Annotated in this window: 66 protein-coding genes (2 of these 66 only partly in view); 41 read left to right on the forward strand and 25 right to left on the reverse strand. The window is 44.8% G+C overall.

Annotation, left to right across the window (positions count from 1 at the left end):
• Window positions 1–156, forward strand: partial view of a type I glyceraldehyde-3-phosphate dehydrogenase gene (gene gap / locus A9236_RS06385; RefSeq protein ID WP_071464587.1) — the end only. 873 nt of this gene lie to the left of the window's left edge; the window shows 156 of its 1,029 coding nt (coding positions 874–1,029); the start codon falls outside the window, past its left edge; it ends in the stop codon at window positions 154–156.
• A gap of 113 nt (window positions 157–269) precedes the next feature.
• Here the strand turns inward: gap and fur are convergent, their stop codons facing one another.
• The gene (gene fur, locus A9236_RS06390; RefSeq protein WP_071465096.1) at window positions 270–725 is read right to left on the reverse strand and encodes a ferric iron uptake transcriptional regulator; all 456 of its coding nucleotides are present in this window, start codon (window positions 723–725) and stop codon (window positions 270–272) included.
• A gap of 145 nt (window positions 726–870) precedes the next feature.
• Here fur and A9236_RS06395 point away from each other — a divergent pair, with 145 nt between their 5' ends.
• From A9236_RS06395 to hemL, 10 genes are read left to right on the forward strand one after another with little or no spacing between them, the layout of a single operon-like run.
• On the forward strand, window positions 871–1,491 hold the full coding sequence (locus A9236_RS06395) for an outer membrane protein assembly factor BamE (RefSeq protein ID WP_236638824.1): 621 nt from the start codon (window positions 871–873) through the stop codon (window positions 1,489–1,491).
• 41 nt (window positions 1,492–1,532) lie between these two features.
• A complete protein-coding gene (gene dapB, locus A9236_RS06400) occupies window positions 1,533–2,333 on the forward strand; it encodes a 4-hydroxy-tetrahydrodipicolinate reductase (protein WP_071465097.1) in 801 nt (266 codons plus the stop codon).
• 40 nt (window positions 2,334–2,373) lie between these two features.
• Window positions 2,374–5,046 (forward strand): leucine--tRNA ligase, encoded by a 2,673-nt coding sequence (leuS, locus tag A9236_RS06405; RefSeq protein ID WP_071464589.1) that lies wholly within the window; start codon window positions 2,374–2,376, stop codon window positions 5,044–5,046.
• Between the two features lie 19 nt (window positions 5,047–5,065).
• Window positions 5,066–5,593: an LPS assembly lipoprotein LptE gene (lptE, locus tag A9236_RS06410; RefSeq protein ID WP_071464590.1), complete on the forward strand. Its 528-nt coding sequence runs from the start codon at window positions 5,066–5,068 to the stop codon at window positions 5,591–5,593.
• Window positions 5,594–5,612: 19 nt separating this feature from the next.
• Complete coding sequence (gene holA / locus A9236_RS06415) at window positions 5,613–6,674, forward strand: DNA polymerase III subunit delta (protein WP_071464591.1); 1,062 nt, start codon at window positions 5,613–5,615, stop codon at window positions 6,672–6,674.
• A 31-nt stretch (window positions 6,675–6,705) separates the two neighbouring features.
• Window positions 6,706–7,983: a glutamate-5-semialdehyde dehydrogenase gene (locus A9236_RS06420; RefSeq protein WP_071464592.1), complete on the forward strand. Its 1,278-nt coding sequence runs from the start codon at window positions 6,706–6,708 to the stop codon at window positions 7,981–7,983.
• 30 nt (window positions 7,984–8,013) lie between these two features.
• Window positions 8,014–8,439 carry a CopD family protein gene (locus A9236_RS06425; protein WP_071464593.1) on the forward strand — a complete coding sequence of 142 codons (426 nt, stop codon included), beginning with the start codon at window positions 8,014–8,016 and terminating at the stop codon, window positions 8,437–8,439.
• 59 nt (window positions 8,440–8,498) lie between these two features.
• On the forward strand, window positions 8,499–9,965 hold the full coding sequence (locus A9236_RS06430; RefSeq protein ID WP_071464594.1) for a class I SAM-dependent RNA methyltransferase: 1,467 nt from the start codon (window positions 8,499–8,501) through the stop codon (window positions 9,963–9,965).
• 57 nt (window positions 9,966–10,022) lie between these two features.
• Window positions 10,023–10,193 (forward strand): rubredoxin, encoded by a 171-nt coding sequence (locus A9236_RS06435; RefSeq protein WP_071464595.1) that lies wholly within the window; start codon window positions 10,023–10,025, stop codon window positions 10,191–10,193.
• Window positions 10,194–10,246: 53 nt separating this feature from the next.
• Window positions 10,247–11,542: a glutamate-1-semialdehyde 2,1-aminomutase gene (gene hemL / locus A9236_RS06440; RefSeq protein WP_071464596.1), complete on the forward strand. Its 1,296-nt coding sequence runs from the start codon at window positions 10,247–10,249 to the stop codon at window positions 11,540–11,542.
• Window positions 11,543–11,554: 12 nt separating this feature from the next.
• Here hemL and A9236_RS06445 read toward each other — a convergent pair whose 3' ends face one another.
• Together A9236_RS06445 and A9236_RS06450 are read right to left on the reverse strand one after the other, a co-directional pair.
• Entirely contained in the window at window positions 11,555–12,394 is an 840-nt protein-coding gene (locus A9236_RS06445; protein WP_071464597.1) for a symmetrical bis(5'-nucleosyl)-tetraphosphatase, read from the reverse strand.
• A 39-nt stretch (window positions 12,395–12,433) separates the two neighbouring features.
• Window positions 12,434–13,906, reverse strand: coding sequence for a deoxyribodipyrimidine photo-lyase (locus tag A9236_RS06450; protein WP_071464598.1), 1,473 nt, complete (start codon window positions 13,904–13,906; stop codon window positions 12,434–12,436).
• A 193-nt stretch (window positions 13,907–14,099) separates the two neighbouring features.
• Between A9236_RS06450 and A9236_RS06455 the strand changes: the two genes are divergently transcribed.
• The 5 genes from A9236_RS06455 (at window position 14,100) to A9236_RS06475 (ending at window position 17,350) form a co-directional block, all read left to right on the forward strand.
• On the forward strand, window positions 14,100–14,792 hold the full coding sequence (locus A9236_RS06455; protein WP_236638734.1) for a YdcF family protein: 693 nt from the start codon (window positions 14,100–14,102) through the stop codon (window positions 14,790–14,792).
• Between the two features lie 114 nt (window positions 14,793–14,906).
• Window positions 14,907–15,446 carry a YqgE/AlgH family protein gene (locus tag A9236_RS06460; protein ID WP_071465099.1) on the forward strand — a complete coding sequence of 180 codons (540 nt, stop codon included), beginning with the start codon at window positions 14,907–14,909 and terminating at the stop codon, window positions 15,444–15,446.
• A 1-nt stretch (window position 15,447) separates the two neighbouring features.
• Window positions 15,448–15,849 carry a Holliday junction resolvase RuvX gene (gene ruvX / locus A9236_RS06465; protein WP_071465098.1) on the forward strand — a complete coding sequence of 134 codons (402 nt, stop codon included), beginning with the start codon at window positions 15,448–15,450 and terminating at the stop codon, window positions 15,847–15,849.
• A 32-nt stretch (window positions 15,850–15,881) separates the two neighbouring features.
• A complete protein-coding gene (pyrR, locus tag A9236_RS06470) occupies window positions 15,882–16,382 on the forward strand; it encodes a bifunctional pyr operon transcriptional regulator/uracil phosphoribosyltransferase PyrR (protein ID WP_071464600.1) in 501 nt (166 codons plus the stop codon).
• On the forward strand, window positions 16,382–17,350 hold the full coding sequence (locus tag A9236_RS06475; protein WP_071464601.1) for an aspartate carbamoyltransferase catalytic subunit: 969 nt from the start codon (window positions 16,382–16,384) through the stop codon (window positions 17,348–17,350). Before pyrR ends, A9236_RS06475 begins: the two co-directional genes overlap by 1 nt.
• Here A9236_RS06475 and A9236_RS06480 read toward each other — a convergent pair.
• Window positions 17,330–18,253 carry a glycosyltransferase 61 family protein gene (locus A9236_RS06480; RefSeq protein WP_071467808.1) on the reverse strand — a complete coding sequence of 308 codons (924 nt, stop codon included), beginning with the start codon at window positions 18,251–18,253 and terminating at the stop codon, window positions 17,330–17,332. The genes A9236_RS06475 and A9236_RS06480 overlap by 21 nt on opposite strands.
• An 86-nt stretch (window positions 18,254–18,339) precedes the next feature.
• Here A9236_RS06480 and A9236_RS06485 point away from each other — a divergent pair, with 86 nt between their 5' ends.
• The 4 genes from A9236_RS06485 to A9236_RS11295 are packed head-to-tail and all read left to right on the forward strand — an operon-like array spanning window position 18,340 to window position 21,510.
• Window positions 18,340–19,680 carry a hypothetical protein gene (locus A9236_RS06485; RefSeq protein ID WP_236638738.1) on the forward strand — a complete coding sequence of 447 codons (1,341 nt, stop codon included), beginning with the start codon at window positions 18,340–18,342 and terminating at the stop codon, window positions 19,678–19,680.
• 11 nt (window positions 19,681–19,691) lie between these two features.
• Window positions 19,692–20,549, forward strand: a complete 858-nt coding sequence (locus tag A9236_RS06490) for a DUF6492 family protein (RefSeq protein WP_201721724.1) — start codon at window positions 19,692–19,694, stop codon at window positions 20,547–20,549.
• Window positions 20,550–20,600: 51 nt separating this feature from the next.
• Entirely contained in the window at window positions 20,601–21,374 is a 774-nt protein-coding gene (locus A9236_RS06495; RefSeq protein ID WP_236638740.1) for a glycosyltransferase family 2 protein, read from the forward strand.
• Window positions 21,355–21,510: a hypothetical protein gene (locus A9236_RS11295; protein WP_236638742.1), complete on the forward strand. Its 156-nt coding sequence runs from the start codon at window positions 21,355–21,357 to the stop codon at window positions 21,508–21,510. The genes A9236_RS06495 and A9236_RS11295 overlap by 20 nt, the downstream gene beginning before the upstream one ends.
• A 1-nt stretch (window position 21,511) precedes the next feature.
• Here the strand turns inward: A9236_RS11295 and A9236_RS06500 are convergent, their stop codons facing one another.
• Window positions 21,512–22,537 (reverse strand): hypothetical protein, encoded by a 1,026-nt coding sequence (locus tag A9236_RS06500; protein WP_071464605.1) that lies wholly within the window; start codon window positions 22,535–22,537, stop codon window positions 21,512–21,514.
• Complete coding sequence (locus A9236_RS06505; RefSeq protein WP_071464606.1) at window positions 22,530–23,546, reverse strand: glycosyltransferase family 10 domain-containing protein; 1,017 nt, start codon at window positions 23,544–23,546, stop codon at window positions 22,530–22,532. Before A9236_RS06505 ends, A9236_RS06500 begins: the two co-directional genes overlap by 8 nt.
• A 5-nt stretch (window positions 23,547–23,551) precedes the next feature.
• Between A9236_RS06505 and A9236_RS06510 the strand changes: the two genes are divergently transcribed.
• From A9236_RS06510 to waaC, 6 genes are read left to right on the forward strand one after another with little or no spacing between them, the layout of a single operon-like run.
• Window positions 23,552–24,493, forward strand: a complete 942-nt coding sequence (locus tag A9236_RS06510; RefSeq protein ID WP_071464607.1) for a hypothetical protein — start codon at window positions 23,552–23,554, stop codon at window positions 24,491–24,493.
• A 32-nt stretch (window positions 24,494–24,525) separates the two neighbouring features.
• Window positions 24,526–25,587, forward strand: coding sequence for a dTDP-glucose 4,6-dehydratase (rfbB, locus tag A9236_RS06515; RefSeq protein ID WP_071464608.1), 1,062 nt, complete (start codon window positions 24,526–24,528; stop codon window positions 25,585–25,587).
• Between the two features lie 13 nt (window positions 25,588–25,600).
• On the forward strand, window positions 25,601–26,536 hold the full coding sequence (rfbD, locus tag A9236_RS06520; protein ID WP_071464609.1) for a dTDP-4-dehydrorhamnose reductase: 936 nt from the start codon (window positions 25,601–25,603) through the stop codon (window positions 26,534–26,536).
• Between the two features lie 32 nt (window positions 26,537–26,568).
• A complete protein-coding gene (rfbA, locus tag A9236_RS06525) occupies window positions 26,569–27,507 on the forward strand; it encodes a glucose-1-phosphate thymidylyltransferase RfbA (RefSeq protein ID WP_071464610.1) in 939 nt (312 codons plus the stop codon).
• Window positions 27,507–28,082: a dTDP-4-dehydrorhamnose 3,5-epimerase gene (gene rfbC, locus A9236_RS06530; protein WP_071464611.1), complete on the forward strand. Its 576-nt coding sequence runs from the start codon at window positions 27,507–27,509 to the stop codon at window positions 28,080–28,082. The genes rfbA and rfbC overlap by 1 nt, the downstream gene beginning before the upstream one ends.
• Before the next feature lie 32 nt (window positions 28,083–28,114).
• On the forward strand, window positions 28,115–29,116 hold the full coding sequence (gene waaC, locus A9236_RS06535; RefSeq protein ID WP_236638744.1) for a lipopolysaccharide heptosyltransferase I: 1,002 nt from the start codon (window positions 28,115–28,117) through the stop codon (window positions 29,114–29,116).
• Window positions 29,117–29,121: 5 nt separating this feature from the next.
• On the opposite strand, the gene A9236_RS06540 is transcribed toward waaC, so the two are convergent.
• On the reverse strand, window positions 29,122–30,756 hold the full coding sequence (locus A9236_RS06540; protein WP_236638746.1) for a TolC family protein: 1,635 nt from the start codon (window positions 30,754–30,756) through the stop codon (window positions 29,122–29,124).
• Window positions 30,757–30,864: 108 nt separating this feature from the next.
• On the opposite strand from A9236_RS06540, the gene A9236_RS06545 reads away from it, so the two are divergent.
• The 4 genes from A9236_RS06545 to trmB are packed head-to-tail and all read left to right on the forward strand — an operon-like array spanning window position 30,865 to window position 33,973.
• Complete coding sequence (locus tag A9236_RS06545; protein ID WP_071464613.1) at window positions 30,865–31,710, forward strand: undecaprenyl-diphosphate phosphatase; 846 nt, start codon at window positions 30,865–30,867, stop codon at window positions 31,708–31,710.
• Window positions 31,711–31,736: 26 nt separating this feature from the next.
• Window positions 31,737–32,195, forward strand: a complete 459-nt coding sequence (locus tag A9236_RS06550; protein ID WP_071464614.1) for a DUF2721 domain-containing protein — start codon at window positions 31,737–31,739, stop codon at window positions 32,193–32,195.
• A gap of 22 nt (window positions 32,196–32,217) precedes the next feature.
• The gene (locus A9236_RS06555) at window positions 32,218–33,153 is read left to right on the forward strand and encodes a UDP-glucuronic acid decarboxylase family protein (protein WP_071464615.1); all 936 of its coding nucleotides are present in this window, start codon (window positions 32,218–32,220) and stop codon (window positions 33,151–33,153) included.
• Between the two features lies 1 nt (window position 33,154).
• Window positions 33,155–33,973, forward strand: coding sequence for a tRNA (guanosine(46)-N7)-methyltransferase TrmB (gene trmB, locus A9236_RS06560; RefSeq protein WP_071464616.1), 819 nt, complete (start codon window positions 33,155–33,157; stop codon window positions 33,971–33,973).
• A gap of 13 nt (window positions 33,974–33,986) precedes the next feature.
• On the opposite strand, the gene A9236_RS06565 is transcribed toward trmB, so the two are convergent.
• From A9236_RS06565 to ribBA, 4 genes are all read right to left on the reverse strand, one after another.
• Window positions 33,987–35,459 carry an NAD-dependent succinate-semialdehyde dehydrogenase gene (locus A9236_RS06565; RefSeq protein ID WP_071464617.1) on the reverse strand — a complete coding sequence of 491 codons (1,473 nt, stop codon included), beginning with the start codon at window positions 35,457–35,459 and terminating at the stop codon, window positions 33,987–33,989.
• A 128-nt stretch (window positions 35,460–35,587) separates the two neighbouring features.
• Entirely contained in the window at window positions 35,588–36,109 is a 522-nt protein-coding gene (gene nusB / locus A9236_RS06570) for a transcription antitermination factor NusB (protein WP_071464618.1), read from the reverse strand.
• Window positions 36,110–36,118: 9 nt separating this feature from the next.
• Window positions 36,119–36,631, reverse strand: a complete 513-nt coding sequence (ribH, locus tag A9236_RS06575) for a 6,7-dimethyl-8-ribityllumazine synthase (RefSeq protein WP_071464619.1) — start codon at window positions 36,629–36,631, stop codon at window positions 36,119–36,121.
• A gap of 27 nt (window positions 36,632–36,658) precedes the next feature.
• Window positions 36,659–37,792, reverse strand: a complete 1,134-nt coding sequence (gene ribBA, locus A9236_RS06580; protein WP_071464620.1) for a bifunctional 3,4-dihydroxy-2-butanone-4-phosphate synthase/GTP cyclohydrolase II — start codon at window positions 37,790–37,792, stop codon at window positions 36,659–36,661.
• A 135-nt stretch (window positions 37,793–37,927) separates the two neighbouring features.
• Between ribBA and A9236_RS11000 the strand changes: the two genes are divergently transcribed.
• From A9236_RS11000 to A9236_RS06605, 6 genes are read left to right on the forward strand one after another with little or no spacing between them, the layout of a single operon-like run.
• The gene (locus A9236_RS11000; protein WP_143070587.1) at window positions 37,928–38,251 is read left to right on the forward strand and encodes a hypothetical protein; all 324 of its coding nucleotides are present in this window, start codon (window positions 37,928–37,930) and stop codon (window positions 38,249–38,251) included.
• 7 nt (window positions 38,252–38,258) lie between these two features.
• Window positions 38,259–38,810 carry a hypothetical protein gene (locus A9236_RS06585; RefSeq protein WP_201721725.1) on the forward strand — a complete coding sequence of 184 codons (552 nt, stop codon included), beginning with the start codon at window positions 38,259–38,261 and terminating at the stop codon, window positions 38,808–38,810.
• Window positions 38,811–38,824: 14 nt separating this feature from the next.
• Window positions 38,825–39,136, forward strand: a complete 312-nt coding sequence (locus tag A9236_RS06590) for a hypothetical protein (RefSeq protein WP_236638747.1) — start codon at window positions 38,825–38,827, stop codon at window positions 39,134–39,136.
• Complete coding sequence (locus tag A9236_RS06595) at window positions 39,129–39,683, forward strand: Tfp pilus assembly protein FimT/FimU (protein WP_236638749.1); 555 nt, start codon at window positions 39,129–39,131, stop codon at window positions 39,681–39,683. The genes A9236_RS06590 and A9236_RS06595 overlap by 8 nt, the downstream gene beginning before the upstream one ends.
• Before the next feature lie 16 nt (window positions 39,684–39,699).
• Complete coding sequence (gene ribD, locus A9236_RS06600; protein ID WP_071464623.1) at window positions 39,700–40,818, forward strand: bifunctional diaminohydroxyphosphoribosylaminopyrimidine deaminase/5-amino-6-(5-phosphoribosylamino)uracil reductase RibD; 1,119 nt, start codon at window positions 39,700–39,702, stop codon at window positions 40,816–40,818.
• A 32-nt stretch (window positions 40,819–40,850) separates the two neighbouring features.
• Window positions 40,851–41,468: a riboflavin synthase gene (locus tag A9236_RS06605; protein ID WP_071464624.1), complete on the forward strand. Its 618-nt coding sequence runs from the start codon at window positions 40,851–40,853 to the stop codon at window positions 41,466–41,468.
• A 25-nt stretch (window positions 41,469–41,493) separates the two neighbouring features.
• Here A9236_RS06605 and queC read toward each other — a convergent pair whose 3' ends face one another.
• From queC to tolQ, 7 genes are all read right to left on the reverse strand, one after another.
• Complete coding sequence (gene queC, locus A9236_RS06610) at window positions 41,494–42,237, reverse strand: 7-cyano-7-deazaguanine synthase QueC (RefSeq protein WP_071464625.1); 744 nt, start codon at window positions 42,235–42,237, stop codon at window positions 41,494–41,496.
• A 5-nt stretch (window positions 42,238–42,242) separates the two neighbouring features.
• Complete coding sequence (ybgF, locus tag A9236_RS06615; protein WP_071464626.1) at window positions 42,243–42,974, reverse strand: tol-pal system protein YbgF; 732 nt, start codon at window positions 42,972–42,974, stop codon at window positions 42,243–42,245.
• Window positions 42,975–43,481, reverse strand: coding sequence for a peptidoglycan-associated lipoprotein Pal (gene pal / locus A9236_RS06620; RefSeq protein ID WP_071464627.1), 507 nt, complete (start codon window positions 43,479–43,481; stop codon window positions 42,975–42,977).
• A 112-nt stretch (window positions 43,482–43,593) separates the two neighbouring features.
• Entirely contained in the window at window positions 43,594–44,901 is a 1,308-nt protein-coding gene (tolB, locus tag A9236_RS06625; protein ID WP_083393454.1) for a Tol-Pal system beta propeller repeat protein TolB, read from the reverse strand.
• Window positions 44,902–44,907: 6 nt separating this feature from the next.
• Window positions 44,908–45,726, reverse strand: a complete 819-nt coding sequence (locus A9236_RS06630) for an energy transducer TonB (protein WP_071464628.1) — start codon at window positions 45,724–45,726, stop codon at window positions 44,908–44,910.
• A 38-nt stretch (window positions 45,727–45,764) separates the two neighbouring features.
• Complete coding sequence (gene tolR / locus A9236_RS06635; protein WP_071464629.1) at window positions 45,765–46,184, reverse strand: protein TolR; 420 nt, start codon at window positions 46,182–46,184, stop codon at window positions 45,765–45,767.
• A gap of 6 nt (window positions 46,185–46,190) precedes the next feature.
• Window positions 46,191–46,847 (reverse strand): protein TolQ, encoded by a 657-nt coding sequence (tolQ, locus tag A9236_RS06640; protein ID WP_071464630.1) that lies wholly within the window; start codon window positions 46,845–46,847, stop codon window positions 46,191–46,193.
• A 76-nt stretch (window positions 46,848–46,923) separates the two neighbouring features.
• Between tolQ and glyA the strand changes: the two genes are divergently transcribed.
• The 4 genes from glyA to A9236_RS06660 all read left to right on the forward strand — a co-directional run bounded on the left by glyA (window position 46,924) and on the right by A9236_RS06660 (window position 49,334).
• Window positions 46,924–48,168: a serine hydroxymethyltransferase gene (gene glyA / locus A9236_RS06645; RefSeq protein WP_071464631.1), complete on the forward strand. Its 1,245-nt coding sequence runs from the start codon at window positions 46,924–46,926 to the stop codon at window positions 48,166–48,168.
• Between the two features lie 23 nt (window positions 48,169–48,191).
• The gene (nrdR, locus tag A9236_RS06650) at window positions 48,192–48,638 is read left to right on the forward strand and encodes a transcriptional regulator NrdR (RefSeq protein WP_011902126.1); all 447 of its coding nucleotides are present in this window, start codon (window positions 48,192–48,194) and stop codon (window positions 48,636–48,638) included.
• A gap of 96 nt (window positions 48,639–48,734) precedes the next feature.
• Complete coding sequence (locus A9236_RS06655) at window positions 48,735–49,031, forward strand: type II toxin-antitoxin system RelE/ParE family toxin (RefSeq protein ID WP_071464632.1); 297 nt, start codon at window positions 48,735–48,737, stop codon at window positions 49,029–49,031.
• Window positions 49,032–49,334, forward strand: a complete 303-nt coding sequence (locus A9236_RS06660; protein WP_071464633.1) for an addiction module antidote protein — start codon at window positions 49,032–49,034, stop codon at window positions 49,332–49,334.
• 7 nt (window positions 49,335–49,341) lie between these two features.
• Here the strand turns inward: A9236_RS06660 and A9236_RS06665 are convergent, their stop codons facing one another.
• From A9236_RS06665 to A9236_RS06695, 7 genes are all read right to left on the reverse strand, one after another.
• Window positions 49,342–50,307, reverse strand: coding sequence for a GDP-mannose 4,6-dehydratase (locus A9236_RS06665; protein ID WP_071464634.1), 966 nt, complete (start codon window positions 50,305–50,307; stop codon window positions 49,342–49,344).
• Window position 50,308: 1 nt separating this feature from the next.
• Window positions 50,309–50,974 (reverse strand): adenylate kinase, encoded by a 666-nt coding sequence (gene adk / locus A9236_RS06670; protein WP_071464635.1) that lies wholly within the window; start codon window positions 50,972–50,974, stop codon window positions 50,309–50,311.
• A gap of 104 nt (window positions 50,975–51,078) precedes the next feature.
• Entirely contained in the window at window positions 51,079–51,840 is a 762-nt protein-coding gene (gene kdsB, locus A9236_RS06675; RefSeq protein WP_071464636.1) for a 3-deoxy-manno-octulosonate cytidylyltransferase, read from the reverse strand.
• Between the two features lie 10 nt (window positions 51,841–51,850).
• Window positions 51,851–52,030: a Trm112 family protein gene (locus A9236_RS06680; protein WP_071464637.1), complete on the reverse strand. Its 180-nt coding sequence runs from the start codon at window positions 52,028–52,030 to the stop codon at window positions 51,851–51,853.
• A 79-nt stretch (window positions 52,031–52,109) separates the two neighbouring features.
• Window positions 52,110–53,195, reverse strand: a complete 1,086-nt coding sequence (gene lpxK / locus A9236_RS06685; RefSeq protein ID WP_071465105.1) for a tetraacyldisaccharide 4'-kinase — start codon at window positions 53,193–53,195, stop codon at window positions 52,110–52,112.
• Window positions 53,078–53,659, reverse strand: coding sequence for a biopolymer transporter ExbD (locus A9236_RS06690; RefSeq protein WP_143070588.1), 582 nt, complete (start codon window positions 53,657–53,659; stop codon window positions 53,078–53,080). The genes lpxK and A9236_RS06690 overlap by 118 nt, the downstream gene beginning before the upstream one ends.
• Window positions 53,656–54,291, reverse strand: coding sequence for a MotA/TolQ/ExbB proton channel family protein (locus A9236_RS06695; protein WP_071464638.1), 636 nt, complete (start codon window positions 54,289–54,291; stop codon window positions 53,656–53,658). Before A9236_RS06695 ends, A9236_RS06690 begins: the two co-directional genes overlap by 4 nt.
• 314 nt (window positions 54,292–54,605) lie before the next feature.
• Here A9236_RS06695 and xseA point away from each other — a divergent pair, with 314 nt between their 5' ends.
• On the forward strand, window positions 54,606–55,638 hold the 5' portion of the coding sequence (gene xseA / locus A9236_RS06700; RefSeq protein WP_071464639.1) for an exodeoxyribonuclease VII large subunit. Its footprint extends 176 nt past the window's final position; only the first 1,033 of its 1,209 coding nucleotides appear in the window; it begins with the start codon at window positions 54,606–54,608; the stop codon falls past the right edge of the window.

Consider the following 55,638-nt stretch of genomic DNA (forward strand, 5'->3'; position numbering starts at 1 on the left):
TTTAATCATGATCCACGCCCCAGTATTTATGATGCTTCCCAAACTCGGGTCTCCGCAGATGGTAAGTTGGTCAAGGTTTTGGCTTGGTATGACAATGAATGGGGTTATTCAGTCCAAATGCTCAATGCAGCCGAAGCGTTAATGGCCGTAAAGTAATTAAAAGTCGCTAACTGCATCTAAATGCTGTTAAAAAACTAAAAAGACCTCAATTTGAGGTCTTTTTTCACATCTATAGGTCTAAAAGGGGAGCAAAAGACCTTAAAAGTGGCCTATTTTTGCTTATTTCGGCAGTTTTTCTTCTGACAATGCCCATACATGGCTAAAGAGTGCTCTTGAAGCTTAAATCCGAGGTTTTTAGCAATATCGCGCTGTCTTTTCTCAATAGCCTCATCCACAAACTCTTCCACATGCCCGCAATCAAGGCAAACCAAGTGATCATGGTGGCGACCCTCATTAAGCTCATAAATAGCTCTGCTATCACCCTTACTCGACTCAAAGTGGCTGCGGAGCAAGAGCCCTGCTTGCTCAAACTGGGTTAGCACTCGATAAACGGTAGCCAGACCAATTTCTTGATCGTCTTTTGCAAGCGCCATAAAGACGTCTTCAGCGCTAAAGTGGGTTCCGCCATTTTGATGAAAAAAATCGAGGATTTTCATGCGTGGACCAGTGGCTTTGAGGCCAATGTCACGCAAATTTTCAGGAGTGGCGTTTTGGTTCGTATTCATGGCTTTGGGAGCTAAAATCAATGACTTAATGATACGGTCAGCCATGCAAAATTGCTTTGAATTTTTTAGTCGTTTTTTGAGCTCCCTTTTGAGGGGCTTTTTCACCCCCATTCGAGGAGGGCTGTTTGCGTTTGCCTTGATCGGCATGCTAGGGCTTGCTGGTTGCTCTACTGCGGTTGACAACACTCAGCGCGCTTGGATGAATACCGTTTTTAGACCCTATGTTCCAGATATCGTTCAGGGCAACTTTATTTCAAGCGAGCAATATTCCAAATTGCAATTAGGCATGACTCGCGAACAAGTGCGTCAAATTTTAGGAACCCCATTGTTAGCGAGTTACTTTCATGCGAATCGCTGGGATTACGTTTTTGAATTTAAGCGTAACGGTCAACGTGTTGGCGCTGAGCGTCATGTCACCGTCTATTTTGACGGCGACAAATTGGTGAAGTTTGAAGGCGATGCCTTGCCAACAGAAATCGAGTTAGTTGCTGAGATAGATAACTACGCCAAGACAAAGCGCTCATTTTGGGATGCAGTCACTGGCTCAAACAAGCCGCCAGTGACGCCATCATTACAGCAACCCGAGGTTATGGTGCCAAGTAAAACCGATAACCTGTCAGCTGGAGCGCCAGTGCCAGCTGCAAGCAAAGGCTCTTTCTGGGATTTCTTTAGTTTTTCAAAATCAGCAGATGGTCAAGTAGTGCAGCCTGAAACTTTGGGGCCAGGTGCTTTGAATGCTCCAGCAACTCCAGAAACAAAGCAGTAATTACCCCAAGCAACTTTTAATTTGAAGCGAAGAAATACATGATGAAGATTGCAATTGCAGGTGCAACTGGCCGTATGGGCAAGATGTTGATTGAGGCCGTTCTTAATACATCAGATGCTCAGCTTATTGGCGCACTTGAACATTCAGCTTGCCCACAATTAGGTGAGGATGCTGGTGCATTCTTAGGTAAAAAAACTGGTGTACTTATTTCTGCTGATGTTGCTGCAGTATTGGCAAATGCTGAATATCTGATTGATTTCACAAGGCCTGAGGGCACAATGGCGCATTTGGCTGTAGCAGAAAAGACTGGCACCAAGATGATTATTGGTACAACCGGCCTAACGTCAGATCAAATTGCCAATCTCAAGAAGGCCTCAGCGAACTTGGCTATTGTGTTTGCGCCCAATATGAGTGTGGGCGTTAATGCCACATTTAAATTACTAGAGATTGCAGCCAAGATGCTCAATCAAGGTTACGACATTGAAATTATTGAAGCCCATCATCGTCATAAAGTTGATGCGCCGTCTGGAACTGCGCTGAAGATGGGTGAAGTGATTGCAGACGCTCTGGGTGAAAAGCTCGATGATGTTGCCGTCTACGCACGCGAGGGTCATACCGGAGAACGCAAAGAAGGATCCATTGGTTTTGCAACCATTCGTGGCGGCGACATTGTGGGTGATCACACCGTTTTATTTGCTGGTGATGGCGAGCGTATTGAAATTAGTCACAAGTCTTCAAGCCGTCAATCTTATGCCCAGGGGTCTTTGCGTGCCGCACGTTTCTTGCAGAAGCAAAGCTCGGGACTTTATGACATGCAAGACGTTCTTGGCTTGCGCAAATAATTTCGCTACTAAAAACTAAAATAGAAAAGAGTTGTATTGAATGAGTAAGGATTACGACTACCGCAGTATTGAAGCGGCAGCGCAAGCTGATTGGGAAGCTGCGCAAGTCTATCAAGTAGCCGAAAATGCTGTCGATGCTGACGGCAAGAAAAAACCAAAATATTATGCTTGCTCTATGTTGCCTTACCCGTCAGGTAAGCTGCATATGGGGCATGTGCGCAACTACACCATCAATGATGTGATGACGCGTCAATTGCGCATGCAAGGCTATAACGTCCTGATGCCAATGGGTTGGGACGCTTTCGGTATGCCCGCAGAAAATGCGGCGATTCAGAATAAGGTGCCTCCAGCCAAATGGACCTACGACAACATTGCTTATATGAAAAAGCAAATGGCGGCGATGGGTTTGGCAATCGACTGGTCAAGAGAAGTGGCAACTTGTAGCCCTGATTACTACCGCTGGAACCAGTGGCTCTTTTTAAAGATGCTGGAAAAAGGGATTGCCTATCGTAAGACTCAAGTAGTGAACTGGGATCCGATTGATCAAACTGTTTTGGCAAATGAACAAGTCATTGACGGTCGTGGTTGGCGCTCAGGCGCATTGGTTGAAAAGCGTGAGATCCCTGGTTACTACTTCAACATCACTGCATATGCGGAACAATTGCTTTCTGGTTTAGATGGCTTGGGTTGGCCAGAGCGTGTCAAAACCATGCAGCAGAATTGGATCGGTAAGAGTCGGGGTGTGCGTTTTGCCTTCAAGCATGAGATTGAAGATGCTCACGGTAACTTTATTCAAGATGGTTTGCTGTACGTTTTTACAACCCGTGCTGACACCATCATGGGCGTAACCTTCTGTGCAGTTGCGGCTGAACATCCTTTGGCTACTAAAGCTGCTGCCAATAATCCAGCCTTAGCTGCTTTTATTGAGAAGTGCAAAACTGGCAGCGTGATAGAAGCCGACTTAGCCACTCAAGAAAAAGAGGGCATGTTCACCGGCTTACATGTCACACATCCGCTCACTAAAGAGCCGGTACCGGTCTGGGTGGGCAACTATGTTCTGATGTCCTATGGTGATGGTGCGGTGATGGGCGTTCCCGCTCATGACGAGCGCGATTTTGCCTTTGCACTCAAATACGACTTACCGATTAAACAAGTCATTGCTCTTAAGGGCGAGTCGCCCATGTTTAACGCAACACGCTGGGAAGATTGGTACGCCCAAAAAGAGGACGTCATTTGCTTTAATAGTGATCAATACAACGGGCTTTCGCATGAAGAGGCTGTGAGTGCGGTTGCTAAAGATCTAGAGAAGATGGGTATTGGCCAAATCAAGACTACCTATCGTTTGCGTGACTGGGGTATTTCTCGTCAGCGTTATTGGGGTACGCCAATTCCGATTATTCATTGTGGCGATGAAGCAAATCCTGGTTGTGGTGCAGTTCCTGTGCCGGAGGCAGACTTGCCAGTGGTATTGCCTGAAGATTGTGTACCAGATGGCAGCGGTAACCCTTTAAATAAACGGTCAGACTTTTTGAATGTGAAGTGTCCCAAGTGTGGCAAGCCTGCACGACGCGAGACTGACACGATGGATACCTTTGTAGATTCTTCTTGGTATTTCATGCGCTATACCGGTCCTGATGCGCAGACCATGGTGGATGGGCGTAATGAATATTGGATGCCAATGGATCAATACATTGGCGGTATTGAACATGCGATCCTGCATTTACTCTATGCGCGCTTTTGGACTAAAGTCATGCGTGATCTGAATTTGATTACGTTTGATGAGCCTTTCCAGAATCTCTTGACGCAAGGCATGGTACTCAATGAGACTTATTACTCTGAAGAGGCTTCAGGTAAAAAGACTTGGCTAAATCCTTTGGATGTTGAGTTAGATCTTGATGAAAAAGGTCGCCCTCAAGGTGCAAAGTTAAAAGGTGATAACTCTGGCACACCAGTCATCATCGGTGGTGTAGAGAAGATGTCCAAGAGTAAGAATAATGGCGTTGATCCGCAGGCTTTGATTGATCAATATGGCGCGGATACTGCACGTTTATTTGTGATGTTTGCAGCGCCACCTGAGCAACAATTAGAGTGGTCTGGGGCTGGTGTTGATGGGGCCTCTCGTTTCTTGCGTCGTGTATGGATGTACTCGAGTAGCCAAGCCAATACTATTCGTGATGCGCAGGGTACTCTTCCCGGCAACTTAAATGATGCCGAGAAAGAACTGCGTCGCGAAGTCCATTCAATTTTGAAGCAGGCAAATTTTGACTATCAACGTCGTCAATACAACACGGTTGTATCTGCTGCAATGAAGATGCTCAATGTGCTTGAGCCCATTAAATTAGAGCAAGGCGCTTCAATTAGTGCGCCAGTTCTCCGTGAATGTCTCAGTATCTTGTTGCGTGTGCTTTATCCAGTTGTGCCACATTTGACCCATGTGCTCTGGAAGGATTTGGGATATGCCAAGACTTTCGGGCCTATTCTAGATGTCCCATGGCCCGCTGTAGATGAGGCCGCCCTCATTCAAACCGAGATTACTTTGATGTTGCAAATTAATGGCAAATTACGAGGTGATATTAAGGTGCCAGCAGAAGCCAATAAGGAAGAAATTGAGGCCTTGGCTTTGCAGAGTGAGCCTGCAGTAAAAGCCCTTAACGGCGGAGTTCCTAAAAAAGTCATCGTTGTACCTGGTCGTTTAGTCAATATCGTTGCATAGTGATAGAGAGTCTGAGGATATGAGCGCCAACCTATTTCGACGTGCCGTGCTTGGCTTAATTGTCACCGCGCCACTGAGTGGTTTGCTTGCTTGCGGCTATCGCCTCCGCGGTATGGTGGATTTGCCCTTTAAAGCAATCGCCATTACTGGTAATCCATCACCTCCCTTGCGTGCTGATATTCAGACATCGATTTTGCAGGGCACAGATGTAAAGGTTGCAATCAGCCCCAAAGATGCTGATTTAATTTTAGAGATCACAAACGACATTAATGGGCGAGAGATCTTGGCCTACAACTCAGCTGGTCAAGTATCTGCATATCGCCTAAATATTCGTGTAGGTTTTAGAGCCTACGACACCTCTGGCGCAGAAATTATTCCCGATAGCGAAATTTATATGACTCGAGATATGGACTTCTCGAACACAACTGTTTTAGCAACCGATGTTCAGCAGCAACAATTCTTGTCATTGATGCGCAAAGACTTGGCGGTTCAGATCTTGCGCCGCGTTGCCGCTGCTGCAAAAGCGCCACGAAGTAGATCTTTTTAAAAAAGAGATAAAGACTCGCATGGTCAAAGTTGATGCCTTGCAAGTGCACCTCAAATCCTTGAGTGCAGGGGGTGGGATGCTGCCCCTTTACGTTTTTAGTGGTGACGAACCCCTTCTCATGATGGAGGCGATGGACCAATTACGCCTCGCCGCCAAGAAATTAGGCTTTACTGAGCGCGAGGTAATGCTACAAGAACGGGGATTTGATTGGAGTGCGCTCATGAGCGCGGGCCAAACTATGTCTTTGTTCGGTGATAAGCGTTGGGTAGAGTTGCGTATTCCGACGGGCAAACCTGGTCGCGATGGCGCTGACGCCTTAAAGCAATTTGCCGCTCAAATAGAGTCGCAGCCCAATGGTCCTGAAGGTCCTGATACGGTGGTCTGTATTGTATTGCCAAGGTTAGATGGTAAGACTAAGACTTCAGCTTGGTTTAGCGCGCTAGATGATGCTGGTATGGCAGTGCAGATTGATTCTTTAGATCGTAGCCATTTGCCGAGATGGATTGCAGGTCGACTCAAGCTGCAAAACCAAGAAGTTGAGGGTGGCCCTGAAGGCCAGCGCGCTTTGGAGTTTATTGCTGATCAAGTTGAGGGGAACCTCATTGCTGCACATCAAGAGATTTTGAAGTTGGGCCTTCTTTACCCCGCAGGTGTATTAACTGAAGAGCAGATTCGCTCTTCCATTCTGAAGGTAGCGCGTTATAACGTTTTTGAATTAACCGAGGCAATGTTGGCAGGCGATTTACCTCGCTTAAACCGCATGCTAGATGGTTTAAAAGGTGAGGGTGAGCCATTGGTGCTCATTCTATGGAGCGTGACGGAAGAGCTTAGGCTACTATCTAAACTAAAGGTGGCTAGTGATGCTGGTGAATCTGTACAGCAGCTGATGCGGGCGAATCGTATCTGGGGCAACAAAGAGCGTTTGTACCCAACAGCCCTGAGGCGGATTCAGCCGCTGAAGTTGCGCAGAGCCATGCAGGTTGCTGCAGGACTCGATCGTCAGGTGAAAGGTCTCTCTGCCGCAGAATTGCCAGCTGACCCATGGGATGGTTTACGTTTGCTTGGAAATTTACTGCGCTAAGAGCAGAATTGATACATAGAGAACAATGTAAATGAGTAAAGAGATTCAAGACATGATGCAGGATATTGGTAAGCGAGCACGAAGTGCATCGCGTGCTATAGCTCGTGCATCGGGTGAGCAAAAGAACCAAGCATTACTGCACATTGCAAAGTTAGTTCGTCAAAAAACGGATGAGATTCAAAAGGTCAATCTGGTTGATGTAGAACGCGCAAAAGAAAAGGGCCAAGATGCTGCCTTTATCGATCGCTTAACTATGACAACTAAGACCATTGAAACGATGGCATTGGGTCTGGAGCAAATTGTTTCTCTTGAGGACCCAATCGGAAAAATGACTGCTCTAAAAAAACAGGCCTCTGGTATTGAGCTTGGTCAGATGCGTGTGCCACTAGGCGTGATTGGCATCATTTATGAGTCACGCCCTAATGTGACAATTGATGCAGCAGCATTGTGCTTAAAGTCAGGTAATGCGGTGATATTACGCGGTGGATCTGAGGCGATTGATTCGAATACCTTGTTGGCTCAAATCATCCAAGAGGGTCTTGCAGCTGCGGGTCTGCCTAAGGATGCTGTACAGGTGGTGACCACTACTGATCGTAGTGCTGTCGGTGAAATGATTACCATGACGCAATTTATTGATGTGATCGTTCCTCGTGGCGGTAAGAGCCTCATTGCTCGTCTCATGGCCGAAGCGCGCGTCCCAATGATTAAGCATTTGGATGGTATTTGCCATACCTATATTGATGCAGATGCTGATGTAGCAATGGCAGTGAAAGTATGTGATAACGCAAAGACACAGCGCTACGCGCCTTGTAATGCTATGGAAACGCTACTAGTGAACAAAAGTATTGCGCCTAAGGTTTTGCCTGAGCTTTGCAAAATTTATCAAGATAAAGGGGTTGAGTTGCGTGTAGATGCTTTGACCCGCTCAACTCTTGAAGCTAGTGGCTTCAATCACTTGGTTGATGCCACCGAAGAAGATTGGCAAACGGAATACTTGGCTCCAATTTTGTCTATTAAGACAGTCGCAGATATTGATGAGGCTATGAATCATATTGAGCGCTATGGCAGTAAGCATACTGATGCCATCATTACTAATAACCAAGCCCAAGCAGATCGTTTTTTGCGTGAAGTCGATAGCGCTAGCGTCATGGTCAATGCTAGTACGCGCTTTGCGGATGGCTTTGAATATGGACTTGGAGCAGAAATTGGTATTTCGAACGATAAGCTTCATGCCCGCGGTCCGGTTGGTTTGGACGGCTTAACTTCCCTGAAATATATCGTCATGGGTCATGGCGAAATTCGTGGTTAATCCACGGCAAAAATTAAAAGTAAATACACCATGATGAATGCCTACCTTTGGGTAAAAACCTTACATATTGTGCTGATCACCTCTTGGTTTGCTGGGTTATTTTATCTCCCAAGAATTTATGTGAACTTAGCTGATGAGAAAAATCCTGAGGCCTATGCTCGCCTTTTGGGAATGTCAGATCGGCTCTTCCGGTTTATGACCATATTAGCTATACCTGCCGTTTTGTTGGGTTTAATGCTTTGGCTTCTTTTCGGTATTGGTGCTGGTGATGCATGGATGCACGCTAAATTATTTTTTGTCATTCTAGTCATTGGCTATCACCATGCTTGCTGGAGCTTACTAAAGAAGTTTCGTGCTGGCGTGAACAATAAGTCTGGCGTATGGTATCGCTGGTTTAACGAAGTTCCTGTTATTTTGTTGCTAGTGATTGTGGCCTTGGTTATTTTTAAACCATAAATACCCCTTAGCTATTCTGAATTTCCTGATTCCCCTTTTTATATAAGACTGTTAGCCCCATGAGATTTTTTGTTGTTTGCCCAGGCGGTTTAGAAGTGCCGCTCGCACAGGAGCTCGCAGAAATTGCTCAGCGCCCAGATTCCAAAGCATTGGGCACCTGGGTTATTGACCCAACCCCAACCAGCCCTACTGGTGGTATTGGACTTGCGGGTCCGCTTTCTGCTGCTATGGCATTAAATCTTCATTCTCGAATTGCTAGCCGTGTTCTATTGCAAATGGCCCAAGCGCCCTATAGACAGGAAGACGATCTTTATAAGCTGGCTAGTGGTTTAGCTTGGGAAGATTGGTTTACTTCGAAGCAAACTTTGCGCGTAGATGTGACAGCACATCGTTCGCCATTAAAGAGTTTAAATTTTGCAACGCTCAAAATTAAAGATGCGATTGTTGATCGTTTACGTGATGTCACAGGAGATCGCCCAAGTATTGATACAGCTTTTCCGGATATTCGGGTTCAGGCACATTTAACAGCAACTCAAGTAACGATTTATTTAGATGCCTCTGGTGAAGCTCTCTTTAAAAGAGGCTGGCGAGATGAAAAGGGTGATGCCCCCTTAAAAGAGAATTTAGCAGCAGGGATTTTGTCGATTACCGGCTGGAAGCCTGGGCAGACTTTGTTTGACCCGATGTGCGGTAGTGGCACCTTCTTGATTGAAGCGGCCCAAATAGCCTTAGCAATTCCACCTGGGGGAATTCGAGCGGGGATGTATGGTGATGATGCTAAACCCAGCAGACTGGCTTATCGCCCATTGATTACTTCGGCTCATGGTTTTGGTTTTCAGAGATTAAAGCCATTTAATGAGGCGGCAGAACAAAAACGTTGGGCCGGCTTGAAGGAGTCCTGCCTTAACGAAATTTTAGAAAGACGCAAGCAATATCCGAATGCGCAATCTTTGGGTATTAGCGGTAGTGATATTAATGAGAAGTTGGTTTCGATGTTCAGAGGTAACTGGCAAAGAGCACAGTTGCCTGACCAACCCGTTGTGCGCCAAATCGATGCTATGGCTAGCAAGCCTCCAGTAAGTAGCCAAGGAGGGGTCATGTTATTAAACCCTCCTTATGGAGAGCGTTTGGTTATCAAAGGCGGTAGAGGTCAGGAAAAAGGAGTGCGCGATGCTGATTATGAAACCGAGGAACCTGAAAATCGTTTCGAGCTGAATCTAGAAACTGGGCGTCAAAGCGCTAAGCGCTCAAGTCGTGAATCTCTTAAAAAACTTCAGGCTCAAGAAGAGCAAGATCCTAAGTTTGTTGAGTTCTTGCGTCAGTTTGGACAACATCTTAAGGATGCATTTGGCGGCTGGAATATCTTCGTATTGACTGCCGACATGGCCCTGCCAGGACAGTTACGTATTAAAGAGTCCAAGCGTACACCTCTATTTAACGGTCCGCTCGAATGTCGTCTATTTAAGTTTGAGATGCATCAGAAGCGCCCAGCCTCAAAAGAGCAAGATGAAGATTTAAATGATTGATGGGCTTTAAAATAGAGTCATAAATCGCAGTAACAGAATATTACGGAGAGTAGATCAATGGAATTTAAAACCTACATGTGCCTGATTTGTGGCTGGGTCTATGACGAAGCTGCTGGTTTACCTGATGAAGGTATCGCACCCGGAACGCTCTGGAAAGATGTGCCGATGAATTGGACATGCCCAGAGTGCGGTGCTCGCAAAGAAGATTTTGAAATGATGGCGATTTAATAGCCCAGCAGTATTGAGTAGTAATTCGAAATAGATAAAAAATTGAGGTAAATGTGAGTCAAAACGAGGTTTTATTTGAGCGGGCACAAAAGACGATTCCGGGCGGAGTGAATTCACCGGTACGTGCATTTCGTCAGGTCGGTGGAACGCCTCGTTTTGTGACTAAAGCCAAAGGACCTTATTTTTGGGATGCTGACAATAAACGATATATCGATTTAATTATGTCTTGGGGTCCCATGATTGCAGGCCATGCAAACCCAGAGGTTGTTGAGGCAGTTCAAAAGGCTGCTGAAACCAGCTTTAGTTACGGCGCTCCAACCGAGGGTGAGATTGAGTTGGCGGAGCGGATTTGTGCTTTGATGCCAAGCGTTGAACAAGTCCGTATGGTCTCAAGTGGTACTGAGGCGACGATGAGTGCTTTGCGTTTAGCTCGTGGCTACACCGGTCGCGATCTTATTATTAAATTTGAAGGTTGCTATCACGGACATGCTGACAGCTTATTAGTTAAAGCAGGTTCGGGCTTATTAACTTTTGCGGATTCTACTCAGAATGCGCCATCTTCAGGTGGTGTGCCCCAGGATTTGGTCAAGCACACATTAGTGCTCCCATATAACGATGTTGAGGCAATTGAAGAGGTATTTAAAAAACAGGGCGACCAAATTGCAGCAGTCATCATAGAGCCTATTGCTGGGAATATGAATTTGATTCAGCCTTCAAAAGAATTTTTGAGTACCATTCGCAATCTGACAAGTCAGTATGGTGGCGTCTTAATCTATGACGAAGTCATGACCGGTTTTAGAGTTGCGCTTGGCGGAGCTCAATCGTTGCAAGGTATCGCTCCTGATTTAACTTGTCTTGGAAAGGTCATGGGCGGCGGTATGCCAATGGCAGCCTTCGGCGGCAAAAAAGAAATCATGTCTAAGTTAGCCCCTTTGGGTAATGTTTATCAGGCGGGCACCTTGTCAGGCAATCCAGTTGCTGTGGCTGCCGGATTGAAGACTCTAGAAATTATCTCAAGAGAAGGTTTCTATGAGTGCCTCACTGGCCAAACACAAAAACTCATGGCAGGCTTAAAGCAAGCTGCAGATAAAGCCAATGTGCCATTTGCAGTCGATAGTGTTGGTGGCATGTTTGGATTCTATTTTGCCAATACAGTCCCAAGCTCATATGAGGCTGTGACTAAAACGGATATTGAAGCTTTTAAGAAGTTTTTTCACTCGATGCTAGATGAAGGTGTATACCTTGCGCCATCAGCATATGAGGCAGGCTTCACATCCATTGCGCATGACAATGATGTACTTAATGAAATCATTTCTGCTGCAGAAAAGTCATTTCAGAAACTGAAATAAAAGCGCTATTCGTTACATCCTCAAGGGGTGGTCATAACCATCCACCTGAATAATCTCAGACTTTTTCATATCTTTGTTGGTGTCGGAGATTTGCATGGCAGTGAGCTTTCCGCCCCACACGCAGCCAGTATCTAGACCAACAACATTATGCTGACGCAATAATCCTAGGGTTGACCAGTGACCAAAGTAAACGACAGTATCTTGCGTTTTTCGCTTGGGTACCTTGAACCAAGGGATGTAACCCTTGGGACCATCCTCTAAACCTTCTTTGCTTTCAAATTCCATTTGACCGCCGGGTGTACAAAAGCGCATTCTGGTTAAAGCGTTAGTGATGACTCTTAAGCGCTCATAACCTTTCAGAGAGTTGCTCCACTTATTCGGCATATTGCCATACATATTTCCCAGAAACTCTTTATAAGATTTGTTGCGTAGGGCCTTCTCAACCTCCTGCGCACACTCTATTGTTTGCTGTAAATCCCATTGTGGAAGAATGCCAGCATGTACAGTCAATACATTGCCATTGCTAAGAGCCAGCGGACGTTTGCGCAGCCAATCGATGAGCTCTCTACGGTCTGAGGCCTTCAGAATGGGCTCTACTGTATCTAAACCCTTAGTCTTGCGAATACCAGCGTCAATTGCCAGAAGATGCAGATCATGATTACCCAGAATACATTCTGCACGACCAGATTCTTGTAGGTTTTTTAGCTGGCGCAATGCTCCCAGTGAGTCCGGGCCGCGATTGACTAAATCTCCCAAAAAAATCATTTTTGATTGCTTGGGTAGCTTCTTAACGAGGGCTTTGAGTGAGGGCGCACATCCTTGAATGTCACCAACAGCGTAGATCTTGCTCATACTCTATCTTAAAACGGATTGATGTTGGGTGCGCTGTGCCTAGCTCACTTTTTTCACAACGCTATAACGTACCAAAGTCTTTTTTCGAGCTTCATCGTGATCAACCACGGGTAGTGGGTAGTCACGTCCCAAGACAAGGCCAGCGGCTTCCAGTTCGATATGACCAGCCTTCCAGGGTGCGTGAATTGACTTCTTGGAGAGCTTTTCTAATTGCGGTAAATAGCGACGAATGAATTTACCCTCAGCATCAAATTTTTCTGATTGGGTAATCGGATTGAAGATGCGGAAGTAGGGCTGGGCATCGCAGCCTGAAGAGGATGCCCACTGCCAGCCACCATTATTGGATGACAGTTCAAAATCATTGAGGTGCTCGGCAAAGTAGGCCTCACCCCAGCGCCAATCGATTCCCAGATCTTTGGTCAGAAAGCTTGCCACTACCATACGTAGACGGTTATGCATATAACCACTTTGATTTAGTTGATGCATAGCTGCATCTATCAATGGGTAACCTGTCTTACCTTCACACCAGGCTGTAAATAGTTTTTTAGCTAGGGCGCCACTTTCCCAGGCGATATTGTCGTAGTCCGGTTTAAATGAAGCGCCGCTAGCCAAGCGTGGATGGTTAGACAGAATCATGAAATAAAAATCTCGCCAAATCAGCTCGCTTAACCAAATAGTGGCACCCATACTCCCTGCAAGCATGCGACGGTGAGCTTCACGCACTAAACCCCGAATGGAGAGCATGCCAAAGCGAAGATGGGTTGAGAGATAGCTCACCCCCTTGATTGCTGGAAAGTCCCTACCGATTTGGTATTGGTCAATACGTGAGAGAAAGTCTTCCAAAAACGCTTGCCCGCCTTCAGACCCAGGGGGAAGGTAGGTTTCAATACCCGTAGGGCAAAAGCCCATAGACTCTAGCGAGGGCAATGGCAAATCTAACTTTTTGGGAATGGGGGCAAATTGTCCTGCCTTAGGTTTGCATTCATAAGCAGCGAGATCTTTTTCTTGTAGCGTCTTGAGCCAGTTATTTTTGTAGGGAGTGAAAATAGAAAAGACTGTATTTGAATTAGTGAGAATTTCTTTCTTCTCAAAAATGACTTGGTCTTTATAGCTTTCAAACTGAATGTCTAACTTTTCTAATGAAGTCTTGACTAGCTCGTCTCTGGCAATGGCGGAAGGCTCGTAGTCATGATTGGTAAAGACTGTTTCAACACTCAGCTCTTTGGCGATTTGAGGAATGCACTCAGTCGGCTTGCCGAAGCGAACAATTAGTCCACCCCCAAGTAACTGGAGCTCATCATCAATTTGCTTTAGTCCTTGCCAGATGAAATCCACTCGACGGTCATGTTTCAGGCCTTTTGCATCGAGTTCACCCTGAATCAAGGGTTTGAGAATGTCAGTATCAAAGATAAAAGTCAGCCAGACTTGCTTACTTTCTTTTAGCGCGTGGTGAAGCGCTGCATTGTCATACAGGCGGAGGTCTCGGCGGAGCCAAACAAGAGCTTTTTCCATAGCCCCTATATTAGGGCTAATTGGGAGAATTTGTTGAGGGAGACCCTACCCAAAAGGGTTAAGATCGTAATTCATTATGGATACGATCTTTTTTATTCTGTCGAAGGTAGTGCAGTTCTGCATAGAACCGTTGAATTGGGTGATTGTTTTTGTTCTTCTGAGCTTAGTGTTCCTTTCCCTCAGAAAATCGCATTTGTGCAAACACTTTCTACTGCTTGCTTTACTTGATCTGCTAATCGTGGGATGGCTGCCCACATCTGAATTAGGTTTAAGGGCACTAGAGGATGCAATTCCAAAAACGTCATTAGAAAATTTCTCTGAAAACGATTTTGGCGGAATCATCATCTTGGGCGGCGCTATTGAGGGTGGTCAAATAGCCATGGATCGTGGCGAAATTTCCATTTACTCATCCGCCGAAAGGGTAACCAAGGCTTTTGAGCTCATTCGAAAGCATCCTGACCTCCCTTTTATTTTTAGCGGCTACTCCGGTCGCATTAATCCCAAGGGATTATCTGAGGCTGATGCATTCAAGCAATTGATTGCCGAGCAGGGATTGAGTGAAAAAATGGCTCATTACGAGAATCAGTCCCGCAATACCTATGAAAATGTTCTCTTTATGAAGCCGATGATTGAGGAGTTTGGCTTAAAAAATGAGAGTGGGGTACTAAAGCCCTGGCTACTGATTACCTCTGCTAATCATATGTATCGATCAGTCAAGATGGTTGAAAAACAAGGCATTGTTGTTATTCCAGTTCCTGTGGATTATCAAACGGCTCATCGCCTTAGTTGGATTTCATTTGACTTGGAGGACGGTATTCAAAACTGGAATAAATTGCTTCATGAAGTAATTGGTATTTCTGTCTATTGGATTACCGGAAAAATCTAGATATTCGGTAAAATAGTCCATATGACTACGGCCAACAAAGCCTCCCACGATTCAGACCCAGCGTCTTTGATCTCCTATTCAGCCGATCACCTAGCAAATCAATTTCTTATCGCTATGCCTGGCATGGTAGATCCTAATTTTTCAAATTCGGTTATTTACTTGTTTGAGCACAATGAACAAGGTGCAATGGGTCTGGTGGTGAATAAACCTACCGAAGTCAATTTGGCAAATTTGTTTGACAAGATTGAACTCAAGTTGGAGATTGCACCCTTGCTAGAGCAGCCTGTCTATTTTGGGGGGCCGGTTCAGATCGAGCGCGGCTTTGTGCTTCATGAATCTAACCCTCATCTTTCTTATAGTTCCTCCTTAATTATTCCCGGGGGTCTTACTATGACTACCTCTAAAGATGTCCTTGAGGCGGTATCTATTGGCAATGGCCCTAGAAAATTTTTGATGACTCTGGGTTATGCAGGTTGGGGTGCTGGCCAACTTGAGGAAGAGATTACTTTAAATGGTTGGATGAATGTACCTCTGTCGCGCGATCAAATGATGGAGATTATTTTCAATACACCATCAAGTCAGCGTTATGAAAAGACCATGAGCCACCTCGGCTTTGATTTGTCGCATCTCTCTGGTGAAACAGGGCATGCCTGAGATGACTGCAATCACGGTTATGGCTTTTGATTATGGAACACGTCGCGTTGGTATCGCGGTGGGGAATTCAGTAACCAAAGCAGGGCAAGCATTAAAAACTATTTCAGCGCCCAATATTGATGTACTTTTTCAGGAGATTCAGGCGCTTGTAAAAGAGTGGCAGCCTCAACAATTAATTGTGGGGCGTCCAGTTCACCCTGATGGGGTTGAGCATGAAATGACTATTAAAGCGACCCGCTTTGGTAATCAATTGCATGGAAGGCTCAATTTGCCAGTTACTTGGGTTGATGAGCGCTATACCTCTGCTATTTTGGAGGGCGACTCCAAGATGCGGGACAATCTAGATGCACATTCTGCAGCTTTGATTTTGGAGCAGTATTTTGCAGAACGACCACTGGCTTAAGTTGATTGGAATATGGAATCACTGGTAAACGAATGAACGCTGAACTCTTATACGGAAAATTACTTGAGGCCTTGCGCAAAAGAGCGCAGGCAGGCTCTTTTGAACTTGCTGGTTTAGCAATGGGCGGCGCTTGGATTGCAGAGCGCTTGGCCAAAGATTTAGATTTACCTCACTATGGCGTGATTAATGTTGCTTTTCATCGTGACGACTATGCTGAAAAAGGCATGACTGCTTTACGCACTGCAAGCACCATGACTACCAATCTGCCTTATGAAGTTAATGGCGCTAACATTATTTTGATTGATGATGTCTTACTAACTGGTAGAACAGTGCGAGCGGCTTTGAATGAGTTGTTTGATTTTGGTCGTCCTGCGCAGGTCGAGTTGATGGTCCTTGCAGATCGCGGCAATCGGGAGCTTCCAGTTTGCGCAAATTTTGTTGGCGAACAAGTTCAGGTGCCTGAAAATCAAATCCTAGTTTTAGAAAAAGATGTAGAAAATAAATTTAGTTTTCAGCTTGAGGAGCGTGAATAATGGGTTCTGGGGCTAACTTAGTGAATCAATTTAATGCCGCCGGAGAGCTCACCCACCTCTTAACCTTAGAGGGCCTGCCTAAAGAGCAGATACTGCATATTCTCGATACCGCTCAACAGTTTGTGAGTGTGACGGACCCCTCTAGAGAGGTAAAGAAGGTGCCTCTATTGCGTGGTAAGAGTGTATTTAATCTCTTCTTTGAAAATTCTACGCGTACTAGAACGACTTTTGAGATTGCTGCCAAACGTTTATCGGCCGATGTCATTAACTTAGATATCTCGACCTCTTCCACCGCAAAGGGTGAAAGTCTTCTCGACACTATCGATAACTTGGTCGCGATGCAGGCGGATATTTTTGTAGTGCGTCATAGCGTCTCAAGGGCGCCAATCGAAATTGCTAATCATGTACCAGCCCATGTACACGTTGTGAATGCCGGTGATGGCAGTAATCAACATCCAACGCAAGGTTTGTTGGATATGTATACGATGCGGCATTTTAAGCAGAATTTTAAAGGCTTAAAAGTAGCGATTATTGGAGATATTGTGCATAGTCGCGTTGCTAAATCCAATATTCATGCGTTGACCACTTTAGGTTGCGAAGATATTCGTGCGATTGGTCCGGAGAGCTTATTGCCGAGTGATCTCGATATGTTGGGCGTGAAAGTCTTCCACAGCATGGAAGAGGGTTTAAAAGATGTTGATGTAGTGATGACCTTGCGCATTCAAAAAGAGCGTATGGAAGTTGGTCAAGTGCCCGAAGGGGATTTATTCTTTAAGCAATATGGTTTAACGCCTTCACGCCTAGCAATCGCTAAATCCGATGCAATCGTGATGCACCCGGGCCCAATGAATCGTGGTGTTGAAATTGACTCTATAGTGGCAGACGGTCCTCAATCCGTAATTCTGAATCAGGTCACTTTTGGCATTGCGGTGCGTATGGCGGTAATGTCAATCGTGGCGGGCAATTAAAGCTTTTATTGCAGTCTCAATTTGTTGATCAAAATAGACATGGCTGTCTAATATCAGCTCGTCTTGTGCTGCAGCGCTAGAGTGCTCGAGATTGTTGCTAATAATCACATTGAACTTGCATAGCTCAGATAGGCCAAACAGCTGAGCCCAGGAATTATTTCTATGTGGGTTGATTTCTAAAACTTGCACATTGTCATCTAGAAATAATAGATTGAAAACTCCTGCACCCACCATATAGGTAAAGGTACCTGCGCTTGCTAGCGTATGAAGATAGTCTTTGAAGCTAAGCTTTGATAAAAAGACTTGGTCAATAGAGTTTTCTTTTAAAAACGCCTGATCAATATTCAGCAGGTTTTTACGGCTAAGTTCATTCCTGCCATAGATTAAATTTTTGGTTCGGAACTCAGATATACCATGTCTTGCAAAGCAAATTGCTTTAATTTCACGGCAAATTTCGCGATAGTCGGGGTATATTTTTAAATCCCTACCTTCAGGCGTCACAATCAAGTTCGAGAATATATACGCCGTGTCGTAATCCAAAAAGACAAGATCTTTGGGGGGAATCAGGGACTCTAAAAATTCTCTTTGGAATGAATTCTCTTTAATTGAAACACATACCCTTTTTTTATTTTTTCTCCACTCAACATAAAAAGGAAAGAAAATATCATGAAAAAAATGGGCAATGTTATCCGTATGAATCAGTAATAAATAAAATTCTTCACCTTGTAGATTTTTTGTAACTAAATTAATTGGCAATAAAGACCGGCGCTTGAAAAACCGAATGCGATCATTTTTTACTAAAATCTTTTTCTTGGTATAAAGCTGCTCCTTATAAAGAATGAAGTCAGCGCTTCCTGCTAGTGAAAATAGTAATTTTTGGAAGAAGTCTTTAATTTTGTACATGCATTTTTAATATTCGATGTGTAAGAGGAAGCCTACTATAATTCTAGACACTATCGTGATTTTAAGTGGTGATTTGAGGGTGCCGATTGAAGGTTAAATCTATTGCGCAACAGAAAAACTGGCTTCTTCTATCCCATGCTTTCAATATGGACGGTAGGGCGGCTAGCTTGACTATTACCGATAAGATTCCCTATTTCTTGAAAGCTGGCGTTCAGCCAATCGTTTTTAGCGCTATTACCGGTATAAAAGATGATCGTTTTCCACATAAGCAATTTTTAGCGTGGGGACCGGCAGCATTTCGATTTGATTTTCGGCACTGGGTCGCAAATCAATATGGGCGCGGTGTCCTTTATAAGCTTCTGACCAGAACTGTTTCCATTCTTTTGGCTCCGCTGATTGCCATTGAGAAACTTATTCTTGGTTATTCAAGTCAATGGTCTTGGGCTCTTCCGGCTTTTGTACGTGGCTATATTTTAATTAAAAAGGGTAAGGTTGATGTTATTTACTCTATTGGAAGTGCGTGGTCGGCTCATTTAGCTGGGGTGTGGCTAAAGCGTGCAACTGGGCTGCCATTAATATCTGAGGTGCACGATCCTCTAGTTATTCGTAAGAATCCTAATGATCAAGGCTTTGAGAAGCCCAAGAATCGTGATGCTCGCTTTCGCCACTATTTAGAGGGGCAGCTCTGCAAGCACTCAGACTATGTATGGTGGTTTACGGAAGGCGCCCTTCATTATGCAAAAGTAAGAAATCCAAATCTAAATACCGTCAATAATGCGGTTGGTTTTGTAATCATGCCTGGTGCCAATCCTCCGGGTGAGATGCAGGGTGAGCCCCAACATCGGTATGGAGACTACTTAAATTTATGCCATTTTGGTTCTTTAGCGAATGATCGATCGCTCTCCATTGTTCTGAATGCGGCTGTTAAGCTCTTTGAAAAATACCCAGAGGCTAGAAAATATCTTCGCGTGCATGCTTATGGCGCCCCCTTGGATTCTCTATCTCATGAGGCTATTAGTCGTTATGACTTTTCTGATGTCCTGATTGCACATGGTCGACTAGAGAAAGATCCCCTTACTGGAAAGTCTGGACGTGAGCGCGTTGCAGAAAAAATGCAAGCAGCAGACGTGTTAATTTTGCTCCATGGAAATGATGAGTGGTGTGCAGAATACATCCCATCAAAATTCTATGATTACTTATGGTCTGGAAGGCCTATTTGGGGCATCACCCATCGCAATCCGCAGTTGGACCAAATGCTGTTAGATCGTAAATCGTACTTAAGCGCTGATGGTGATGAAGTAGGCATTGCCATGGCCCTTGAAAAAATTTGGTTAGACTGGCAGCAAAAGCAACTTCTACAGCCAATTTGGCGACCAATTGGCGTTGATCAGGCGGTTAGCAGTATTCTTTCCCATATTGCTCAATAAAAGGCCGTATCTTGAAAGACATCGTTCTTTACTGCAAATCCTATCGCAAAGATTTTCTGCGCTTAAAGCGGCTATTGCAGTCCGTATCAAAATTCAACGTTGACCAAATTCCATTTTATATTTCAACTCCTAATGCAGATCGGGAATTGCTCATTGAGTTGATTGGTAGAGAAGGCTATCACTGGGTAGCAGATGAGTCGGTTATTCAAGCCAATTTGAATCTAAAAAAAGGTATTGAAGAAAATAAGTCTGGCAGTCTTACGCAGCAAATTATTAAATCTGAATTTTGGCGTCTAGGTTTATGTGAAAACTATGTTTGCTTAGATTCAGACTGTATTTTTATTAAAGATTTTTTCAAGGCTGATTTTTTAGCGCCAGACGGCAATCCTTATACGGTTATTTATCAAAATAAGGAATATTTTCAGTTCGCTATTGATCGTGGATTCTCTAAAGCCCCTCTGCAACTGATTGCTGAAGGCAATCGAGTAAAGCAGTTGTTTGGTCGTCAAGGACCTAATTACTACTGCCCTTGTCCGCCCTTTATTTGGTCGGCAAAGGTATGGAAATCTCTAGAACAGTCTTATCTCAAGCCAAAAGAAATTACGTTTTGGGATCTGTGTACTCCAAATCATCCGGAGACCTTACTTTACTTGGAGGCTTTGCTAAATTTCCAAGCCATTCCATTGCATCCAATTGAGCAGCTTTTCCGAGTCTATTACTATGATTGGCACTACTTTTTACTGCGCAGAATTGGTGAGACTCCTGCCAAAATAAAAGAGCATTATTTGGGCGTGATATATCAGTCAAGCTGGGATTTGAGTCTGGATTACGGTGCTAGCCAAAAATCGATTTACTCTAGAGCGACTTAAAAAAGTAAAAAGATTTGGTCGATACTTGCAAAGTTTTATCTGATGATCGCGATGCCATTAATTAGCGTGCTGATGCCCGCCTATAACTCTGAGTTATACATAGCTGAGGCTATCAAAAGCATTCTTAATCAAAGCTATCAAAATATTGAGTTAATTATTTTTGATGATGGCTCCTCAGACAAAACGCGTCGAGTGATTGAAAGTTTTAGTGATCCTCGTATTATAAAAATTCTTTCGGATCAGAATTATGGTGTTGTGAGAGCGCGCAATGAGATGATCGATAAGGCGCGGGGACAATATATTGCGCTCATGGATGCGGATGATATTGCTGATCCTTCGCGCCTTGAAAAACAGCTCGCAAGCTTGGAGAGCGGCGAGTCTGATTTGTGTGGAAGTGCGCAATGGGTATTGGATGAGGTCACTGGCCAGTTAAAAAAATCAAAAGATAAATTTACAGACTCTGATTTACGCTCGTTATTGTCTGTTTACTGCGGACTTTGTAATTCTGCCATGATGGGTAGGGCGGAAATATTTAAACGTTTTAAATACGACACCTCTATTCTGACTTCAGAAGATTATTACCTATGGGTACAGATGGCTGCGGCAGGTTATCGTTTCTTGAATTTAAAAGAACGTCTTATTACCTATCGTCGATATCCAGCTCAAACAAGCTCAATTCATCTGGATAAATTTAAGCTCACCACCATTGAGGTGCAAAAAAAAGTATTTAGAATTATTGGGAATATCCTCCGAGCTTTATCCGCACCAGCTACCATGGCCAAAGCGGGTAGCTGCTGGAGCGGGTTTGCTACGTGCTTTAAATAAACAATTTCCTGGAATTTCTCTGCAGGCTAATTCTGAAATCTATGCGCGCTTCCAGTACCGGAAAAATGGTTTGTGGACACCCTTCACGCGCTTAGAGCGTCTATTGCTGGCACTTTGGGCAACTTTGGCAAGTTAATTTAAAGATATTGCTGTAAATGTTTTGTAATCTGATCTTGATTTAACTCTGATTGCAATCCTGATACCTCAAGTAATCTATCGGCGCCTCTGTAGGAATGCCACATTTTTGGCATGATCTTCACATGTTTACCAAGCATTCCTGCTAAATGGCTCATGCCACTTTTTGAGCCTATGAAAACATCTGCATTTAATAAATGATGGAAGGTGCTCATAAAATTACTATCAATATACTCATGAACTTCATAAGAAGTATCCCTGAAGTGCTCCCTCCAAGAGAAGGGGGCTCCATTTTCTGAGCGATATTGACCTTCTTTCCCCTCGCTAAAAATATGGATTGCTAAATCCTTATGTGTATTCTGGGTTACTAAATTAATCATCTCCAAATACCAGGCATCCGGTAGCATTCTTGATGACAAGTCTGAAAATTGACGGCCAGGCAATAAGTCGCCTCTTCTGATGTGAACGGCAATATTTAACTTATTCCGGTTGAACAAAAGCGGAATAGGGTAAGACTCTCTTGCTTTTAAATAGAGATTCAAAAACCAATCCTTGGTTGATGCATACTCGTAATCGCCAAAACGATTGTTTCGAATCCTAAATGCAGTATTGGGCTCCGGATGGCTTTGAATAAATTGATCTATTACCTTATAAATGACTGCGTCACTTTGCTCATTTGAGGGAATATGAATCTCAAAATCCGGTAAATCAATTAGCTTAATTTCACCATATTGAATCCTCTTTTCAATCTCTTCGCGGCTAGGTAAACATGCTTTTGGATTCAGCATTTCATTGAGATCATTCCCAATGTTATGTGTTTCGTCCCCACGCTTTCCTCTGAGTTTCCGAAGAGATTGTTTGAGTTTCCATTTAAAAGAATTGCTGTGAGACTTAGTAAGCTGGCTTTCTGAGTAGGCAAATTGTAATTGGTTGCGAGTTGCAATCTTGAGGGCTCGATTCATGATGCCCATAGAATGGCCAATACCCGCATCGGGGTTATCGTAATCCAGCAGGAATCGATTACCCATTATTTAAGTCTTTAAGAATCTGATTCATGATGGTTGCTACGTAAGCAGTAGTATCAAATTCCATCGCCTTAGGGCTCAAAAGAAATTCACGAATGTTATTTTGATAGTTTAAATATTCAAGCTCATTGATGCTAAGCAAATGGCGATGAACTTCTTCAGTATTCTTAAAATTTCTTCTGTCGATGAAGCAAGATCTTGGGATATGCTTGCTAATCGTGTGTGATCCCCAATAAACCGGTACGCAGCCCCCAAAAAAACAATCGAATATTTTTTCGCTAATGTAGTCGGGAAGATTGGCTACATTTTCATAGCAGTAGGCAAACTTTGTTTTGCGGTAAATGGATTCTTTATCAACAACTTCTCCCGCATAACTTGGAAAAGGTTTGTATCCAAATATTTGAGTTGCTAAACGCTTTAGGCGCCGCAATATTTTTTCAGAGGCATTAAATGCGGGTTCAGGCTTTCCCCATCCAAGGCCGAATAGTGAGAAATATTGAGGGGCATTTTTCTCATACCAGCGAATAACCTCTAAGCGCTCTCTATAGAGATCATTTTCAAGGCCTTTCGGAAAAGCTTTATTGGCATTAATAATGCAAGAAAAGATGGACCTCTCGGAAAAGGATGGTGTGATATTGCTTCTAATTTGGTTGGGTATGAATACGTGGCGGACATTCGGCAAATCAGCAAAGTTGGTATTCCAAGTAAATACGCCATCAAATTGTCTGAGGTAGGTTTTGTTCTGGTTAGGGGGGCAAATGTAGGGATTTTCGGTGGCAATGAGGTATTTTTTGCCAGAAATTTGATCTAAGGCTTGGCCGTCATGCAAAATGCTAAAAGCGATCTCGCGGCCTTGGTTAACATCCGGATTATTTAATTCAACCCCGTGCTTTAGAAACTCTGATCTTAGTAATCTATTGGTAAAAGTGGGGTTATAGGTATGATGTTTATCAATTTCCTCAAAAGAGGCATTTTTTACCCTATCTGGTTGATAGTAATTGGCAAATAACATTTGATATGACTCTATTTAAGCTTCAAAACTCTAAACACAAAGCCATTGCAGATTCCAAAATTTTGCTGGCTGGCCCTATTAGAAATGTAGCGCATACGATTCAAAATGAGGTTGAAACCTTGGTTGCGAGTCTTGGGAACTTCAAAGAAATTGATTGCTTTGTAGTGGAAAGTGATTCTAGTGATAATACCGCGAAAAAATTAGAAGAACTACAGGGCGTCATTAAAAACTTCTCTTATATCAGTGTGGGCAACTTAAGTGATAAGTATCCTAGGCGCACTGATCGCATTGCCTTGTGTAGAAATATTATTATTGATGCTGTAGCCTCAAATCCGCAATTTGCAGATATTGATTACATTGCAATGGCTGATCTTGATGGCATGAATTCATTGGTCACGCCGGAAAAAATTGCCCAATGCTGGGAGGTGGAGGAGCCATGGGATGTGATTACAGCCAATCAGTTGGGTGAGTACTATGATATTTGGGGTTTAAGTCATCCCTATTGGAATCCAATGGATTGCTGGGAACAAAAGCGCCAATTAGAGAATATTTTGGGAAATGACATGGCTGAAAATATTGCCGTCGGATCCAAGCAGTCCCCCATTGATCCGCGGGCTGATCTTATTGAGGTGGATTCAGCATTTGGTGGATTAGGCATCTATACGCGTGAAGCCTTTTTAGCAGGTAGATATGCAGGGACTGATGATCAAGCTAATGGCATAGATGTTGCAGACCATATCCCTTTTCATCGTGACTTAAGAAATAAAGGCTATCGTATTTTTATTAATCCTGCCTTAATTAACTGCGATAAGACCCCCGGTGGCTCAGTAGAAAAAGTTCAGCTGCCTAAGCCTAAGGGTGGACTAAAATTAGTGCAAAAATTGGGTATCTTTTTATTTGGGAAAAAGCGCTTTAATAAATACCTGCAAATACTACAAACGCCATAGTTAAAATTGGCTAAATTAATAAAGATAGAGCAATGATTTTAGTAACTGGTGGGGCAGGATTTATTGGGGCCAATTTTGTTTTAGATTGGCTCTCTTCTTCTAGTGCTGAGGGCGTGGTTAATTTGGATAAGTTGACCTATGCTGGTAATCTTGCCAACTTGCAAATTTTGGAAAATGATCCCAGGCATATTTTTGTGCATGGCGATATTGGCGATAAAGAGCTAGTTGCAAAACTATTGATAGAGCACCGACCGCGAGCCATCGTCAACTTTGCTGCTGAAAGCCATGTAGACCGCTCTATTCATGGCCCTGCAGAGTTTATTCAAACCAATATTGTTGGTACCTTCAATTTATTGGAATGCGCGCGCGAGTATTGGGGGAATTTGAAGAGCTCTGAAAAAGAAGCGTTTCGTTTTCATCATGTATCTACTGACGAGGTATATGGATCATTATCGGCAACAGATCCTGCTTTTAGTGAAACCAATCCCTATGAGCCCAATAGCCCCTATTCAGCATCTAAAGCTGCCTCAGATCATTTAGTGCGTGCCTGGTTTCATACCTATGGATTCCCAGTGGTGACAACGAATTGTTCAAACAACTATGGTCCTTATCACTTCCCTGAGAAGTTGATTCCATTGGTCATTCTCAATGCCTTAAATGGTAAGCCTTTACCAATTTATGGTGATGGTCAACAAATTCGGGATTGGTTATACGTTGGAGATCATTGTTCAGCAATACGTGAAGTGCTGGCAAATGGGCGATTGGGAGATACCTACAACATCGGTGGCTGGAATGAAAAAGCCAATCTAGATGTAGTAAAAACAATTTGCACAATTTTGGATGAGCTTCGGCCACGCTCTGACGGCAGGCCTTATGCCGAGCAAATTACTTTTGTAACAGATCGTCCCGGGCATGATCGTCGCTATGCGATTGATGCAAGTAAGCTTGAAAAAGAGCTTGGGTGGCGTCCTGCGGAAACGTTTAATACGGGTATTCGAAAGACGGTGCAGTGGTATTTGGATAACCCAGACTGGGTTGATGGGGTAGTCACGGGTTCTTATCGCGACTGGCTTGAGAAGCAATATAAAAACTAATCAATATCAATAAATGAATATTTTGGTCTTCGGAAAAGATGGACAATTAGGTCGAGCTTTTCAGGATCAACTTCACGCTTTCCAAGCAAGTCAGGACAATGCTATTCATTTTGTGGGTCGTGCCGACTGTGACCTTAGCAATCTGGATTCTCTAAGAAGCTTATTACACTCGTCTCACCCTGACGTGATCATTAATGCTGCCGCATATACCGCGGTAGATAAGGCTGAATCAGAAGAAGAATTAGCATTTGCCATTAACGCTGAGGCGCCTAAATTAATGGCTCAGTATGCTGCTAGGCGTGGTGTATCGCTACTGCACTTTTCAACTGATTATGTATTTGATGGATCAAAGCAGACTTCGTATACGGAGTTAGATCAACCCAATCCTCTGGGTGTGTACGGACAATCCAAGGAAGCGGGTGAGCGCGCCATCGTAAATGCTTTTGTAAATGGCGAAGGTCGGTACGCGATTTTGAGAACTAGCTGGGTATACGGGGATGGCGGTAATTTTATTCGTACGATTCTTCGTTTGGCAAAAGAGCGAACAGAGTTGCGTGTGATTGAAGATCAGTTTGGTGTACCAACAAGTGCTCAGTGGTTGGCTGAGCTTGGTACGCAATTAGCTTTTAGTCTAGCTCATAAAAAATGGAAGTCGGGTATTTATCATGCGGTACCGCCTGGGGAGGTCAATTGGTATGGCGTGGCTAAGTTGGCTGTCCAGTCTGCTATTGATGCTGGTGTAAGGCTTGAGGCAAGCCCAGCCAGTATTAAGCCAATACCAGCCTCTGAATACCCATTACCAGCTCCACGGCCAATGAATTCTCGGTTATCCACAGATAAGCTTCAAATTGAGCTGAAACGCTTGGGTCTTGTGTCAAAATTACCCCATTGGAATACGCCATGGGATGAGCAAGTTTCCACTTACGTCAAGAATTTACCTGTAAATTGATGTTTGCTTTATCCCATTAAATAAGGGTAAAGATGGCAAATAGTCATACAAAAAATCGTAAGGGAATTATTCTGGCCGGTGGTTCAGGTACCCGTCTTTATCCTGTTACCCAAGCAGTTTCTAAGCAACTCATGCCGGTTTATGACAAGCCGATGGTCTACTACCCGCTAACTACTCTCATGCTAGCTGGCATTCGAGATATTTTGCTAATCTCCACCCCTCATGACACACCTCGTTTTGCTGAGTTGCTAGGTGATGGTTCGCAGTGGGGCTTAAATATTGAGTACTGCGTTCAACCTTCGCCTGATGGCTTGGCTCAAGCATTTACGCTGGGCAAAAACTTTATCAATAATCATCCAAGCGCTTTAGTGCTAGGAGACAATATTTTTTATGGCCATGAGTTAGTGGCTAATCTTGAAAGCGCAGATGAGCGCGTAAGTGGAGCAACGGTATTTGCCTACCATGTGACCGATCCCGAGCGCTATGGTGTAGTGGAGTTTGATAAAAACTATAAGGCAATCTCTATTCAAGAAAAGCCATCGCAACCAAGGAGCAATTACGCAGTTACTGGACTCTATTTTTACGACAATCAAGTGTGCGATATCGCCAGCTCAATTAAGCCGAGTGCCCGTGGCGAACTTGAGATTACGGATGTCAATCGCATCTATCTTGAAAAAGATCAATTGAGTGTAGAGATTATGGGGCGTGGTTTTGCTTGGTTAGATACCGGAACACATGACTCCTTACTAGACGCGGCTGGCTTTATTGCTACCTTGCAAAAGCGCCAAGGTCTCATGGTTGCTTGCCCGGAAGAGATTGCATACCGTCAGGGTTGGATTGGTGCTGAGGCAGTACAAAAGGTGGCCTCCCAACTGAGTAAGAATAGTTATGGTCAGTATCTAATCAAAATATTGAATGAGATGAAAAGTGGTGCGCAACCTATTTCTTTATCATCTAAAAAGGTTAGTTAATGCCAGGTTTGAAACAGCACCCTAAGATTTCAGCAACATCCACTGCAATTACAGATGTTCTTATTATTGAGCCCAAATTATTTGGTGATGAGCGCGGCTGGTTCACTGAGTCATTTAATGCGCAAAATTTTGCTGAGGTAACTGGTTTAAACGTCAATTTTGTACAGGATAATCATTCGTTTTCTCGTCAGTCTACCTTGCGCGGTATGCACTATCAGTTAGAAAAAACACAAGGTAAATTAGTGCGTGTGGTGTCAGGTAGCGTCTTCGATGTAGTTGTAGATCTACGACAAAATTCGTCCACCTTTGGAAAATGGGTTGGAGTAGAACTAAGCGCAGAAAATCATAAGCAGCTTTGGGTTCCCGCTGGATTCGCGCATGGATTTTTAGTAGTGTCACCAACAGCTGAGTTCTTGTATAAAACCACAGACTATTACCATCCACAAAGCGAGGTTTGTTTGGCATGGGATGACCCTTCAGTTGCTATTCAATGGCCCTTAAGTTCAGGAGTGAAGCCTAATCTCAATGCTAAAGATTGTGCGGGTCTCTCTTGGGAGCAAATCCCGAAGTTTTAATGGTTAATTCAAGCGAATCCCCCAAAATATTATTGGTTAAGTTGTCCTCTTTAGGGGATGTTCTCCATAACTTACCCATTGTTTGGGATATTCGCGCTCGTCTGCCTCATGCCCATATCGATTGGGTGGTTGAAGAGGGATATGTTCACCTCTTGAAACCTTTGCTTAGTCGAGATGGCTTTAAAGGTATTGATCGAATTATTCCGTTTGGTTTACGTCGCTGGAAGAAATCACTATTCTCACTAAACTCCTGGAAGCAATTTTTTGCTTTCAAAGATGAGCTCCAAGAGGTGAGCTATGACGTCATTATTGAAACCCAGGGACTATTAAAATCTGCTCTCGTTTGTGCGTTAGCAAAGAAGAGTGCAGATGTAATAGTTGCAGGACTTGCCAATGCCACGGAATTTTCTGGTTATGAGCCAATATCAAGAGCGTTTTACAACCAGTTAGTTCAAGTTCCATTCCACTGTCATGCTGTGGATCGCTCGCGCTATGTCACCTGCTCAGCTTTAGATTGGGAATTGATCGATAGGGCTGAAAAAGCGCAGTTTTATCCCATCACATACCTTGAGTCGATTGGCGCCCAGCCAGTTGCAACCCTAGAAAAACCCTATATTTTGTTCTTTCATTCCACCGCAAGAGCAGCCAAGCGCTGGGATAACATCAATTGGATTTTCCTAGGTAAGAAGCTTTCAAGTCTTGGATATCAAATCGTGCTTCCCTGGGGAAGTGCTGATGAGAAGGCTATTAGCGAGGAATTGGCTATGCAAATTTCAGGTTCATTGGTACCGAACGCTTTTTCTATTGAAGAGGCATTTTCAGTAATCGCTAATTCAGTATTGGTAGTTGGGGTTGATACCGGCTTGACCCATTTGTCTGCAGTGCTGAATAAGCCTACTGTGGAGATTTACTGTGACTCGCCTAGATGGAAGACAGAGGGTTACTGGTCAGAGAAGATTCGCAATGTTGGTGATATTCAAAACCCACCAACTACTGAAGAAGTGACAAAAGCGGCTTTAGATCTACTTGCTTAATCTGCTTAGCGCAGCAAAGCGTTAATCGAAACTAAGTCTTCATCAGTTAGCGCGGCAGCATGCGCTTTCAGCTTGATGGCGTTGAGAATGGTGCTGTAGCGAGCCTGCTGTAATTGAGATCTAGTGGTAATTAAAGTATCAAGCGCGATGAGGACATCAATATTAATCAAGGTACCCACTTGGAACCCAAGCTTGCTAGATTCAAGTGCAGAGTTCGATGAGCGCTCAGCAGCTTCATAAGCCTTGACGCTAGCCAAGCCACCATAGAAACCTGTAAATGCTGCACGTGTATTTTGTGCGGCTGTGCGACGTGCATTGTCATAGTTCGCTTTCGCTTGATCTACCAATGCAGCATTTTGGCGAATCACCGAGTTATTAAAGCCGCCAGAAACTAGAGGAATTGCAAGTTGTAGTGCAATGGTGTTGTTGTACACATTGGTATTGGCTGGCGTATAGCTATTGGGCGTTCCGTTTGAAGTGTTATAGCCGCTTGTACCCACGAAATTAAGTGATGGATAGTTCAATGCTTGTGAGGCACGATAAGTGCTCTCAGCAAGACTGACTGTTAGTTGACCTGCCAGAACATTAAAGTTGGCTGCTTCAGCCTGATTAATCCAATCTTCCAAAGTTTGGCCAGGCGGTAGTTGCGGATTAACACTATCTGCAATCGGATTGCCTTTACCGTCTTTAATCTTGGTGCGTGGGTCTTTTAAGACACCATCAATTTTGGCTTCCTTAACGAGAGGTCTTAGTGGCCCAACTGGGTGACCCACCAATTGCTCTAAAACACCACGCTTTACTACTAAATCTGCTTGTGCACCAATTTCTTGAGAGGTTGCCAAATCAAGCGCTGCTTGTGCAGTATTGACATCGACTATCGTTGCTAAACCAGCATCAAACTTTGCTTGAGCGGCATCGAGCTGTTGCTTGATTAGACCTTTTTTGTTCCTATATAGCTCGACATTATCTTGACTAGTGAGCGCATCAAAATACGCTTGTGAAACTCGAATAATTAAATCCTGTTGCGCTAAATAAAAACGCATATCTGCAATCTTGGTGTTGAGATCGCCTTGTTTAAATGCTTCGAGAGCGCCCAAATTAAATAGCGGCTGCGTCAAAGTAACGGTGTAATTCTTCTGATCGAATACGCGGGAGTTCCCCGGGCCTGTAGCTACAACCGTTTGGCCAGCACCATGCTGGTAGTAGCGGGTAGCTCCGGGTGTGGCATTAGCTTGTGGCAGCAAAAGCGATAAACCTTGCCAGTACAGCTCTTTGCTAGCGACATAGTTAAAGCGCGCGGCATTTAATACTGGGTCACTGAAAGCTGCCTCTTGATAAAGTTGGATGAGGTCAGTCAGCTGACCCTTCTGATCATTGGCATTGCCCCCATTTACGCTTGAGGGTGCTGAAGTGTTGGGTAGGGCTGCTTTGGTCGGTGCTGGTGCAATTTGAGGCGGTAACTCTAGCCCTATCAATGAAGAGGCACTTATTGGGGTAGGCAGGGCGGGTTTAGTCGCACTGCTCGGGCTTTGGGCAAAGACCGTAGGACTCCAAGAGCTTAGGCCGAGCGCTTGGGTCAGGACTAAGCCTAAGGTGGCAAGTCGAGAGAGGCGAAAGCGGGCTGGGGTCATCAAATTCATCTACTTTTAAAGTGCATGAAGTTTAAGGCTAAATTGCTTTAAACGGGTATTTGAGCTCAATTTTGCCAAAAGTGCTCAGAGTATTCATATACCTATAAAATTTACCCTATGGATCTAATATTGTTGCTAAAAGCAGTCATTCTGGGGGTAGTAGAGGGCTTCACGGAGTTTTTGCCGATCTCTAGTACTGGGCACCTGATCTTGGTTGGGGATTTGCTTAATTTTAATGATGAGCGTGGTAAAGCCTTCGAGGTCATTATCCAATTCGGCGCAATTTTGGCTGTGTGCTGGGAGTTTCGAGAAAAGCTCCTGAAGGTTGTCCATTCTATTTTTGCCAGCGCTAATTCCCGCCGTTTTGTTTTGAATCTATTGATTGCTTCGGCTCCAGCAATGGGTCTTGGTTTCCTATTCGGAAAGCACATTAAAGCAGTATTGTTTTCGCCGGTACCGGTTGCAACCGCTTTCATCGTCGGTGCATTAATTATTTTCTGGGCAGAACGTCGCCAGGGGAAAATCAATAACGGTAATAGTCATATCCATTCCGTTGATGATCTCTCATACTTAGATGCATTGAAAGTTGGTATTGCGCAATGTGCCGCATTAATTCCAGGTACATCCCGATCTGGAGCAACGATCATTGGTGGAATGTTGTTTGGCTTACCACGCGCTGTTGCTACTGAATTTTCTTTCTTCCTCGCAATCCCTGTGATTGGAGGCGCTACTGCTTATGAGTTATTAAAGCTTTGGAAAAATCCTGTGAATATCTCTGGTGAATTCAGTCTTGCCATTGTCATTGGATTTGTAGCTGCGTTTATTTCTGCCTTTGTGTGTGTGCGCTGGTTAATTCATTACGTAGCACACCATAATTTCACCCCATTCGCCTGGTACCGTATCGCCTTTGGCTTGTTGGTGCTGTTGACATCCTATACCGGCTTAATTGCCTGGTCGCATTAATTATTTAATAGATTAGAAAGTTCAGTATGGATGTATCAATTGACGCAATCACGAACAATATCCAGTTAGCCTTAGCGCCAGTATTTTTATTGACTGCTGTTGCCACTTTGATTAATGCAATTTCTGGCCGTCTAGCCAGAACAGTAGACCGTATGCGCTCCATTCAAAAAATGCTTTATGAGGGTGGCGTCAAAGATGAGCAGTCATTAAGGCATATGGAGGTTGAAGCAAATGAAGCCAAGATCCGTGGCCGCTTATGTACTGCCGCTATCTTTTTTGACGTGTTAAGTGGCGTATTTATTTCCCTGACAGTTCTTGAGCTATTTTTCTTTCAGGCTGGTGCGGTACGGTCTTTGCAAACTAGCTATGTCATTTGGACCTTTGTTATGGGTCTGATATCCTTCATGACATCCTTGTTGATTGTTTTAGCTGAAGTGGTTTATGCCTATAGATCCGCCGGCTGGAGCGCCCCTAGAAACTATTAATACATCTCTCTCATTTAAAAATATGAACAAAATTCTCATCACTGGTGGTGCTGGTTTCTTGGGTTCACACCTTACTGAAAAGTTGCTCAAAGAAGGTAATGATGTATTGGTGGTTGACAACTACTTTACGGGCTCAAAAGCCAATTTAGCGCACTTATTGCCAAATCCCAATCTAGAGCTCATGCGTCATGATGTGACCTTTCCGCTCTATGTAGAGACCAATCAGATCTATAACTTAGCTTGCCCAGCATCTCCAGTACATTACCAATATGATCCAGTGCAAACGACTAAGACTAGTGTGCATGGTGCGATTAATATGTTGGGCCTTGCTAAAAGAACTCGGGCTCGCATCTTGCAAGCCTCTACGAGCGAAGTGTATGGTGACCCAGAGGTGCATCCCCAGCCGGAGGAGTACTGGGGTAAGGTTAATCCGATTGGTATTCGCTCTTGCTATGACGAGGGTAAGCGTTGTGCTGAGACCCTCTTTTTTGATTACAACCGCCAACACAATTTAGACATCAAGGTCGTGCGCATCTTCAATACTTATGGTCCCCGCATGCATCCGAATGATGGTCGTGTAGTGAGTAACTTTATCGTGCAAGCCTTGCAAGGCAAGGACATTACGATTTATGGCGATGGTCAGCAAACCAGAAGCTTTTGCTATGTCGATGATTTGATTGATGCCATGGTTAGAATGATGAACTCTGAGCAGGGCTTTACTGGCCCAGTCAATATTGGCAATCCAGGTGAGTTCACCATGCTGCAGTTGGCTGAAACAGTGCTCAGACTCTCTGGTAGCAAATCAAAGATCATCCACCAAGCCTTGCCGTCCGATGATCCAAAGCAGCGCCAACCGAATATTGAATTAGCCAAAGCGAAGTTAGGTTGGCAGCCCAAAGTGAATCTTGAGGATGGCCTGAAAGAAACGATTGCCTACTTTAAAAAGGTTGTAGCGTAATTTGACTCACAATCAAGCAGGCGATAAAGAAGTAAAGCGTTTTGATCGAATTCGCTCTTTTGTCCTCAGAGCAGGAAGAACTACCGCTGGGCAACAGCGCGCTATTGATGATTTAGGCCCGCGATTTCTGATTTCTTACCAAGTTCAACCACTTGATTTAGTGAATGCATTTAACGGGTCTACGCAACCCAAGATTTTAGAAATCGGTTTTGGTATGGGCGAGACTACTGCCAAGATTGCAGCCTTACGTAGCCAAGATGATTTTCTAGCAATTGAAGTGCATACCCCAGGAGTAGGCGCCCTATTGAAGTTGATTGGGGAAAATGATCTCACCAACTTACGACTCATTCGTCATGATGCCGTTGAAGTCTTGCAGAATATGATTGCACCTCATTCTCTGGATGGCATTCATATTTACTTTGCAGACCCTTGGCATAAAAAGCGCCATCACAAGCGTCGTCTGATACAGGCTCAATTTGTCAGATTACTGGTATCCCGCTTAAAAGTGGGCGGGTACTTGCATCTAGCAACCGATTGGCATAACTATGCAGAGCAAATGGTATTAGTGCTGAATGCAGAGCCAACTCTGCAAAATACTTCTAGCCAGCACATCCGTATGGAAACCTTTGGCAATGAAGATATTGCCAAGCCACAAGAGCTTGAAAAGGAATTAAATGAATTCAAGCCCAGCGCTGAGCAATTGAGTGCACAGCATCTAGGTTATGTTGAGCGACCAGCTTATCGTCCAGTGACAAAGTTTGAAAACCGTGGCATTAAGTTAGGCCACGGCGTCTGGGATTTAGTCTATACAAAAAAATAAGTTGAACTGAGTTTTATAAGCCAACACAGACGTACTTCATTTCTAGGTATTCATCCATTCCATAGATGCTGCCTTCGCGACCCAGGCCTGACTGCTTGACGCCTCCAAAAGGGGCAACCTCGTTCGAAATCAGGCCTGTATTGACCCCCACAATTCCGTAGTCTAAGGCTTCTGCTACTCTCCAGATGCGCCCAATGTCACGACTGTAGAAGTAGGAGGCAAGACCAAATTGACTGTTATTGGCTGACGCGATCACTTCCTCGTCTGTTTCAAAGGGAATGATGGGTGCAACAGGGCCAAAAGTCTCTTCATAGGTAATCAGCATCTCACTTGTCACGTTAGATAGGATGGTGGGCTCATAGAAGTTCTTTGTGGCAAAAGTTCTTTTGCCGCCAGCAATCAATTTAGCTCCTTTTGCAATGGCATCAGCCACATGTTTCTCTACTTTTTCCAGGGCAGCCGTTTCAATGAGTGGTCCCTGGGTAACGCCTGGATCCATTCCATTGCCCACTTTAATTTTGGTGAGGGCTACTGCAAACTTTTCTACAAATTGATCTTGAACTTTTTTGTGGACATAAAAGCGATTAGCACACACACAAGTCTGACCAGAGTTTCTAAATTTTGACGCGATCGCTCCACTGACAGCGGCGTCTATATCTGCGTCCTCAAATACGATGAAGGGCGCATGCCCACCTAATTCCAAGGCGAGCTTCTTAACAGTAGGCGCACATTGTTCCATCAAAATGCGCCCAACTTCCGTTGAACCCGTGAAGGAGAGATGGCGAACAGTTGGTGAGGTGCACAAGGTTTTACCAATGGCGATAGATTGCTGCGCATCAGCAGTCAAAATATTAATGACGCCATCAGGAATGCCCGCTTGAATTGCAAGTTCTGCCAGGGCTAGGGCAGATAAGGGTGTTAGCTCGGCAGGCTTAATGACAATCGTGCAACCTGCAGCCAAAGCTGGTGCAATTTTGCGAGTGATCATTGCAATTGGAAAGTTCCAAGGTGTAATGGCTACGCAAACGCCAATAGCTTGCTTGAGCACCATCATGCGTTTATCGCCCCAAGTTGTAGCTGGAATCGATCCAGCTACACGTTTGGCCTCTTCTGCAAACCACTCAACAAATGATGCGCCATAAACAACCTCTCCGGCAGCTTCTGCTAGCGGCTTGCCTTGCTCTAAGGTCATCAAAGTCGCTAAGTCTTGGGTATGTTCAATAATCAGATCAAACCATTGGCGCATGATTTGAGCACGTTCCTTGCCCGTTTTATTGCGCCATGCTGGTAATGCCTTCTCGGCTGCGGCGATAGCTTGCTCAGCCTCATGCGGACCTAGGTTACTAACGGAGGCAATGATTTCATCGGTAGCTGGATTAGTTACATTAAAGCGCTCTTTAGAGTCAATCCATTTGCCGTTAATAAAGGCCTGTTCTTTGAAGAGTTTGTGATCTTTTAGAAAACTACGAATATCGATTTTTTCCATAATGAACTTTGCCGATCTGAGGGGTGTGGGTTGGTGCGTCTGGCTTTAAATGATTTTATCCTCAGAAATAAAAAAGCCCCACAAGCTATTGCTCAGGGGCTTTGACATCCAAATAAAGGGGTGTTTATTTAATTAGCCTGTATTTCTACGGTACGTAATTTTTGCGCCAGTAAATCCAGAACGCCATTAACGTACTTGTGCCCGTCAGTTCCCCCAAAGGTCTTAGCAAGCTCAACAGCTTCATTGATGGCGACTTTATATGGCACTGAAAGATCAACAGCTAATTCGTAAGTACCGATCAAAAGGGCGGCATGCTCTACCGGAGAAAGTTCATTAATGGGGCGGTCAAGGGCGGGAGTAATGATGGCTTCTAGTTCATCCGTGCGATCTAAGACGCCCTCAAAAATTCCGGTAAATAAATCCAGCTGGCAACGCTTAAAGGCAGGATCTTCGGAGAGCTGCTTGGCAATCGCAGCGCTATTGGGAAGGCTTCCTGCGCGACGCACTACTAAGCTTTGATACACGCCTTGGAGGGCATATTCACGGGCGCGGCGACGTGGTGTCAGGGAGCGCTTTGGAGCAGCTGATTTAACATCTGCCCCATCCTTGGAGGCTGGTGACTGTGAGGGATTGATACCGGATTTACTCATAGCAATAATTTACTCTTCACCAGTGTTCATTTGGATATCAATATCGGGAGTCAGGGCTAAAGCAAGATTGGCCATTTCTACAACGGCTTTGGCGCAATCAGCACCCTTTACGTTCACACGCTCATGCGCTTGCTCATCCGTATCGCAAGTAAGTACGCCATTAGCAATTGGCAAACCAGAATCGATTGAGATGCGAGTAATGCCTGCAGCAGATTCATTCGAGACTAGCTCGAAGTGATAAGTCTCACCACGAATCACTGCGCCTAATGCTACGAGTCCATCAAATTCATCTGTTTCAGCAAGTTTTTGAAGTGCAAAAGGAATTTCCAGTGCGCCAGGAACAGTAACTAACTTGATGTCTGCTTGCGATACACCTAAAGCAATCAATTCATTGATGCAAGCATGTGTGAGTGCGACACAATGATCTTCATTAAAGCGTGCTTGCACGATGCCAATGCGTAAATCTTGGCCGTTGAGGTCTGCCTCTAAAACGCCTACAAAGTCATTGCTTGAATCGGTCATGATATTTTTCTGTGGGGTAAGTAAAAATTACTTGGGCTGATAAGGGGTGTAGCCAGTTACTTCTAGCTTATAGCCAGACAGGCTTGGTACGGGGCTTGGGTTGGCTAGCAAACGCATCTTACCCACACCAATATCTTTCAGGATCTGGGCGCCTATACCGTAGCTACGGAAATCAGTTTTACGAGCTAAAGGCTTTATTACTTCCTCTTTCGATTGATTGAGCTTTTGAAATTGTGCCAACCAGTCAGCATCATTAGGGGCAGCAATGCCTGCAGCATTGAGTAAAACGGCAACTCCAGCTGGAGCAGCTGCTAACTGTTGAAGAGCCTGAGCTAGTGGCCATGAATGGGTGCTGACATTGGCATCTAAAAAGTCAAGGACTGTAACGGGCTCATGTACGCGCACCAGGGTTTCTTCAGCTTCTGATGGTTTGCCATTGACAAGCGCAATATGAATGCATGAGCTTGGGGTATCACGGTAAATGATGCCTTCAAACTTACCCCAGGGAGTGATGAATTCACGAACACCTTCACGCACCACAATACTTTCATGTTGGCTGCGGTATTGAATAAGGTCAGCGATGCTACCAATTTTGAGTTGATGCTCTTTGGCAAACTCTAGCAAGTCTGGCAAGCGCGCCATGCTGCCATCATCCTTCATGATTTCGCAAATCACTGATGTCGGTGTGCAACCTGCCATCGCAGCAAGATCACAACCTGCTTCAGTGTGGCCAGATCGAATCAATACTCCGCCTGGTTGAGCCATCAAAGGAAACACGTGGCCTGGCTGAACTAAGTCGCCTGGTTTAGCGTTAGATGCTACGGCAGTTTTAATAGTGAGGGCGCGATCTGCTGCAGATATACCAGTGGTCACACCGCTGGCAGCTTCAATAGAGACTGTGAAGTTGGTGCCCATTGATGTGCCGTTATCCCGCACCATCAAAGGTAAATTCAGTTGCTGACAGCGTTCACGGGTTAGGGTCAGGCAAATAAGTCCACGGCCATGCTTGGCCATGAAATTGACTGCCTCAGCACTAACGTGATCTGCCGCCAAGACTAAATCCCCTTCATTCTCACGATCTTCTTCATCAACAAGAATGACCATCCGGCCAGCGCGGAGCTCGGCAATGATTTCTTCGGTGTAGGCAAGGGTATTTGGCATAGCCCTCTATTTTAAGCTGAGCAGGCAATTGTCGTTAACCTTGTAGTTGATCCCCTAAGGCAATCTTCCCTTTTTCTGACAGTAAGAGCCTCTAGCCCCTGTTTTATAGCTTATCAAAGCCCTAGAAAATGTCTTATGCGCTCAGAGACCCCGAATGGATTCATTTTGCTAGAGGTTTTAGTGGCAATGAGCCTCATTTTGGGCGTTTGGATGACTTCTGTTGGTGCTTATCAAGGTCTAGCTCTGCGGCTGGCTCAGCAAGAAGGAAGACGATCAGAACTTAGGCTGGATTTTGATACTTATGAGCTCGCTGAGCAACTTAGGGTCAATAGCAATCAAGCCCATTTTCGTAATACCCCTAATACTTCATCTATAGGTTTAAAGAATGAGTCTTCTCGAGTGTCTAGTCGGAATCACTCTGTGCGTCCTGTTATTAAACCCGCTCTTAAAAATAAGTAGTGATTTGATGGCTAAGCAAATCCAATATGAAAAAACTCAAGCTTTAGCCACAGAAGCAGAGCGTGCATTAGAGTTAATTGGACGCGCGATTCGAATGGCTGGTTACCAAAATATCAAATCTAATAACTCAAGCTTCGGTAGAAATAGCTCGCATCCTCCAATCGAAATTCAAAAAGGAAATGGCTATCAAAGATCAGACTCCTTAGTGATTAGACATCAGTTATCTGAAGGTATAGATTTTGATTGCCTTGGAAATGTATTAACTAGCGAACGAACTAAAAATGATTTGGCACTTCAGGGGTTTTTAGTTAACCAACAGGCTGGCGTAGCAAAAGGGGCTAAGGTAAATGGAGGCTCGCTTATGTGTCAGTCATTAGATCGTCAGGGGCGCATACAAAATACGACCTTGATGAACGGCATCAACGCCCTGAGGATTGAGGGGCTGGGAGCCCAATCAAGCTTGGGGCAGCGGTCCTTTAGGATTACCTTAGAAATGACTGATGGAGCCATGATTCAAAAGGCGTTTGAGCGCACTTTTACTACGAGAAATCTCCCATGATTTTGGCGTGGGTTATGTCCTTATTGCTTCTATGCTCATCTCTGATTGTGTATCTAGAGCGATTGACAGTGTTGCGTTTAGTTGAAGTGAAAACAATCGAGCTTGCACAAGAGCAATTTATGGCAGCAGAAAGTGCAGTGATCAAATGCGAGAACCACATCCTTAACTTATCTGCGTTAACAGAGAATGATTGCCTTATTCAGTCAGCAGGAAAAAACCAATGGCTCATAACTAGTAAAGAGAAGCCAACTATTCAGGTCCATATCTTGGCAGATGAAAAATCCGGTTTCCTTACTCGACTCAGTTGGCGTCAAGCATTTGAATAAAAATTTTCAGCCTGATACCGGTGCTAGCTTGCTAGAGATGATGGCAGTGATTTTGATAGTGGCTATTTCAGCAATAATCACCATGCCACTTTTGCAAGAGCAGATTGCCATTCGTGAAATTGAATTTGTTGCCAGAAGATTTATTGCACATGCTCACTTTGCTCGTCAGCAAGCATTACACCTGGGGGAGTCAGTAAGGCTAGAGCCTAGCTCAGGCAAATGGGAAAGTGGTTGGGCTGTCTATGGCGCTTGTATTGGTAAGGCAATCAAACCCTCATGCGTTAGCAAGACATGGATTTCTCAGGGTAAGACTGACCCCATTTTCTTTAAAGGTGGAGCTAGACACTTTATTGACCCTCACACAGGCAAGATAGGCATTCTTTTTAATGCTGCGGGGGCGGCTAAAACAGCCCAAGGTGGATTTGTAGCCAATCGCCTAGTCCTTGGTCATCAGAAGGTTCCCGACCTAGAGCGCCAGCTGATATTGGGTAGCGGTGGACGCTGGCGCATCTGTGACCCTGCCAGGGATGCTAAGCGATGCCATTGAATGGTTTAATAGACCCATGTATACCGCTGTTGATCACCAATGGATGAGCGAGGCTTTGGCCCAGGCTCAAAAAGCACTTTATTTGGCGAACCCTAATCCGCGGGTAGGTTGCGTCATCGTTAAAGATGGGCAAGTCATCGGCCGAGGATTTACCCAGCGCGTTGGCGGTTCTCATGCAGAAGTGCAAGCGCTTGCAGATGCTAAAGCAAATGGAAAAGATCCTGCTGGCTCTACGATCTATGTCACTCTGGAGCCATGCAGTCATACCGGCCGCACTCCACCATGTGTAGATGGACTCATTGCCGCAAAGCCAGCTAAAGTCATTGCGGCAATGAAGGATCCAAACCCGCTCGTCTCGGGAAATGGTCTGGAGAAACTGAGAGCAGCGGGGATTGAAGTGCAATGTGGCTTGATGGAAATGGAGGCGCAAGCATTCAATCGTGGATTTATATCCAGAATGACTCGTGGTCTACCGTGGGTACGCTTGAAGATAGCGGCAAGTCTTGATGGAAAAACCGCCTTACCAAATGGCGAGAGTCAGTGGATTACTGGTCCTCTTGCTAGGGCTGATGGGCATCATTGGCGCGCTCAAGCCTGTGCAATTGTGACTGGTGTTGGCACTGTTAAAGAGGATGATCCTTCTCTGAATGTACGAGAAGTTGAAACGCAACGTCAGCCTTGGCGAATTATTGTGGACTCTAAATTAGAGACGCCGACCAATGCCAAGATTTTGAATAATCTAGATCAGTCTGGTGCCATGATTGTTTGTGCCGGCATAGATAGTGCAGAACAACAAGAAAAAGCCAAGGCCTTTGAGGCTAGAGGAATTGAAGTAATTGCCATGGCTAACGCATCTGGTAAGGTGGATTTACCGGGACTCTTTGCTTATCTTGCGCAAGAGCGAGAGATGAATGAGATTCATGTGGAGTCAGGCTTTAAGCTCAACGGCTCAATGCTCAGAGAAGAGTGTGTGGATGAGCTCTTGCTCTATTACGCCCCATTTTTTATGGGTGAAGGTATTGGTATGGCAAATGTACCAGCATTACTTTCCTTAAAGTCTCGAGATGACTGGCAAATCATTGACCAGAGCTTGCTTGGCAATGATTTCAGGCTCAGACTAATTAAACACTCATAAAGATCTCAACAAGAAGAATTAAAATTAACGCTATGTTCACTGGAATCATTACTGCCGTAGGTCAAATCAAAAGCGCTCAAGCAAAAGGTGATGGCCTGCACTTGGTTGTTGAAGTTCCTTCGGCTTATTTGGATGATGTGGCGCTTGGAGACAGTATTGCCATTCAGGGTGCCTGCATGACAGCAACTGACTTTGATGGCAATACCTTTGCTTTGGATATTTCTCGTGAGTCTTTAAATAAGACTGTTGGCTTAGATCAAGTTGGCCCAGTGAATCTAGAAAAAGCACTTCGATTAAATGATCGACTTGGCGGTCACTTGGTGAGTGGTCACGTTGATGGAGTAGGTAAGGTTGCCCACTTTTCCCAGATTGCTCAAGATGCCTACGGGTCTTGGCTATTACGCATTGAGGCGCCTAAAGAATTAGCCCCATTCTTAGCCTATAAAGGTTCAATCGTGGTCAATGGCGTATCTCTGACCGTCAATAAAACAGAGGATAGTAATAAGGCCTGTGTCGTTGATATCAATATCATCCCGCATACCTTACAAAATACAACGCTAGGTAATCTCAAGCAGGGTGATGCCGTAAATTTAGAGATTGATTTGATTGCGCGTTATGTAGCGCGTATGCTTGAAACTCAGGTTAAATAAGCGTCAGAAGAGCTGACTCACTGCCTTATTTATTTTTTCGATAGCGTGTTGGATCGCTTACATTAGCCTGCTTAAAGCCTGCTTGTCTTAGGCGGCAAGATTCGCACTCGCCACAGGCTTCACCTAAATCATTGGCTTGATAGCAAGACACTGTCTGTGAGTAATCCACACCAAGAGTGCTACCCAACTGAATAATTTCAGCTTTGGTGAGTTGGATAATGGGCGCATGAACACGGAAGCGATTGTCATTATTGACTGCTTCTACACCAGCTTTAGTGGCTAGGTTAGCCATGGCTTCAAAAGAGGATACGTACTCTGGGCGGCAGTCAGGGTAGCCCGAGTAGTCTACAGAGTTTGCACCATAGAACACATCTAAACCACCGAGTGATTCAGCCCAACCTAAGGCTAGAGATAGCAGAATCGTGTTGCGTGCTGGGACGTAAGTCACCGGGATTTCTTGATCTTTGCCTGGAATGATAGGCACATCAATCGATGAGTCCGTTAATGCTGAGCCACCAAAACGCGTTAAGTCGAGATTGACAACTTCATGACGCGCAACGCCAATTTGCTTGGCAATATGTTTCGCAGCAGCTAATTCAGAGGAGTGGCGTTGACCATAGCCTACTGATAGGGCATAAGGCGAATAGCCCAAGTCTTTTGCTAGCGCAAGCACGGTAGTGGAATCTAAGCCACCCGAAAATAATATGACTGCAGGTGCTCCAGGCTTGCGTGGCGCGATATTCTGAAAGGCTGCAGACAGCTTAGACATGAAGATTACTTAGTAGCGGCGATGAATTGCTGCGCATCTTTAGCTGCATCAGTATCTGGATATTTAGCAATGATCTCGCTAAATGTTTTCTTAGCTGCCGCTTTATTACCACTCTCTAGTTGAGAATTTCCCAATGTCAACATCGCTCCTGGAATCCGTGGATGAGTCGGATATTTTTTGATGAGACTTTGTAGCTGGTTGATAGCACCAGCGTAATCTTTGTTGGCGTATTTGCTATTGCCACCCCAGTAAAGCGCAAGCGGCAGGTAGGGGCTCTTAGGATACTTTGCGGTAAATGCAGAAAATCCTTCATCTGCCTTTTTCAGATTGCCAGCTTGGAACGATTTGAGTGCATCGTCGTAAGCTTTTTTCTCGCCAGGCTGCACAGTGCCACTAACGCCTTCAATCGTTACTGTACGAGGTTCAAAATTACCTAAACGAGTATCTAGATCTTGGTAATAAGTCTTCTGACTAGAAGAAATATCCTCACCTTGTTTCTCCAGGTTTTCGATCTTTCCGCGTAGCTCAGCATTGTCTGCTTTGAGCTTCTCAATTTCACCCTGCAATTCAAGCTGGGTGGTAGCCAAAGATTTACGCAAATCCAAAATAGCCTTACGCGCCTCGTCATCTGAGAATAGGGCCCAAGCGCTATTGGAGGCGCTTAAGCAAACGAGTGCGGCACTTAAACAAAACGCTCGTGAGAGCGTTTGTTTGAAAGCGTGTGAGGAGCTCTTCATTTAGTTCGTAATGTAAACAATATCAGCGCGGCGATTTTCTGCCCAAGCAGATTCTGTATCACCTTCCGCCTTTGGCTTTTCTTTACCAAAACTTACTGCTTCCATTTGATCGTCAGAAACGCCCATCAGGTTCAATGATTTACGCACAGCATCTGAACGACGTTGACCCAATGCCAAGTTGTATTCAGCAGTGCCACGTTCGTCAGTGTTACCTTGAATGATGATCTTCTGTTTTGGATTTGCTTTTAAGTAGCCCGCATGAGCAGACAACATTTTTTGGTATTTAGTCTGAACGGTGTACTCATCAAATCCGAAATAAACACTTTTCTCAAAGAGTGGGCTCTTAGGATCATTCCATGGCTGTGAGCCAAAGCTGCCACTACCACTACCGCTGCCATTGGCACCGTCAGTGTCATCCAATTTCACGCTTGAACAAGCTGCCATCAAAAATGCCGTTGCACCAATCAGGGCAAATGTAGCGGCACGACGTGCGATAGAAACTTTCATGATTTTCCTTTTCCTGCAAACTCTATAAGTAATTGAATTAGGCCCTATGCCTATAGCAATATTATGCCCCCAAGCGTCTCAAAAGTGCTTATTTCACCCCGAAAAAAGGTGCTTAGTCCATGAAGGGGCCCCAAGAAGGCTGACGTACATCGGATCCTGGGATGCTAAGTACCTGCTTCGAGTTGCCGTCAACGGAAACTGCCGCCAAGACACGCTTCCCGTTCACTTTAGTTGAGTAGAGAACATAGCGGCCATTAGCAGCAAAGGAGGGTGATTCATCGCTTGTACCGTCAGTTAATGCTTGGGCATCACCAGTTGCGAGATTGAGGATGTAGAGTCGATATGCACCACCAATGTTGGCGATGTAGGCCAAATATTTCCCATCTGGAGAAATTCGTGGCGATGTCACAAAGCCTTGCTTAAAGGTAACGCGTTTTGCACCTTCGACCTGCTCGCCATCTGCACTCATGCGATAGATCTGTGGATTGCCCCCACGATCACTTGTGAAGTAAATGTAACGACCATCAGCTGAGTATTGTGGTTCTGTATCAATCGTGCTGCCACGAGTTAAGCGATGCAATCCAGTCCCATCCGCATTAATACCGTAGATCTGAGTATTGCCATCTTTCGAAAGTGAGATGGCGAGCTGTTTCCCATCGGGTGACCATGCTGGTGCACTGTTGTTCCCTTTTTGGTTGGAAAGAGAAATACGACGACCAGTTGCTAATTCATGAACATAAATTACAGGCTTGCGATCTTCAAATGAAACGTAAGCCACTTTTTTTCCATCGGGCGACCATGATGGAGAAATGATTGGTTCTCCGCTATTCATCGCATTGCGAATATTTTGACCATCAGCGTCAGAGATCACGAGGCAATAGCGCTTGCCATCCTTGATTACATAAGATAGACGGGTAGAGAAGACGCCGCGCTCACCTAAGAGTTTGAAGATGATGTCATCGGCAATTTTGTGGGCTACTGCACGCAAATTATCGGCGCTGGAGTTGAGATTTAAACCGCCAAGGCTTTGGGATGTACGAATATCAAATAATTTGTAATGAATTTCAAATTGGCTGGAGCCAGTCTGAACAACCGAACCAACAGCTAAAGCATCTGCACCACGTGCTGCCCATGATTTGTAATTTGGAGTACCGTCATCACTCTCAACGGCATTACCGTTCTCAGTATTTTTAAAGTAACCGCTGCGTGCTAGGTCTTGCCGAATGATTTCAGTAACACTAGTGGGCAGTTTGTTTTCATCTTTAAAACGCATGACTGCGATCGGATAAAGCGATTGACCAACGCCAGTGATTTCAATATTCATCTGCGCGAATGCTGGACTCGCAATACTGATGACTAAAGTAGCAAGTGCAATATTGAAGAATTGCGATTTAAAAGCCATTTTTTTCATTAACTGCAACATGCTTTAGTCCTTGGGTTTAAAGGTCAACTTCACTTCGCGTTGTGGAATCTTGCCATTGTCATCTTTAGGCAGACTTTCTGCACGTGAAAGCGCTAAGAGCACAGCTCGATCCCAGCTGGGGTTGCCGCTAGAAGTTAAGACGCTGGTACTCAGAATAGCCCCGTCGGGCGCAAGGTTCACTTGGATGACTGCTGCAGGGTTACCGCTAACGGATTCTGGATTAAAGACGATAAGCGGCTTCACTTTTTTAATTACTTTATCTGTCCAGCCTGGGGGCGCATTGCCACCACCACCGACACCATTGCCAACAGTACCCCCGCTGCCACCTTCAGCACCTGCGGCAGCTCGTAGTCTTGCTAATTGATCGGCGCGTACTTTCGCTGCTGCAGCATTTGCTTTGGTTTCGGCTGGGGATAGCGCTTTAGGAGCCTCTACTTTTTTAGGCTCTTCTTTCTTTGGCTTTTCCTTCTCTTTTGGTGGAGGAGGTTTCACTGCTTTCGGCGCCTCTTTGACTACTTCCTTTTTGGGTGGCTCTTTTTCTACTTTCTTTTTCTTAACCGCAATATCAGCAGCCTCTTCTTTCACAACTGTTTTGAGTTCTGGTTCGGGCGGCACTTCAACCTGAGGAGTTGAATCCCAAAGCTCTACTTCAACTCCAGCAGGAGTGGAGTTATTCCAGCTAATACCAATGACTAAAAAAGCGAGCAATCCTAAATGCGCAATTAAAGAAAAAGTAAATGCACGCTTAGTGCTTTCCTGTTTGGTAAAGCGTCCTCGCTTAAAAGGAGTGACAGGAGATTGAAAGGTGGATGCGCTATTCATTAATCAAAAGAGGCTGGATCAGTATCTTGCATCAGCGTTTATTGACTTTTGACTGCTAGGCCAACCCGTTTGACGCCATTTTCCTTCAGCTTAGACATGACATTCATCACGGTTTCGTATTTGATTGTTTTATCTGCCGCAACTACTACTGGCTGATCGGCTGATTTTTCAGCCTGGCTTCTTGCAAACGCACCAAGCTCAAATGGAGTTAAGGTTTGAGTGGGCTCACCATCTTTACGAACAATGACATTCTCATTGGCATCGATGGTTAAAAAGATAGGGGGTAAGGATTGCACTTTAGCTCCACCAACAGTTGGTAGATTGACTACGCCCGGATTCACCATAGGTGCGGTAACCATAAAGATGACTAATAGCACCAACATCACGTCGATATATGGCACAACATTAATGTCGGACATTGCCCGACGTTTTGATTTACGCAAAGAAGAGGCAGCCATGACTAATTAACGACCTGCAGTTTGACGTTGCAGAATATTCGTGAACTCTTCAATAAAAGTTTCAAAACGAATGGCGAGGCGATCAACATCCGTTGCTGCGCGGTTATAAGCGACTACGGCAGGAATCGCCGCAAACAAACCAATCGCTGTTGCGATCAATGCTTCAGCAATACCAGGGGCAACCGCAGAAAGTGTTGCGTTCTGCACGTTGGCTAATCCGCGGAAGGAATGCATGATTCCCCACACAGTTCCAAAAAGACCAATATAGGGGGATACAGATCCGACGGATGCCAGGAATGGAAGATTGGCTTCTAGAGCATCCATTTCACGTTGGTAGGTTGCTTTCATGGCGCGGCGGGCAGCATCAATTTCACGAACTTTCATGAACTCTTGCATCCCTGCCTCAAAGATGTGTTCTAGGACAGCATCGCTGCGGGTATTGCGCTGGGCAGCCTCTAAGAGGATGTTGAGATCGCCACCCGACCAGAAATCTCGCTCAAAGCGCTCGGTATCTTGCCTAACCCCTCTTAAAACGGCAGTTTTCTTGAAAATAATGGTCCAGGAGGCAACGGACATCCCTAGTAATAACAACATTACTAACTGGACTAATAGGCTGGCATTGAGGACGAGGGAGAGGAATGAGAGGTCTTGTGTGGTGGTCATGGTGGATTTTGTATGATGTAGGTTGATTTTACTAAGTTAATTAACGCAGCAATCCAAATTCTTCAGGATTATTACCATGTTTGACCGTCAGAACACCTTAGCCAAAACCGATCCCCAGTTATGGGCAGCCATTCAGAACGAAAACAAGCGTCAAGAAGACCATATTGAGCTCATTGCCTCTGAGAACTACACCTCTCCAGCGGTTATGCAGGCTCAGGGCTCCCAATTGACGAATAAGTATGCCGAAGGCTATCCAGGCAAGCGTTATTACGGCGGCTGTGAATTTGTTGATGTTGCTGAGCAACTCGCAATTGATCGCGTCAAAGCCTTGTTTGGTGCTGAGGCAGCTAACGTGCAGCCCCATTGCGGCGCATCTGCAAACCAAGCGGTTTTCTTGGCCTTCTTAAAACCTGGCGATACCTTTATGGGTATGAGCTTGGCTGAAGGGGGTCACTTGACCCACGGCATGGCATTGAACATGAGCGGTAAGTGGTTCAACCCGATTGCTTACGGTTTAGACAAAAATGAAGAAATTGATTACGAGCAAATGGAACGTTTAGCTCGCGAGCACAAGCCAAAGTTGATTATTGCTGGTGCTTCTGCCTACTCAAAGAAAATTGATTTTGAGCGTATTGCTAAATTAGCAAAAGAGGTGGGCGCTATTTTTATGGTCGACATGGCGCACTATGCTGGTCTCATTGCGGCAGGTGTTTATCCAAATCCAGTACCGCATGCCGACATTGTTACTTCCACTACACACAAGAGTTTGCGTGGTCCACGTGGCGGCATCATTTTGATGAAAGCTGAGCATGAGAAGGCCATTAACTCTGCAGTCTTCCCAGGCTTACAGGGCGGACCTTTGATGCATGTGATCGCTGGTAAGGCTGCAGCGTTTAAAGAGGCGCAAGAGCCTGGCTTTATTGATTATCAAAAGCAGGTAGTTGCCAACGCTAAAGCATTAGCAGAGACCTTAATCTCACGTGGTCTACGGATTGTTTCTGGTGGTACAGACTCACATGTCATGTTGGTAGATCTGCGCGCGAAGAAGATGACTGGTAAAGAAGCTGAGCGTGTCTTGGGTGAAGCTCACATTACTTGTAACAAGAACGGCATTCCGAATGATCCAGAAAAGCCAATGGTGACCAGCGGTATTCGTTTGGGTTCACCAGCAATGACGACGCGTGGCTTTAAAGAGGCTGAAGCCCGTCAAGTGGGCAACTTCATTGCGGATGTTTTAGATAATCCAAATGATGCAGAAAATATCGCTAAGGTTCGTGCTCAAGTTTCTGAGTTAACAAAGCGCTTTCCTGTTTACGGTTAAGTCAGTAGAGAAAGAAGCTCAGATTGCGCTGCCCTTTTTGCCATAACGACGATACCCAGGTTTTAGATACCCGGGTATCGGATGAGGGCGATACGATTCGTCGTCGTCGCCGTTGTGCCAAATGCGATAAGCGTTTTACAACCTATGAGCGGGTTGAACTGGTATTGCCTGCAATCGTTAAAAAGAACGGTAGCCGGGTGGAATACAGTCACGATAAGTTGGCGAGTTCACTCAAGTTAGCTCTTCGTAAACGCCCCGTATCATCCGATTCAGTGGATGAATCGATTGCGCGTATCGAAGAAAAGCTTCTGAGCTTAGGCGAAAAAGAGATCCCTAGTGAGCGCGTAGGTGAGCTGGTGATGCGTGAACTCAAACGTCTCGATAAGGTGGCCTATATTCGGTTTGCCTCAGTCTACCGAAGCTTTGCAGATATCGAGTCTTTTGAAAGTGCGCTCAAAGAGCTGAAGTAGTAGCAATTCTCAAAACCCCCTTTTAAGTATTTCAAAGTCCACGACATTCTTGAGGTTACTTGTTATATACTGTAACCAATTGATTACAATTGATGCATGTATGAAATCAATAAAACAGATGAGTTTGATGCGTGGTTTAGTGGTATTCGAGATCCCATAACACGCGGCCGATTGCTTTCAAGGCTTCGTAAGGTGTCGCTTGGTAGCTTGGGAGATATAGCGCCAGTAGGTGCTGGGGTATGGGAGATGCGTGAGCATTTTGGCGCTGGTTGGAGAATGTATTACGTACAACATAGAAAAACTATCATTTTGATGCTGGGTGGAGGGTGTAAATCTACCCAAGCTACTGATATTAAGAGGGTTAAGAAATTACTTCTAAGCTTAGAGGATTAAATGAAAAGTAGCAAAAAGATAAAAAACAAAGATTTTTCAAAGTTTGATGTAGTGGATTATTTGAAAACAGAAAAAGATATTGCAGGATATCTTTCCGCTGTACTTGAAGATGGTGATCCTGCCTTATTTGTTGCTGCAATTGGCGATATTGCTAAAGCAAAGGGCATGACTGAAATTGCCAAAAAAAGTGGTGTCACCCGCGAATCTTTGTATAGAGCATTAAAGATAGAGGCTAGACCGCGTTTTGAGACGGTGGCAAAAGTAGTTCATGCGCTTGGCATGAAGCTAAGCGTGCATGCCTAAGTAAGACTTAGATTAACTTCGCTTTTTCAGCGCACATCATCTTAATAACGCCATCAATATCGGTTGGCTTACTCCAGCCCAATGCCTTAATGGCTTTCTCAGGGTTGCCAACACTAGAAATGATTTCATTAGGGCGAAAGAAGTTTGGTTCGATCTCAACATATTTTTGCCAATCCAGATCAAAGTATTCAAAGGATTTAGCTACAAAGTATTTGAGAGATTCTTTTCTGCCAGTGGCAATCACAAAGTCGTCAGGCTGATCGAGTTGCATCATGAGCCACATCGCCTGGACGTACTCAGGAGCCCAACCCCAGTCACGGGAAATATCTAAATTACCCAGTTGTAATTTATTCAGTTGACCAGCTTTGATCTTGGCAGCGCCGGCAATAATTTTTTGCGTCACAAAGCGCTCGGGACGCAATGGAGATTCATGGTTAAACAAGATACCTGTGCAGGCATATAGGCCATAAGATTCACGGTAACTATTAATCAGCCATTTGGCTGTAGATTTGGCGACTGCATAAGGGCTACGTGGTGCAAATGGCGTTTGTTCATTTGCTGGTGTATCGCCAGTATCTCCAAAGCACTCACTTGAGCCTGCATTGTAGAAACGCACAGGCTTGTTGAGAAGACGAATCACTTCCAAAATATTCAAAGTGCCAATGGCAATGCTTTCGATGGCTTCCACTGGTTGATCAAACGAGAGTCCTACAGAAGTTTGACCAGCCAGGTTATAGATTTCATCTGGGCTGGATTCCTGGATGGCATTAAAGACGCTTCTAAAGTCATTAATCGATACGGAAATTAATTTGACTTGTGAGCGAATGCCAAGAATATTGAGGTTATTAAAAGATGAGGCCATCACATCGCGTGAAGACCCCGTTACTTCATATCCTTTGGATAAGAGGTGCTTTGCTAAATAAGCACCGTCTTGCCCGGTAATGCCAATAATGAGTGCTTTTTTAGATGCCAATTTACTTCAGTGCAACAAAGATTGAGGCAGTGATGTCCTCTACGTTTCCGGTGCCGCTGACCTTACGGTAAGCAGGTGCCTTGACTTTATCGCTTGCGCTGGCTTGCGTTGCCCATGAGGAGTAGTACTCCACCAAAGGGCGAGTTTGGTCGTTATATACCTGCAGGCGCTTACGAACTGTTTCTTCTTTATCGTCATCACGCTGGATTAAAGCATCGCCAGTTACATCATCCTTGCCCTCAACCTTAGGGGGATTGAACTTAATGTGATAAGTACGGCCGGAGGCTGGGTGAACACGACGACCGCTCATGCGATCGATGATGGCATCAAATGGAACATCGATTTCTAAAACGTAATCGATTGGCACACCAGCATCTTTCATGGCTTGTGCCTGAGGAATGGTTCTAGGGAAACCATCAAACAAATAGCCCTTGCTGCAATCTGGTTGAGTCAAGCGATCTTTAACTAAGCCAATAATGATGTCGTCAGAGACTAGCCCGCCGGCATCCATAATTTTTTTAGCAGCAACACCGAGTTCAGTTCCGGCTTTCACAGCAGCACGCAACATGTCGCCAGTGGAGATTTGTGGAATAGCAAATTTTTCACAAATGAACTGAGCTTGTGTGCCTTTTCCAGCACCAGGTGCACCGAGCAGAATTAACCGCATTGTTTTCCCCTTATAAGATTTGTAATTGTCCCGTATTTTGTCGGGATCCTTTATATCTAATGCCTAGGATTATCCCCGAGAAACAGCAATTCACCCCACAATTGCTAGGAGTTAGCCAGGAGGCTTCTAACGCGTTCGAGGTCTTCGAGGGTGTCAACCCCTGCTGGTGGGGTCTCAGTGGCTGTATGAACCGCAATACGATAGCCATTCCAGAGGGCGCGAAGCTGCTCTAAGGCTTCTGCTTGTTCTGGGGGTGCAGGCTCTAAGCGAGAGTAGGCCTGTAAAAAATCAGCTCGATAAGCGTAAATGCCCAGGTGCCTCAAATGCATTACCTTTCGTTCTGGCTTTGCATCTCTTACAAAAGGAATGGGAGCTCTTGAAAAGTAAAGGGCTTCACCCGCTCGATCGAGGACTACTTTAACGACGTTGGGATTTTGAATTTCACCATCATCATGAATTGGTACGGCTACTGTTGAGATGGCGCATTCCACATGATCAGCCAAAGTTTGAGCCACTTGATTAATTAATTCAGGGGGTATGAGCGGTTCATCACCTTGAACATTGACCACTAAAGTATTGCTAGGGAGTTTTAATAATTGCGCTACTTCTGCAAGGCGATCAGTACCAGTTGGGTGGTTCTCACTAGTCAATAAACATTCAATACGATGCTCATCACACACTGCTTGAATTTCTGCTGAATCGGTTGCAACGATTACGCTCTGGGCTAAAGATTTTTTAGCTTGCTCTGCAACACGCACTACCATGGGTTTGCCGCCAATATCAGCCAGCGGTTTACGCGGCAACCGAGTAGAGCCTAGCCTTGCAGGTATGACAACCAAAAAGTCTAGAGATTGGGTTGCACTCATTTGGAGTTGCTTAGAGAACTTCGTCAGCGGTCATGCTGCGCGCTTCTTCAACTAGCATCACTGGGACATCATCCCGAATTGGATAGGCTAAACGATCAGCCTTACAAATCAGTTCATGTTTTTCTGCATCTAAATGCAGTTGGCTTTTGCATAAAGGGCAAACCAAGATATCAAGTAGGCGTTTGTCCATAATTATTTCAAATAAAGGGTATAAGAAAAGAGTGTAGCGCTTAACGTATTAAGTGGACAGTTAAATAGAGTTCCAAGGCTTATAAAGTGTAGCGACGGGGGTCTGGCCTTTGCAAAATGGATTGCAGCCAATCCATCAGATTATCTGGCAAATGCAGTGACATTGGCACAACCCAAATGCGTTCATCTAGGATGCCTGAACATTTAACCGCATCCTTCTCAGTAATGAGGATGCATTGCGCTTTGATGGCAGCAAAGAATTCTGGTGTGTAGGTGGCGTGGTCCGGAAGCGGAATTTGTTTACCGGTAATACCTTGCTTTGCTAAATCATTAAAAAAGCGCTTTGGATTACCAAGACCTGCAATCGCAGTCATGTTCTTTGGCAAAAATTGCTCAGCAATTTGCTCGAACGATAGCGTGTTAGAGGTGTTGATGAGTTGATATGGAGTACCTAGGCGACTTACTAAGTTAAACAATCGACGGCCTAAGAAATACTCATCCAAAATGCCGCTTTTTTGATTCTTAGGCGTGCCAGTAAATAGCGTCGCATCTCGCTCACGTGTGGCAGGCTCGCGGAGTGGACCCGCAGGAAGTAGGAAGTGATTGCCTTCACCTCGATCATCACGGACTACAAACTCAATATCGCGACCACCTTCACGAGCTGGCCAGCGAATAAGTCCGCGGTGCTGAAGGCCATCATCGCTAATGATGACGTTGACCTCAGGAGTATGTTTGAGTAGAGCCTTAATGCTTTGTTGACGCTTGGGAAAAACCCAAATCGGAAATTGATCCCCAGTTCGTTTTGCGATCAATGCAGGTTCGTCGCCTACTAAAGCGGGGTCGGAGCTACTGCTTACTTGCAGGGGAGAGGTTTGGCTTGATGCTCCATAACCCCTGCTAATAATTCCAGGTTTCCAGCCCAGTTGCGATAGTTGTTGTGCAAGTGCAATCACGATGGGCGTTTTACCTGTGCCGCCAACCCGAATATTGCCAACAATAATGATGGGTACTGGAGTGGGCTTGACCTTCGAAAGATCTAAATCATGAATCAGTTTGCGAATACGCAAGGCAACACCATAAAGCCATGAGAGTGGCCACAGTAAGAGGCTGGTTGGGCCACGTCTTTCCCAAAATTGAGGAGCTTTACGAAAAAAAGATAGCGCCATATTCTTTTCCAGTTGCCTATTTTTTTGTTTTGGCTACTAAAAACAATATTGCTCAGATTGGCATCACGTGCCGCCTCTAAGGCAGTCATCACCGCTTGATGTGGAGCCTTAGCATCTGCATCGATATTGACTTGAAGGCTGCTGTCCTTGCTGCTCAGTTGCGCTAAGGCATTACTCAATTGAGGTGGATCTGTCACTTTGCCGTTAATTGCAAAGCGGCCATCACGACTCACAGCAACGTGTACTTGTTTGCTCTCTGTCTGAGTCTCACTACCATTAGCAGTTGGTAAAGTAATTGCTAATTCTTGATAGCGTGTAAAGGTAGTGGAGATCATCAAAAAGATGAGCACTACCAATAAGACATCAATAAATGGAATGAGATTAATTTCTGGCTCAGCAGAAACTGCTGTAGTCCCTAGAGAAAATCTTCCTCTTGCTTGTGAGTGTGTATCTAACCAACTCATTGCGTTGATTCGGTTGGGTATAGTTTTTTAAATAACTGGCGCGTGAACTCTTCGCACTCACGCTGACGTTGGTTTGCAATTGCACGTAATGCGCGCCAAGCGGCCAGTGCAGGAATCGCAATCATCAAACCAAATGCAGTGTTGTAAAGCGCAACAGAGATGCCGTGCGCAAGTTGTTGAGGGCTACCGGCACCATTGATGGCTCCTTGACTACCAAAGATTTCAATCATGCCCACTACAGTGCCAAATAAACCTAGCAATGGGGCTATGGTGGCAATCGTCGCCAGCGCTCCTAGATAGCGATCAAACTTGAGCCAAGTTGCTTGTGCTACTGCTTGCAGTTCTTCTAATGTCGATTGAGCATGATTGCCTGCAGATTTCTCACGCAAAGCGCAGGTAAGCAAAGGGCTTGCCGGGGATAGTTGGGCTAGCTGTGCCATTTGCTCATTGGGTAATGTTTTTTGGCTAAGCAACTGATTGGCAGAGGAAAAAACCGCTTCTAGACTGCCTTTAGGAAAAATATGAACTTGGCGCAGATACCAGCTGCGCTCTATAACAATGGCTAAGCCAATGATCGAAATGATTAAAAGGGGCCAAATAGGCCAGCCGGCAGATAGTAAGATAGGGTACATAAGCTCAGTACTTTAGCTGAATTAAGAAGCCTCTTTCAGAAAGCTTGCCTGTGGATAACTCTGTGCAAAACTTTTTTCTGAGGATGCTCTAAGTCCTTGATTGATGGTCGGAGTAGTGAAAAACCCTAAAAAGCACCGTCTCATACTGGGATAAATTTAGTAAATAAATCAAAGGCTTACATTTTAACTGTAGTATTTATGAGACGTTTCGGGTCAGTAACTACTTACTTATGAGCATTAAACCAAGGGCCAATAGGCTTCTGTGGATATTTATTACCGTCTAAGCGAGAAGGCTTGGGGAGCAAAGAGAAAAAATGTCTGAAATATCAAGAGAAATTCTGTCTGTCGGCGATCTAAACCGCGCCATTGCTCAATCTTTGGAGGATCGTTTCGATACTGTCTGGGTTAGCGGGGAGATTTCGAACTTTAAGGCCTATGACAGTGGACACTGGTATTTCTCGCTCAAGGATGAAGAAGGTCAAATTCGCTGTGTGATGTTTCGTGGCCGCAATGGCCAGGTTGGCTTTATGCCGCAATCCGGTGATTTGGTTGAAGTCAGCGCGAGCTTGGGAATGTATGTTCCAAGAGGTGACATTCAGCTCACGATTCAAACTTTGCGACGCGCTGGTATGGGTGGTCTATACGAAGCTTTTTTAAAGCTCAAAGCCAAGTTGGCAAAAGAAGGATTGTTTGATGAAGATCGTAAAAGAGCAATACCAACGCATCCGCGATCAATCGGCATCATCACTTCACCCCAAGCTGCAGCATTAAAAGATGTGCTCAGTACTTTAGCCAGGCGTGCGCCACATATTCCAGTTGTGATTTATCCAACGCTAGTGCAGGGCTCTGATGCTCCCGCAGGAATCATTGCTGCACTGAAAGCTGCAGCAAAAGAACAAGCGGTGGATGTGATTTTGCTAGTACGTGGTGGAGGAAGTATTGAAGATTTGTGGGCATTTAATGATGAGCAATTGGCATATGCCATTGCAAGCTCACCTATTCCAGTGGTAAGCGGTGTTGGTCATGAAACCGATTTCACAATTGCTGACTTTGTTTCTGATCTACGTGCACCAACACCAACCGGGGCTGCAGAGTTAGCCGCTCCCCGCAGAGATCAAATGTTGCAGGAGCTCGATGCCATCATGCAGGCCCTACTCCAGCGCATTAATCAACGGGTAGAGCGTGAGGCACAAACACTGGACCAGCTTGCCTTAAGACTAAGCCATGCTTTACCGAACCCAGACCGCATGCGTGAGCAAATTGTGAGTTGGCAGCAGCGCCTCAATCAAGCTTGGTCGGTGAGAATGGAAAATTGGAAACGCAATCAAACTCATTACCAATCACAAT

This window comes from Polynucleobacter sp. QLW-P1DATA-2 (assembly GCF_001870365.1).
Taxonomy (GTDB): Bacteria; Pseudomonadota; Gammaproteobacteria; order Burkholderiales; family Burkholderiaceae; genus Polynucleobacter.

Bases quoted from the DNA above. Each gene is read 5' to 3' on its own strand.
- fur (WP_071465096.1), bottom strand. From the start codon at position 725: ATGAATACGAACCAAAACGCCACTCCTGAAAATTTGCGTGACATTGGC.
- A9236_RS06395 (WP_236638824.1), top strand. From the start codon at position 871: ATGCTAGGGCTTGCTGGTTGCTCTACTGCGGTTGACAACACTCAGCGC.
- dapB (WP_071465097.1), top strand. From the start codon at position 1,533: ATGAAGATTGCAATTGCAGGTGCAACTGGCCGTATGGGCAAGATGTTG.
- leuS (WP_071464589.1), top strand. From the start codon at position 2,374: ATGAGTAAGGATTACGACTACCGCAGTATTGAAGCGGCAGCGCAAGCT.
- lptE (WP_071464590.1), top strand. From the start codon at position 5,066: ATGAGCGCCAACCTATTTCGACGTGCCGTGCTTGGCTTAATTGTCACC.
- holA (WP_071464591.1), top strand. From the start codon at position 5,613: ATGGTCAAAGTTGATGCCTTGCAAGTGCACCTCAAATCCTTGAGTGCA.
- A9236_RS06420 (WP_071464592.1), top strand. From the start codon at position 6,706: ATGAGTAAAGAGATTCAAGACATGATGCAGGATATTGGTAAGCGAGCA.
- A9236_RS06425 (WP_071464593.1), top strand. From the start codon at position 8,014: ATGATGAATGCCTACCTTTGGGTAAAAACCTTACATATTGTGCTGATC.
- A9236_RS06430 (WP_071464594.1), top strand. From the start codon at position 8,499: ATGAGATTTTTTGTTGTTTGCCCAGGCGGTTTAGAAGTGCCGCTCGCA.
- A9236_RS06435 (WP_071464595.1), top strand. From the start codon at position 10,023: ATGGAATTTAAAACCTACATGTGCCTGATTTGTGGCTGGGTCTATGAC.
- A9236_RS06445 (WP_071464597.1), bottom strand. From the start codon at position 12,394: ATGAGCAAGATCTACGCTGTTGGTGACATTCAAGGATGTGCGCCCTCA.
- A9236_RS06450 (WP_071464598.1), bottom strand. From the start codon at position 13,906: ATGGAAAAAGCTCTTGTTTGGCTCCGCCGAGACCTCCGCCTGTATGAC.
- A9236_RS06460 (WP_071465099.1), top strand. From the start codon at position 14,907: ATGCCTGGCATGGTAGATCCTAATTTTTCAAATTCGGTTATTTACTTG.
- ruvX (WP_071465098.1), top strand. From the start codon at position 15,448: ATGACTGCAATCACGGTTATGGCTTTTGATTATGGAACACGTCGCGTT.
- pyrR (WP_071464600.1), top strand. From the start codon at position 15,882: ATGAACGCTGAACTCTTATACGGAAAATTACTTGAGGCCTTGCGCAAA.
- A9236_RS06475 (WP_071464601.1), top strand. From the start codon at position 16,382: ATGGGTTCTGGGGCTAACTTAGTGAATCAATTTAATGCCGCCGGAGAG.
- A9236_RS06480 (WP_071467808.1), bottom strand. From the start codon at position 18,253: ATGTACAAAATTAAAGACTTCTTCCAAAAATTACTATTTTCACTAGCA.
- A9236_RS06495 (WP_236638740.1), top strand. From the start codon at position 20,601: ATGCCATTAATTAGCGTGCTGATGCCCGCCTATAACTCTGAGTTATAC.
- A9236_RS06500 (WP_071464605.1), bottom strand. From the start codon at position 22,537: ATGGGTAATCGATTCCTGCTGGATTACGATAACCCCGATGCGGGTATT.
- A9236_RS06505 (WP_071464606.1), bottom strand. From the start codon at position 23,546: ATGTTATTTGCCAATTACTATCAACCAGATAGGGTAAAAAATGCCTCT.
- A9236_RS06510 (WP_071464607.1), top strand. From the start codon at position 23,552: ATGACTCTATTTAAGCTTCAAAACTCTAAACACAAAGCCATTGCAGAT.
- rfbB (WP_071464608.1), top strand. From the start codon at position 24,526: ATGATTTTAGTAACTGGTGGGGCAGGATTTATTGGGGCCAATTTTGTT.
- rfbD (WP_071464609.1), top strand. From the start codon at position 25,601: ATGAATATTTTGGTCTTCGGAAAAGATGGACAATTAGGTCGAGCTTTT.
- rfbA (WP_071464610.1), top strand. From the start codon at position 26,569: ATGGCAAATAGTCATACAAAAAATCGTAAGGGAATTATTCTGGCCGGT.
- rfbC (WP_071464611.1), top strand. From the start codon at position 27,507: ATGCCAGGTTTGAAACAGCACCCTAAGATTTCAGCAACATCCACTGCA.
- A9236_RS06540 (WP_236638746.1), bottom strand. From the start codon at position 30,756: ATGAATTTGATGACCCCAGCCCGCTTTCGCCTCTCTCGACTTGCCACC.
- A9236_RS06545 (WP_071464613.1), top strand. From the start codon at position 30,865: ATGGATCTAATATTGTTGCTAAAAGCAGTCATTCTGGGGGTAGTAGAG.
- A9236_RS06550 (WP_071464614.1), top strand. From the start codon at position 31,737: ATGGATGTATCAATTGACGCAATCACGAACAATATCCAGTTAGCCTTA.
- A9236_RS06555 (WP_071464615.1), top strand. From the start codon at position 32,218: ATGAACAAAATTCTCATCACTGGTGGTGCTGGTTTCTTGGGTTCACAC.
- A9236_RS06565 (WP_071464617.1), bottom strand. From the start codon at position 35,459: ATGGAAAAAATCGATATTCGTAGTTTTCTAAAAGATCACAAACTCTTC.
- nusB (WP_071464618.1), bottom strand. From the start codon at position 36,109: ATGAGTAAATCCGGTATCAATCCCTCACAGTCACCAGCCTCCAAGGAT.
- ribH (WP_071464619.1), bottom strand. From the start codon at position 36,631: ATGACCGATTCAAGCAATGACTTTGTAGGCGTTTTAGAGGCAGACCTC.
- ribBA (WP_071464620.1), bottom strand. From the start codon at position 37,792: ATGCCAAATACCCTTGCCTACACCGAAGAAATCATTGCCGAGCTCCGC.
- A9236_RS11000 (WP_143070587.1), top strand. From the start codon at position 37,928: ATGCGCTCAGAGACCCCGAATGGATTCATTTTGCTAGAGGTTTTAGTG.
- A9236_RS06585 (WP_201721725.1), top strand. From the start codon at position 38,259: ATGGCTAAGCAAATCCAATATGAAAAAACTCAAGCTTTAGCCACAGAA.
- A9236_RS06590 (WP_236638747.1), top strand. From the start codon at position 38,825: ATGTCCTTATTGCTTCTATGCTCATCTCTGATTGTGTATCTAGAGCGA.
- ribD (WP_071464623.1), top strand. From the start codon at position 39,700: ATGTATACCGCTGTTGATCACCAATGGATGAGCGAGGCTTTGGCCCAG.
- A9236_RS06605 (WP_071464624.1), top strand. From the start codon at position 40,851: ATGTTCACTGGAATCATTACTGCCGTAGGTCAAATCAAAAGCGCTCAA.
- queC (WP_071464625.1), bottom strand. From the start codon at position 42,237: ATGTCTAAGCTGTCTGCAGCCTTTCAGAATATCGCGCCACGCAAGCCT.
- ybgF (WP_071464626.1), bottom strand. From the start codon at position 42,974: ATGAAGAGCTCCTCACACGCTTTCAAACAAACGCTCTCACGAGCGTTT.
- pal (WP_071464627.1), bottom strand. From the start codon at position 43,481: ATGAAAGTTTCTATCGCACGTCGTGCCGCTACATTTGCCCTGATTGGT.
- A9236_RS06630 (WP_071464628.1), bottom strand. From the start codon at position 45,726: ATGAATAGCGCATCCACCTTTCAATCTCCTGTCACTCCTTTTAAGCGA.
- tolR (WP_071464629.1), bottom strand. From the start codon at position 46,184: ATGGCTGCCTCTTCTTTGCGTAAATCAAAACGTCGGGCAATGTCCGAC.
- tolQ (WP_071464630.1), bottom strand. From the start codon at position 46,847: ATGACCACCACACAAGACCTCTCATTCCTCTCCCTCGTCCTCAATGCC.
- glyA (WP_071464631.1), top strand. From the start codon at position 46,924: ATGTTTGACCGTCAGAACACCTTAGCCAAAACCGATCCCCAGTTATGG.
- A9236_RS06655 (WP_071464632.1), top strand. From the start codon at position 48,735: ATGTATGAAATCAATAAAACAGATGAGTTTGATGCGTGGTTTAGTGGT.
- A9236_RS06660 (WP_071464633.1), top strand. From the start codon at position 49,032: ATGAAAAGTAGCAAAAAGATAAAAAACAAAGATTTTTCAAAGTTTGAT.
- adk (WP_071464635.1), bottom strand. From the start codon at position 50,974: ATGCGGTTAATTCTGCTCGGTGCACCTGGTGCTGGAAAAGGCACACAA.
- kdsB (WP_071464636.1), bottom strand. From the start codon at position 51,840: ATGAGTGCAACCCAATCTCTAGACTTTTTGGTTGTCATACCTGCAAGG.
- A9236_RS06680 (WP_071464637.1), bottom strand. From the start codon at position 52,030: ATGGACAAACGCCTACTTGATATCTTGGTTTGCCCTTTATGCAAAAGC.
- lpxK (WP_071465105.1), bottom strand. From the start codon at position 53,195: ATGGCGCTATCTTTTTTTCGTAAAGCTCCTCAATTTTGGGAAAGACGT.
- A9236_RS06690 (WP_143070588.1), bottom strand. From the start codon at position 53,659: ATGAGTTGGTTAGATACACACTCACAAGCAAGAGGAAGATTTTCTCTA.
- A9236_RS06695 (WP_071464638.1), bottom strand. From the start codon at position 54,291: ATGTACCCTATCTTACTATCTGCCGGCTGGCCTATTTGGCCCCTTTTA.